52 protein-coding genes, 1 tRNA gene, 1 pseudogene and 1 riboswitch (1 of these 55 running past the window's edge) are annotated in these 54,905 nt (G+C 69.1%); of the genes and pseudogenes, 30 read left to right on the top strand and 24 right to left on the bottom strand.

The features are described 5' to 3' along the window. Positions 1 to 152 precede the first annotated feature (152 nt). From ACZ3I3_RS33995 to ACZ3I3_RS34005, 3 genes are read left to right on the top strand one after another with little or no spacing between them, the layout of a single operon-like run. Positions 153 to 1,436 carry a hypothetical protein gene (locus ACZ3I3_RS33995; RefSeq protein ID WP_467371351.1) on the top strand — a complete coding sequence of 428 codons (1,284 nt, stop codon included), beginning with the start codon at positions 153 to 155 and terminating at the stop codon, positions 1,434 to 1,436. Beyond that, positions 1,436 to 2,032, top strand: a complete 597-nt coding sequence (locus ACZ3I3_RS34000; protein ID WP_467371353.1) for a hypothetical protein — start codon at positions 1,436 to 1,438, stop codon at positions 2,030 to 2,032. Before ACZ3I3_RS33995 ends, ACZ3I3_RS34000 begins: the two co-directional genes overlap by 1 nt. After that, positions 2,029 to 2,760 carry an ATP-binding cassette domain-containing protein gene (locus ACZ3I3_RS34005; RefSeq protein WP_279546528.1) on the top strand — a complete coding sequence of 244 codons (732 nt, stop codon included), beginning with the start codon at positions 2,029 to 2,031 and terminating at the stop codon, positions 2,758 to 2,760. Before ACZ3I3_RS34000 ends, ACZ3I3_RS34005 begins: the two co-directional genes overlap by 4 nt. Positions 2,761 to 2,779: 19 nt before the next feature. Here the strand turns inward: ACZ3I3_RS34005 and bcp are convergent, their stop codons facing one another. Then, complete coding sequence (gene bcp / locus ACZ3I3_RS34010; protein ID WP_467371356.1) at positions 2,780 to 3,256, bottom strand: thioredoxin-dependent thiol peroxidase; 477 nt, start codon at positions 3,254 to 3,256, stop codon at positions 2,780 to 2,782. Positions 3,257 to 3,351: 95 nt separating this feature from the next. On the opposite strand from bcp, the gene ACZ3I3_RS34015 reads away from it, so the two are divergent. The 3 genes from ACZ3I3_RS34015 to ACZ3I3_RS34025 all read left to right on the top strand — a co-directional run bounded on the left by ACZ3I3_RS34015 (position 3,352) and on the right by ACZ3I3_RS34025 (position 4,571). After that, positions 3,352 to 3,681 (top strand): DUF3618 domain-containing protein, encoded by a 330-nt coding sequence (locus ACZ3I3_RS34015; protein WP_467371358.1) that lies wholly within the window; start codon positions 3,352 to 3,354, stop codon positions 3,679 to 3,681. Positions 3,682 to 3,725: 44 nt separating this feature from the next. After that, complete coding sequence (locus ACZ3I3_RS34020) at positions 3,726 to 4,082, top strand: GroES family chaperonin (RefSeq protein ID WP_010040015.1); 357 nt, start codon at positions 3,726 to 3,728, stop codon at positions 4,080 to 4,082. Positions 4,083 to 4,149: 67 nt separating this feature from the next. Further along, a riboswitch (guanidine-III (ykkC-III) riboswitch) is annotated at positions 4,150 to 4,217 on the top strand. Positions 4,218 to 4,250: 33 nt separating this feature from the next. Continuing rightward, entirely contained in the window at positions 4,251 to 4,571 is a 321-nt protein-coding gene (locus ACZ3I3_RS34025) for a DMT family transporter (RefSeq protein ID WP_031140108.1), read from the top strand. 1 nt (position 4,572) lies between these two features. Here the strand turns inward: ACZ3I3_RS34025 and ACZ3I3_RS34030 are convergent, their stop codons facing one another. Further along, a complete protein-coding gene (locus ACZ3I3_RS34030) occupies positions 4,573 to 6,981 on the bottom strand; it encodes a transglycosylase domain-containing protein (protein ID WP_467371362.1) in 2,409 nt (802 codons plus the stop codon). 436 nt (positions 6,982 to 7,417) lie between these two features. Between ACZ3I3_RS34030 and ACZ3I3_RS34035 the strand changes: the two genes are divergently transcribed. The 4 genes from ACZ3I3_RS34035 to ACZ3I3_RS34050 are packed head-to-tail and all read left to right on the top strand — an operon-like array spanning position 7,418 to position 10,759. Beyond that, positions 7,418 to 8,218 (top strand): ABC transporter permease, encoded by an 801-nt coding sequence (locus ACZ3I3_RS34035; RefSeq protein WP_467371364.1) that lies wholly within the window; start codon positions 7,418 to 7,420, stop codon positions 8,216 to 8,218. Beyond that, complete coding sequence (locus ACZ3I3_RS34040) at positions 8,211 to 9,032, top strand: ABC transporter permease (RefSeq protein ID WP_467371366.1); 822 nt, start codon at positions 8,211 to 8,213, stop codon at positions 9,030 to 9,032. Before ACZ3I3_RS34035 ends, ACZ3I3_RS34040 begins: the two co-directional genes overlap by 8 nt. 35 nt (positions 9,033 to 9,067) lie before the next feature. After that, positions 9,068 to 10,054, top strand: coding sequence for an ABC transporter ATP-binding protein (locus ACZ3I3_RS34045; RefSeq protein ID WP_467371540.1), 987 nt, complete (start codon positions 9,068 to 9,070; stop codon positions 10,052 to 10,054). 33 nt (positions 10,055 to 10,087) lie between these two features. Then, positions 10,088 to 10,759 (top strand): DUF1707 SHOCT-like domain-containing protein, encoded by a 672-nt coding sequence (locus ACZ3I3_RS34050; RefSeq protein ID WP_467371368.1) that lies wholly within the window; start codon positions 10,088 to 10,090, stop codon positions 10,757 to 10,759. Positions 10,760 to 10,903: 144 nt separating this feature from the next. On the opposite strand, the gene ACZ3I3_RS34055 is transcribed toward ACZ3I3_RS34050, so the two are convergent. Continuing rightward, entirely contained in the window at positions 10,904 to 12,238 is a 1,335-nt protein-coding gene (locus ACZ3I3_RS34055; RefSeq protein ID WP_467371370.1) for an SGNH/GDSL hydrolase family protein, read from the bottom strand. A gap of 165 nt (positions 12,239 to 12,403) precedes the next feature. Here ACZ3I3_RS34055 and ACZ3I3_RS34060 point away from each other — a divergent pair, with 165 nt between their 5' ends. Together ACZ3I3_RS34060 and ACZ3I3_RS34065 are read left to right on the top strand one after the other, a co-directional pair. Further along, complete coding sequence (locus tag ACZ3I3_RS34060; RefSeq protein WP_467371372.1) at positions 12,404 to 13,774, top strand: DUF445 domain-containing protein; 1,371 nt, start codon at positions 12,404 to 12,406, stop codon at positions 13,772 to 13,774. Between the two features lie 132 nt (positions 13,775 to 13,906). Next, the gene (locus ACZ3I3_RS34065) at positions 13,907 to 15,460 is read left to right on the top strand and encodes an MFS transporter (RefSeq protein ID WP_467371374.1); all 1,554 of its coding nucleotides are present in this window, start codon (positions 13,907 to 13,909) and stop codon (positions 15,458 to 15,460) included. 55 nt (positions 15,461 to 15,515) lie between these two features. Here ACZ3I3_RS34065 and ACZ3I3_RS34070 read toward each other — a convergent pair whose 3' ends face one another. Next, on the bottom strand, positions 15,516 to 16,976 hold the full coding sequence (locus ACZ3I3_RS34070; protein WP_467371542.1) for an alginate lyase family protein: 1,461 nt from the start codon (positions 16,974 to 16,976) through the stop codon (positions 15,516 to 15,518). A gap of 299 nt (positions 16,977 to 17,275) precedes the next feature. Continuing rightward, positions 17,276 to 17,578 carry a hypothetical protein gene (locus ACZ3I3_RS34075; RefSeq protein ID WP_020272524.1) on the bottom strand — a complete coding sequence of 101 codons (303 nt, stop codon included), beginning with the start codon at positions 17,576 to 17,578 and terminating at the stop codon, positions 17,276 to 17,278. A 221-nt stretch (positions 17,579 to 17,799) separates the two neighbouring features. Between ACZ3I3_RS34075 and ACZ3I3_RS34080 the strand changes: the two genes are divergently transcribed. From ACZ3I3_RS34080 to ACZ3I3_RS34095, 4 genes are all read left to right on the top strand, one after another. Beyond that, positions 17,800 to 18,222: an Hsp20/alpha crystallin family protein gene (locus ACZ3I3_RS34080; protein WP_467371376.1), complete on the top strand. Its 423-nt coding sequence runs from the start codon at positions 17,800 to 17,802 to the stop codon at positions 18,220 to 18,222. 165 nt (positions 18,223 to 18,387) lie between these two features. Next, complete coding sequence (locus ACZ3I3_RS34085; RefSeq protein WP_467371378.1) at positions 18,388 to 18,885, top strand: DUF2267 domain-containing protein; 498 nt, start codon at positions 18,388 to 18,390, stop codon at positions 18,883 to 18,885. A 121-nt stretch (positions 18,886 to 19,006) separates the two neighbouring features. Beyond that, positions 19,007 to 19,804, top strand: coding sequence for an alpha/beta fold hydrolase (locus ACZ3I3_RS34090; RefSeq protein WP_467371381.1), 798 nt, complete (start codon positions 19,007 to 19,009; stop codon positions 19,802 to 19,804). Between the two features lie 88 nt (positions 19,805 to 19,892). Further along, positions 19,893 to 20,291, top strand: coding sequence for a VOC family protein (locus ACZ3I3_RS34095; protein ID WP_467371382.1), 399 nt, complete (start codon positions 19,893 to 19,895; stop codon positions 20,289 to 20,291). Between the two features lie 352 nt (positions 20,292 to 20,643). Here the strand turns inward: ACZ3I3_RS34095 and ACZ3I3_RS34100 are convergent, their stop codons facing one another. The 3 genes from ACZ3I3_RS34100 to ACZ3I3_RS34110 all read right to left on the bottom strand — a co-directional run bounded on the left by ACZ3I3_RS34100 (position 20,644) and on the right by ACZ3I3_RS34110 (position 22,319). Beyond that, positions 20,644 to 21,153, bottom strand: a complete 510-nt coding sequence (locus tag ACZ3I3_RS34100) for a hypothetical protein (RefSeq protein ID WP_467371384.1) — start codon at positions 21,151 to 21,153, stop codon at positions 20,644 to 20,646. 86 nt (positions 21,154 to 21,239) lie between these two features. Next, positions 21,240 to 21,473 (bottom strand): DUF397 domain-containing protein, encoded by a 234-nt coding sequence (locus tag ACZ3I3_RS34105; protein ID WP_467371386.1) that lies wholly within the window; start codon positions 21,471 to 21,473, stop codon positions 21,240 to 21,242. After that, entirely contained in the window at positions 21,474 to 22,319 is an 846-nt protein-coding gene (locus ACZ3I3_RS34110) for a helix-turn-helix domain-containing protein (RefSeq protein ID WP_467371388.1), read from the bottom strand. Positions 22,320 to 22,538: 219 nt separating this feature from the next. On the opposite strand from ACZ3I3_RS34110, the gene ACZ3I3_RS34115 reads away from it, so the two are divergent. Further along, the gene (locus tag ACZ3I3_RS34115; protein ID WP_467371390.1) at positions 22,539 to 23,171 is read left to right on the top strand and encodes an ATP-binding protein; all 633 of its coding nucleotides are present in this window, start codon (positions 22,539 to 22,541) and stop codon (positions 23,169 to 23,171) included. Here the strand turns inward: ACZ3I3_RS34115 and ACZ3I3_RS34120 are convergent. Beyond that, the gene (locus ACZ3I3_RS34120) at positions 23,168 to 23,917 is read right to left on the bottom strand and encodes an HNH endonuclease (protein WP_467371391.1); all 750 of its coding nucleotides are present in this window, start codon (positions 23,915 to 23,917) and stop codon (positions 23,168 to 23,170) included. The genes ACZ3I3_RS34115 and ACZ3I3_RS34120 overlap by 4 nt on opposite strands. A gap of 161 nt (positions 23,918 to 24,078) precedes the next feature. Between ACZ3I3_RS34120 and ACZ3I3_RS34125 the strand changes: the two genes are divergently transcribed. Continuing rightward, a complete protein-coding gene (locus tag ACZ3I3_RS34125) occupies positions 24,079 to 25,305 on the top strand; it encodes a DNA cytosine methyltransferase (RefSeq protein ID WP_467371393.1) in 1,227 nt (408 codons plus the stop codon). Between the two features lie 7 nt (positions 25,306 to 25,312). Here the strand turns inward: ACZ3I3_RS34125 and ACZ3I3_RS34130 are convergent, their stop codons facing one another. From ACZ3I3_RS34130 to ACZ3I3_RS34165, 8 genes are all read right to left on the bottom strand, one after another. Continuing rightward, entirely contained in the window at positions 25,313 to 25,807 is a 495-nt protein-coding gene (locus tag ACZ3I3_RS34130) for a very short patch repair endonuclease (protein ID WP_467371395.1), read from the bottom strand. An 11-nt stretch (positions 25,808 to 25,818) separates the two neighbouring features. Next, positions 25,819 to 26,577 (bottom strand): NgoMIV family type II restriction endonuclease, encoded by a 759-nt coding sequence (locus tag ACZ3I3_RS34135; RefSeq protein WP_467371397.1) that lies wholly within the window; start codon positions 26,575 to 26,577, stop codon positions 25,819 to 25,821. Positions 26,578 to 26,589: 12 nt separating this feature from the next. Further along, positions 26,590 to 27,552 carry a NaeI family type II restriction endonuclease gene (locus ACZ3I3_RS34140; protein WP_467371399.1) on the bottom strand — a complete coding sequence of 321 codons (963 nt, stop codon included), beginning with the start codon at positions 27,550 to 27,552 and terminating at the stop codon, positions 26,590 to 26,592. Positions 27,553 to 27,563: 11 nt separating this feature from the next. After that, positions 27,564 to 30,560, bottom strand: a complete 2,997-nt coding sequence (locus ACZ3I3_RS34145) for a Z1 domain-containing protein (RefSeq protein ID WP_467371401.1) — start codon at positions 30,558 to 30,560, stop codon at positions 27,564 to 27,566. Positions 30,561 to 30,612: 52 nt separating this feature from the next. Further along, positions 30,613 to 32,166 carry an ATP-binding protein gene (locus tag ACZ3I3_RS34150; RefSeq protein ID WP_467371403.1) on the bottom strand — a complete coding sequence of 518 codons (1,554 nt, stop codon included), beginning with the start codon at positions 32,164 to 32,166 and terminating at the stop codon, positions 30,613 to 30,615. Between the two features lie 567 nt (positions 32,167 to 32,733). After that, positions 32,734 to 33,192, bottom strand: a complete 459-nt coding sequence (locus ACZ3I3_RS34155; protein WP_356928728.1) for a DUF3592 domain-containing protein — start codon at positions 33,190 to 33,192, stop codon at positions 32,734 to 32,736. A 312-nt stretch (positions 33,193 to 33,504) separates the two neighbouring features. After that, the gene (locus tag ACZ3I3_RS34160; RefSeq protein ID WP_467371405.1) at positions 33,505 to 34,521 is read right to left on the bottom strand and encodes an SEC-C domain-containing protein; all 1,017 of its coding nucleotides are present in this window, start codon (positions 34,519 to 34,521) and stop codon (positions 33,505 to 33,507) included. A gap of 130 nt (positions 34,522 to 34,651) precedes the next feature. After that, positions 34,652 to 36,127, bottom strand: coding sequence for a glycoside hydrolase (locus tag ACZ3I3_RS34165; protein WP_467371407.1), 1,476 nt, complete (start codon positions 36,125 to 36,127; stop codon positions 34,652 to 34,654). Positions 36,128 to 36,390: 263 nt separating this feature from the next. Here ACZ3I3_RS34165 and ACZ3I3_RS34170 point away from each other — a divergent pair, with 263 nt between their 5' ends. The 3 genes from ACZ3I3_RS34170 to ACZ3I3_RS34180 all read left to right on the top strand — a co-directional run bounded on the left by ACZ3I3_RS34170 (position 36,391) and on the right by ACZ3I3_RS34180 (position 38,551). Beyond that, positions 36,391 to 36,702, top strand: a complete 312-nt coding sequence (locus ACZ3I3_RS34170; RefSeq protein ID WP_467371409.1) for a DUF6412 domain-containing protein — start codon at positions 36,391 to 36,393, stop codon at positions 36,700 to 36,702. 96 nt (positions 36,703 to 36,798) lie between these two features. Beyond that, the gene (locus ACZ3I3_RS34175) at positions 36,799 to 37,509 is read left to right on the top strand and encodes a YidC/Oxa1 family membrane protein insertase (RefSeq protein ID WP_467371411.1); all 711 of its coding nucleotides are present in this window, start codon (positions 36,799 to 36,801) and stop codon (positions 37,507 to 37,509) included. 184 nt (positions 37,510 to 37,693) lie between these two features. Further along, a complete protein-coding gene (locus ACZ3I3_RS34180) occupies positions 37,694 to 38,551 on the top strand; it encodes a fumarylacetoacetate hydrolase family protein (RefSeq protein ID WP_467371413.1) in 858 nt (285 codons plus the stop codon). A 77-nt stretch (positions 38,552 to 38,628) separates the two neighbouring features. On the opposite strand, the gene ACZ3I3_RS34185 is transcribed toward ACZ3I3_RS34180, so the two are convergent. The 3 genes from ACZ3I3_RS34185 to ACZ3I3_RS34195 all read right to left on the bottom strand — a co-directional run bounded on the left by ACZ3I3_RS34185 (position 38,629) and on the right by ACZ3I3_RS34195 (position 41,218). Continuing rightward, positions 38,629 to 39,495 (bottom strand): LLM class F420-dependent oxidoreductase, encoded by an 867-nt coding sequence (locus ACZ3I3_RS34185; protein ID WP_467371415.1) that lies wholly within the window; start codon positions 39,493 to 39,495, stop codon positions 38,629 to 38,631. 89 nt (positions 39,496 to 39,584) lie between these two features. Continuing rightward, positions 39,585 to 40,106, bottom strand: a complete 522-nt coding sequence (locus tag ACZ3I3_RS34190; RefSeq protein WP_467371417.1) for a heme-degrading domain-containing protein — start codon at positions 40,104 to 40,106, stop codon at positions 39,585 to 39,587. After that, the gene (locus ACZ3I3_RS34195; protein WP_467371419.1) at positions 40,103 to 41,218 is read right to left on the bottom strand and encodes a Gfo/Idh/MocA family protein; all 1,116 of its coding nucleotides are present in this window, start codon (positions 41,216 to 41,218) and stop codon (positions 40,103 to 40,105) included. Before ACZ3I3_RS34195 ends, ACZ3I3_RS34190 begins: the two co-directional genes overlap by 4 nt. A 102-nt stretch (positions 41,219 to 41,320) precedes the next feature. Between ACZ3I3_RS34195 and ACZ3I3_RS34200 the strand changes: the two are divergent. The 7 genes and pseudogenes from ACZ3I3_RS34200 to ACZ3I3_RS34230 form a co-directional block, all read left to right on the top strand. Continuing rightward, positions 41,321 to 41,461, top strand: a pseudogene (locus tag ACZ3I3_RS34200) (ROK family transcriptional regulator); the annotation flags it as partial. A 207-nt stretch (positions 41,462 to 41,668) separates the two neighbouring features. Beyond that, complete coding sequence (locus ACZ3I3_RS34205; protein ID WP_467371544.1) at positions 41,669 to 42,802, top strand: ROK family protein; 1,134 nt, start codon at positions 41,669 to 41,671, stop codon at positions 42,800 to 42,802. A gap of 369 nt (positions 42,803 to 43,171) precedes the next feature. Then, the gene (locus ACZ3I3_RS34210) at positions 43,172 to 43,960 is read left to right on the top strand and encodes an LPXTG cell wall anchor domain-containing protein (RefSeq protein WP_467371421.1); all 789 of its coding nucleotides are present in this window, start codon (positions 43,172 to 43,174) and stop codon (positions 43,958 to 43,960) included. 190 nt (positions 43,961 to 44,150) lie between these two features. Continuing rightward, positions 44,151 to 44,930: an HAD-IIA family hydrolase gene (locus ACZ3I3_RS34215; RefSeq protein ID WP_020274149.1), complete on the top strand. Its 780-nt coding sequence runs from the start codon at positions 44,151 to 44,153 to the stop codon at positions 44,928 to 44,930. A gap of 120 nt (positions 44,931 to 45,050) precedes the next feature. Then, positions 45,051 to 45,875: a hypothetical protein gene (locus ACZ3I3_RS34220; protein WP_467371423.1), complete on the top strand. Its 825-nt coding sequence runs from the start codon at positions 45,051 to 45,053 to the stop codon at positions 45,873 to 45,875. 2 nt (positions 45,876 to 45,877) lie between these two features. Then, entirely contained in the window at positions 45,878 to 46,567 is a 690-nt protein-coding gene (locus ACZ3I3_RS34225) for a class F sortase (protein ID WP_467371425.1), read from the top strand. A 344-nt stretch (positions 46,568 to 46,911) separates the two neighbouring features. Then, the gene (locus ACZ3I3_RS34230; protein ID WP_467371427.1) at positions 46,912 to 47,946 is read left to right on the top strand and encodes a glycoside hydrolase family 6 protein; all 1,035 of its coding nucleotides are present in this window, start codon (positions 46,912 to 46,914) and stop codon (positions 47,944 to 47,946) included. An 81-nt stretch (positions 47,947 to 48,027) separates the two neighbouring features. Here ACZ3I3_RS34230 and glxA read toward each other — a convergent pair whose 3' ends face one another. From glxA to ACZ3I3_RS34250, 4 genes are all read right to left on the bottom strand, one after another. After that, positions 48,028 to 49,968 carry a radical copper oxidase GlxA gene (glxA, locus tag ACZ3I3_RS34235; RefSeq protein WP_467371429.1) on the bottom strand — a complete coding sequence of 647 codons (1,941 nt, stop codon included), beginning with the start codon at positions 49,966 to 49,968 and terminating at the stop codon, positions 48,028 to 48,030. After that, positions 49,965 to 51,971 carry a glycosyltransferase family 2 protein gene (locus tag ACZ3I3_RS34240; RefSeq protein WP_467371431.1) on the bottom strand — a complete coding sequence of 669 codons (2,007 nt, stop codon included), beginning with the start codon at positions 51,969 to 51,971 and terminating at the stop codon, positions 49,965 to 49,967. The genes glxA and ACZ3I3_RS34240 overlap by 4 nt, the downstream gene beginning before the upstream one ends. 326 nt (positions 51,972 to 52,297) lie before the next feature. Continuing rightward, positions 52,298 to 53,011: a FadR/GntR family transcriptional regulator gene (locus ACZ3I3_RS34245; RefSeq protein ID WP_467371433.1), complete on the bottom strand. Its 714-nt coding sequence runs from the start codon at positions 53,009 to 53,011 to the stop codon at positions 52,298 to 52,300. 115 nt (positions 53,012 to 53,126) lie between these two features. Next, a tRNA-Lys gene (locus ACZ3I3_RS34250) sits at positions 53,127 to 53,200 on the bottom strand. A 200-nt stretch (positions 53,201 to 53,400) separates the two neighbouring features. Between ACZ3I3_RS34250 and ACZ3I3_RS34255 the strand changes: the two genes are divergently transcribed. Continuing rightward, on the top strand, positions 53,401 to 54,741 hold the full coding sequence (locus ACZ3I3_RS34255; RefSeq protein WP_467371435.1) for a peptidoglycan-binding protein: 1,341 nt from the start codon (positions 53,401 to 53,403) through the stop codon (positions 54,739 to 54,741). Between the two features lie 80 nt (positions 54,742 to 54,821). After that, on the top strand, positions 54,822 to 54,905 hold the 5' end (the start) of the coding sequence (locus tag ACZ3I3_RS34260) for an SPFH domain-containing protein (RefSeq protein WP_467371437.1). It continues 1,038 nt past the right edge of the window; the window shows 84 of its 1,122 coding nt (coding positions 1-84); its start codon is at positions 54,822 to 54,824; its stop codon lies off the right edge, out of view.

The following is a 54,905-nucleotide window of genomic DNA, read 5'->3' on the forward strand; positions in this document are numbered from 1 at the left end:
GCCCCCCGCCGCGGGGGGGGGGGGGGGCCCCCCCCCCCCCCCCCCCACCACCACCCCCCCCCCCCCCCCCGGGCGGGGGGGGGGGGGGGGGGCCCCCCCCCCCCCCCCCCCCCCCCACGCCCCCTTTTCGGACCGCTCCAGGAAGCCAAGAAGTGAAACCCCTCACACTCATCAGGTCCAGCAGCGCGCTGCGGGTCGCGCCTGTCGCCCTGCTTCTCGTGTTCGCCTACTACGCCACCGATCTCGGTGACGACCTCCGTATCGATCCGCTGGGCTACTCCGCCACCGTCGTCGACGCGGTGCTGCGCAACCTGCTGCCCGTGGCCTTCGCGGTCGCCTCGGGTCTCGCCGCCTGGGAGGCGCGCAAGCTGGGAGCCTCCGGAATCTGGGGGCTGGGGGCGGTGCGATCCCGCTACACCGTCGCCGCACAGCACCTGGCTCCCGTCGTCGTACTGGCCTGGCTGCTCCTCGTCCTCCCCACGCTGTGCGCCCTTGCTCAGGAGCAGGTCGCACCCGACCTGCCCGGCCTCACGCTGCTGGCGTTCGCGCTGGTGCTCTGCGTCGCCCACGGCATCGTCGGATTCGCCGTCGGAGCCACCGTCCGGCACATCGCCGTGGTGCCCATCATCGCGGTCACCGACTTCCTGGCCGTCGGCTGGTCCACGGGACTGGAGACACCGTGGCCCCGGCACCTCACCGGGCTCTTCGCCGGAAAGATGATGTTCGGTGAACTGCCCACCCCCGCCGCCCTCGCGGCTCCCCTCCTGCTCGCCGTCGGTTCCGCCTGCGCCATGGCCCTGCTGTGGGCGCCCGTTTCCCGCTGGCTCCGAGGAGCCGTCGCGGCAGCACTCGTCTTCGTCTGCGCGTTCGGCTCGTTCTCCTTGGTCGGCAACTGGAGCTACATAGGCCCGCGGAGCACCGGTCACGGCACGGTCGCCTGCGCCGGGCAGTCCCCCCGCATCTGTCTGCCCGAGGCGCGCGCCCAGCACATCTCCTTTCTCACCGAGGAAGCGGAGGCCACGCTGGAAACCCTGAGACGAGCCGGCCTGCCCGCCGAGCCGGCTTCCATCGCGGACACTTCCCTCAGCCTCCGGTATCCCGAACCGTCCACCGAGGACGACTGGACCGTCCCGCTCGGGGTGGGCGAGGCGACCGGCACCGTCCGCTACCAGATCGCCCGCGAAGTGGTGCGTTTCGAATGCGCCCCTCCCGCCACCAGTCCCGCCCGCCAGGTCTACTTCTGGGTGTCCTCCAAGGTCGGGCAGGCGGACACCTACTTGAGACGGCTCAGCTCCGAGCCCGATTTCACCCCTCAGGAACGCAGCCGGATCCAGGACGGAGTGGGGAAGGTCCTGCGGTTGAGCAAGGATCGGCAACTGGACTGGTACGAGAAGACCGTGGCGGAGGCCTGCGAGGAAGACGGGAAGACAACGTGATGTGGTGGCTGCGTGCTCGCCGCGCCCACACTCGGCTGCCCCTGGGCTTCCTGATGTTCGCGCTGCTGGCGGCGATCGTTCAGGACACCCCCCTCTTCCTGCCGTCCATCTGGTCCGGCGGCTCCGAGATCGTGCAGGCCGCCACACTGGTCCCGCTCGTGCTGACCTCGGTCCTCTTCGACTGTCTGCACACCCGGCTGGACGCCGCCGAGAACACCGGAATCCGACCCGTCAGGTCCTTCGACGTCCTGCTCTCGCTCGGCGTGGTGGCCCTCGCATGCGCTGTGGGTGAGGTGATCGCCATGGTCACCGGGGCAGCGTCGGCCGAGACACTGGGCCGCAACACGGCCTTCCTCGCCGGCCTCACCCTGTTGTGCGGGGCTCTCTTCGGGAGGTCCGCGGTCCTCGTTCCCGCGCTGTGGCCGCTGCTCGGCGTGCTGTTCGGCATGAGAGCGCCCGGTGACGCCTATCCGTGGACCGTCCTCCTCGAACCGCCCGGCACCTGGTACGCCACGACGGGAGCCGTCTTGATGCTCACCGTCGGCGTGGGTGCCCACCTCCTTTCACCGAACCGCTTCGCACGGAGAGCCGCATGACGCTTGTTCTCGATTCCTGCACTTTCGCCTACGGTCGACGGCGGGCTGCCGTGCTGAAGGACTTCAGCTACCGCCTTCCGGACGGACTGACCATCCTTCTCGGACCGAACGGGGCCGGAAAGTCCACCATGTTGCAGCTGGCCGCTGCCGTCACCGCGCCGCAGCGGGGAACCGTGACGTGGGACGGACTCGACGCGAAGAGCAAGGACTACCGGCGGACGGTGGCCTGGATGCCGCAGAACATCACCCCCCTGCCCTCGCTCACGGCACGAGAGTACGTCGCCTATGTGGGCTGGCTGAAGGGAATGAGCAGGGGCGATGCCTGGGCCAACGCTCCTCGGGCGCTGTCCCGCGTCGAGATGTCGGAGCGCGCCGACACCCGCACCAGCCGGCTCTCGGGCGGCCAGCTGAGGCGGGTGGGGGTGGCCTGTGCCCTGGTCCACGAGGCACGGGTGCTCCTCCTGGACGAACCCACGGCCGGTATGGACCCACGTCAGCGACGGGTTTTCCGTGATCTCCTGGGCTCGGTCAAGGACGAGGTCCGCATCCTGCTGTCCACGCATGACGTGACCGACCTCGCCGAAGAGGCCGATCACGTGTCCGTACTGGTGGGCGGACGTCTCGTGCAGAACGGCTCGACCGGCGAGTTCCTCGCCCACACTCCGCCCGGTACGGCGCAGGGCCGGGCCGCCGAAGGGGCTTATACGACCCTGCTCGAGTCGGCCTGACCCGCTCAGGCGAGCCGGGTCACGTGTCCTGGATCCCCAGATCCTTGAGGATCTTCGCCACGTGACCCGTCGCCCGGACGTTGTACAGCGCGCGCTCGACCTTGCCCTCCTCGTCCACGACGATCGTGGAGCGGATGACGCCCATGTAGGTCTTGCCGTAGTTCTTCTTCTCGCCGAAGGCGCCGTAGGCGTCCAGGACCTGCTTGTCCGGGTCGGCCAGCAGCGTGACCTTCAGGGACTCCTTGTCGCGGAACTTGGCCAGCTTCTCGGGCTTGTCGGGGGAGATGCCGATCACCTCGTAGCCCGCGCCGGCCAGCAGCTCCAGGTTGTCCGTGAAGTCGCAGGCCTGCTTCGTGCAGCCGGGGGTGAGGGCGGCCGGGTAGAAGTACACGATGACCTTGCGGCCCTTGTGGTCCGACAGGGACACCTCGGTGCCGTCGGCGTCGGGCAGGGTGAAGGCGGGGGCCACGTCCCCCGGCTGGAGTCGCTCGCTCATCGGACCAGCGTAACCGGGGGTCGGGGCAGTGCGATGAGCCGTGGAGCTGACAGACTGGTCGGCACAGGCTTCACACCGACTTCGGAGGCGACACGGTGGCGGACACGGCGGACACCAGGACCCCGGCGCAGATCGAGGCGGACATCAGGCGCCGCCGCGCGACGCTGGCCGAGACCCTCGACGAGATCGGGGTGCGGGTGCACCCGAAGACCATCGTCGGGGACGCCAAGGCCAAGGTCGCGTCCAACATCGATCACACCCTCGGGCGGGCGTACGTGGAGGTCAACCGGGCCGTCACGGACGTGCGCGGCCGGTTCGTGGACGAGGACGGGGCGCCGCGGCTGGAGCGGGTCGTGCCCGTCGCGCTCGTCGTCGTCGGCGTGGTCGGGCTGCTCGCCGTCAGCACGCGGCGTCGCAAAGGCTGACCCGACCGCGTACGTCCCCGGGGAAGACAGGTAGGTTTCAAGGCGTGAGCGCCAAGAGAAACGAGCACAGCACCCATCCTGACAAGCTGCCGATCCGGATGCTGCACGACCGCGTACTCGTGCGGCAGGACACCAGCGAGGGCGAGCGGCGTTCCGGCGGCGGCATCCTGATCCCCGCCACGGCGGCGGTCGGCCGGCGGCTGGCCTGGGCCGAGGTCGTCGCGGTGGGGCAGAACGTACGGACCGTGGAGCCGGGCGACCGGGTTCTGTTCGACCCGGAGGACCGCGCCGAGGTCGAGGTGCGCGGTATCGCGTACGTGCTCATGCGCGAGCGTGATCTGCACGCCGTGGCCGCGGACCGGTTCGAGGGCTCGGAGGACTCGACGGGCCTCTATCTGTAGTCCGGCCGCAGTCCGGACAGCGACGGCGAAGGGGCCGGTGACGGGAGTCACCGGCCCCTTCGCCGTCGCTTTGCTACGTTGGAGGGACCCCCGACGAGACGCGCCGTACCGGGACGAAGGCAAAGACGACGCACCCCACCGTCAGCCCGTTTCCCGGAGGTGCCCGTCATGGCCTGGGTTCTGCTCGTCGTCGCCGGTCTGCTCGAAGTCGGGTGGTCCGTCGGTATGAAGTACACCGACGGCTTCACGCGCCCGCTCCCCAGCGTTCTCACCGGCGCCGGCATCGTCGCCAGCATGCTGCTGCTGTCCCAGGCGGCCAAGACGCTGCCCATCGGTACCGCCTACGGCGTGTGGGTGGGTATCGGGGCGGCCGGGGCGGCGGTGTTCGGCATGGCCGTGCTGGGGGAGCCGGCGACCGCCGCCCGGATCTTCTTCGTGTGCCTGCTGCTGGTCGCCGTGGTGGGGCTGAAGGCGACCAGCGGTCACTGAGCTATTCGCGGCGGGCGCCCTGCGGGACCACGCCCCAGCCGGGGCCGGTCGGGCCGCCCGTCTCCCCGCCGTCGGTCGCGTCGCCGCCGCCCTCCGTCGTGCCGCCGTCGGTCGAGCCGCCGTCGGTGGCGGTGCCGCCGTCGCCGGTCCCGCCGTCCGCGGTGCCGCCGCCGGTCGGGGACTCGCCGCCCGTGCCGCCGTCGGTGGTGCCGCCGTCACTCTGGCCCTCAGTCTGCCCCTCGGGCGCGCTGGGGGACTGGCCGGGCGTCTCGGTGCCGGTCTCCTGGCCGCCGCTGGACGTGCTGCCGCCGTCGGTGGTGCCGCCCGTGGTCGGGTCGGCCGGGGTCTCGGTGCCGGGGGCCTGCGAGACGTCGGCGCCGGGCTGGAGCCGGAGGTCGAAGTCGGTGACCGGCTTGTTCTTCAGGGCGTCCCGGGTGAACTGGGCCCAGATCTCGGCCGGCGGCCCGCCGCCGTTGACGCGGTCCAGGCCCATCGCGCCGTACAGCGACTTGTGGGCGGCGGTGACCGGGTCCTGGCCCATGACGGAGACGACCGTGGCGAGGTCGGGGGTGTAGCCCGCGAACCAGGCCGCGGTGTCCTCCTCGGCGGTGCCGGTCTTGCCGGCGGCGGGGCGGCCGGCGGCCTGCGCGGCGGATGCCGTGCCGTTCTGGACGACGCTGCGCAGGACCGAGGTGGTGGTGTCGGCGGCCTCGCGGCTCACGGCCTGCCGGGTGCGCCGCTCGGGCAGGTCGATCGGCGAGCCCTCCTTGGTGACCTTCTTGACCATCGTGTACGTGCCGTGCCGGCCGTGGTTGGCGAGCGTGGCGTACGCCTCCGCCATGTCGAGGACGCTGGCGGTGGCCGTGCCGAGCGCGACGGCGGGGCCGTCGGCGAGGTCGGGGGTGTTCTCGGGAACGCCGAGGTCGATCGCGGTCTGCTTGACCTTCTGGGGGCCGACGTCGGCCGCCATCTGCGCGTACACCGAGTTCACGGACTTGTCGGTGGCCTCGGTGACGGTGACGTCGCCGTAGGAGACCTGGTCCTCGTTCTCCGGGGCGTACGGGTCGCCGGTCCAGCCCTGGACGGGGCGCTTGTTGGTGCCGTCGTAGATCGTGTTCGGGGTGATCACGCGGCCGTCCTGGGTCTCCGAGTGGTTCTCGACGGCCGAGGTGAACACGAACGGCTTGAAGGTGGAGCCGACCTGGAAGTCCCTGCGGGTGGCGTTGGGGGTGTACTGCTTGACGTAGTCGATGCCGTTGTACATCGCCACGACTTCGCCGTTCTTCGGGTCGACGGCGGCGCCGCCCGCGCGGACGTAGGTGTCGACCTTGTTGTTCTTCTTGTCGAGCTTGTCCATCAGCTTGTCGTTGACGGCCTTCACGAAGGCGTCCTGCCGGGGCTTCTGGAGCGTCGTGGTGATGCGGTAGCCGCCGGCGTCGAGCTGGTTCTCGTCGATGATCTTGTTCTGGGTGAGGTAGTCCTTGACGGTCCGCACGATGTAGCCGCGCTGCCCGGACATGCCGGTGGACAGGGTGGACTCCTTCGGCACCGGGAACTTCATGCCGGCCCGCTTGGACTCGCTGAGCCAGCCCTTCTTGACCATGCCGTCCAGGACGTAGTTCCAGCGGGACTCGGCGGCCCTGCGGTTCTCGGGGTGGGCGACGACGTCGTACTGGCTGGGCGCGTTGACGAGCGCGGCGAGGTAGGCGGCGCGGGCCGGGTCGAGGTCGGTGGCGTCCATGCCGTAGTAGGCCTGGGCGGCGGCCTGGATGCCGTAGGCGTTGCGGCCGAAGTAGCTGGTGTTGAGGTAGCCCTCGAGGATGTGGTCCTTGCTGACCTCGCGGTCCAGCTTGATCGCGATGAAGAATTCCTTGGCCTTGCGCGTGAGGGTCTGGTCCTGGCGCAGGTAGTAGTTCTTCACGTACTGCTGCGTGATCGTGGAGCCGGACTGCTTGCCCTTGCCGAGGGCCGTGTTCCAGGCCGCGCGGAGCATGGCCTTGGGGTCGACGGCGGACTCGGTGTAGAAGTCGCGGTCCTCGGCGGCCAGGATCGCGTGCTGGGCGTCCTTGGAGATCCGCGGGAGTGTGACGTTCTCCCGGTTGATCTCGCCGTCGCGGGCGATCACCGAGCCGTCCGCGTACAGGTAGACGTTGGCCTGCTTGGTGGCGAGCGCGTTGGCCGGCGGGATCTTCACCAGCGAGTAGCCGAGGAAGAAGCCGCCGACCAGCAGCAGGGCGACGACGAGGAAGGCGCCGAGCGTCATGCGCCACGTCGGGATGATCCGGCGCCAGCCGGTGCGCTTCGGTTTCCCGGCCGGTTGGGCCTGCGGCGTGGCCGGGTCGCCGTCCGCCTGCGGCTCTCTCGGTGCCCAGCCCGGTGTCGGCTGCTGCGGCTGCGGCTCGTCACTCATGTCGTGCACGGACTCCTGTTTCGCGTCGTACGTCGTTCCCGTACGTCTCTGCTCGCTCTTGCGCCCCTGTGATGAAGACTGTCCCATCCGGCGATCAGTTCCCTGACCGAGGGCCGTGTCGTGGGGCGGGCTGCGGGACGGGCTGTGTGCGGGCGAGCGCCCAGCCGGACGCGGGATGAAGCGGGCCATCCTGCGCGCCTGTTCGTATCGCGATCCTGCGTGCGCGAGATTCGCCTGAAGGGGGACACGACGATGCGACTGCTCGCCCTGGCCACGGGCGCCCCGGCCCACGCGGACGCAACGGATCGTACCGTCTGGGCCGGTGCGCACTCGCCCCGCGGCGCCTGAGCCGCCCCTCGAAATTGCGTGGCACGCGTGATCGCCGCTCCACTAGGCTCCTGCGCTTCGGTGCCCGGCGGCGAGGAGGGCTGTGGATGTGGGCTCGGGACGGTTGTACCTGGCCGTCGCGGCGGGGGGCTTCAGACGGTACGCGACGTACCGGGCGGCCACGGTGGCCGGGGTGTTCACCAACACGGTCTTCGGCGTCGTCCTCGTCTACACGTACCTGGCGCTGTGGGACGAGAAGCCGCATCTGGGAGGGTACGACCAGGCGCAGGCCGTGACGTATGTGTGGCTGGGACAGTGCCTGTACGCGACCCTCGCCATCCAGGGCGGCGGCGCCGAGAAGGACCTGATGGCGCGCATCCGCACCGGTGAGATCGCCGTCGACCTGTACCGGCCGGCCGATCTCCAGCTGTGGTGGCTGGCGGGCGACGTGGGACGGGCGCTGTTCCAGATGCTGGGACGGGGCGTCGTCCCCTTCTTGTTCGGCGCGGCGTTCTTCCCCATGGCGCTGCCGACGTCGGTCACCCCCTGGGCGGCCTTCGTGGTCACGCTGCTGCTGGCGGCGGTCGTCAGCTTCGCGCTGCGCTTCCTGATGGCCCTGAGCGCGTTCTGGCTGATGGACGGCATGGGCGTCAACCAGGTGCTGATGATCACGGGCATCTTCTTCTCCGGCATGGTGCTGCCGCTGAACGCCTTCCCGGGCGTGTTCGGCGACATCGTGCGGGTGCTGCCGTGGGCGGCGCAGATCCAGATGCCGGCGGATGTGCTGATGGGGGAGACCGACCCGCTCGGGGCGTTCGCCTTCCAGGCGGCGTGGGCCGTGGCACTGCTCGCGGCGGGGCGGCTGCTGCAGTCGGCCGCGACGCGCCGGGTGGTGGTGCAGGGTGGGTGAGCGGAGCGCCCTGCTGGAGGGACTGCGGGCCTACCGGCTGATCGCCGGGATGTGGGTGCGCTCCAGCATGACCTACCGCACCTCCTTCGTCGTCACGGTGTTCGGCAACCTGCTGGTGACCGGCCTGGACTTCGTGGGGATCCTGCTGATGTTCTCGCAGGTCGACTCGCTGGGCGGCTGGTCACTGCCCGAGATCGCCTTCCTGTACGGGCTGTCGGTGACGGCGTTCGGGATCGCCGACCTGGTGCTCGGCTCGATGGACGTCCTGGGCTCCCGGATCCGAGACGGCTCGTTCGACATCCTGCTGGTGCGTCCCGCGCCGGTGCTCGCCCAGGTCGGCGCCGACCTTTTCGCGCTGCGCCGCCTGGGGCGGATCACTCAGGGCGCGGTGGTCCTGGGCTGGGCGCTGGTCTCGGTCGACGTCGACTGGAGCGCGCCGAAGGTGCTGCTGGTGCCGGTGATGGTCGTCAGCGGCGCGGCGATCTTCTCGGCGGTGTTCGTGGCGGGCGCGGCCTTCCAGATCGTCGCCCAGGACGCCGCCGAGGTGCAGAACGCGTTCACGTACGGCGGGACCACGCTGCTGCAGTATCCGCCGACCGTGTTCGGGAAGGACCTGGTGCGCGGCGTGACCTTCATGCTGCCGCTCGCCTTCGTCAACTGGGTCCCCGCCGCCTATGTGCTGGGCCGGCCCTACCCGATCACGCTGCCGCAGTGGACGGCCTTCGCATCGCCGCTGGTGGCGGTGGCGTGCTGTGCGCTGGCGGGGCTGGTGTGGCGGGTGGGGCTTCGTTCCTACCGGAGTACAGGGAGCTGACGGTGTTGGACGGCATGGACGGTCTGGACGGCGGCATGGACGGTGCGGACGGCGGGTTCATCGAACTCGACGGCGTCGAGAAGGTCTTCGACGTGCGCAAGAAGACCGGCTTCATGAAACGGGAACGGCGGCAGGTCCGGGCCGTCGACTCGATCTCCTTCCGCGTGGGACGCGGCGAGATGGTCGGCTACATCGGCCCGAACGGCGCCGGCAAGTCGACCACGATCAAGATGCTGACCGGCATCCTCACCCCGAGCGCCGGCCGGCTCCGGGTCGCCGGCATCGACCCCTCCCGCGAACGCACCCGGCTCGCACACCGCATCGGCGTGGTGTTCGGGCAGCGTACGACCTTGTGGTGGGACCTGCCGCTGGTCGACTCCTACCGGCTGATGCACCGCATGTACCGGATCCCGGACGCCCGTTACCGCGAGAACCTCGGCCGTCTGGTCGAACTCCTCGACCTGGGCGACCTGCTGGACGTGCCGGTACGGCAACTCTCGCTCGGGCAGCGGATGCGCGGCGACATCGCGGCGGCCCTGCTGCACGACCCGGAGGTGCTCTACCTCGACGAGCCGACCATCGGCCTCGACGTCGTGTCCAAGTCCAAGGTGCGGGAGTTCCTGCGGGAGTTGAACGCCGAGCGCGGCACGACGGTGCTGCTGACCACGCACGACCTGCAGGACATCGAGCAGTTGTGCAAGCGGGTGATGGTCATCGACCACGGGCGCCTGATGTACGACGGCCCGCTCGCCGGGCTCCACGAGGCGGGGGAGAGCGAGCGGACCCTGGTGGTGGACCTGGAGCGGGAGCTGCCGCCGATCGACGCCCCGGCACCCGCCCGGGTCGTCCGGGTGGACGGCCCGCGGCAGTGGCTGGCGTTCCCGGCGTCGGAGTCGGCGGCGCCGCTCGTCGCGCGGATCGCGGCGCAGTACCCGCTGGTGGACCTGTCGGTACGGGAGCCGGACATCGAGGCGGTGATCGCGAAGATGTACGCCGAACAGGCCGAGCGGGCGATCTCGTAGCCCCCGGCGGGGCGAACTCGTAATCTGCTGTGTATGACCGACGACTCAGTCCCGGACCTCCGCGCCTCCGACGCCGACCGTGAACGGGTCGCCGAGATCCTGCGGGACGCCCTGGCGGAGGGCCGTCTCGACATGGCGGAGTTCGAGGAGCGGCTGGACGCGACGTATCAGGCGCGGACGTACGGCGAACTGGCGCCGATCACCCGGGACCTGCCGGCCGCGGGCGTCACGGCGCCCTCCGTGTCCCTGGCCAAGGAGCCCGCCGCCGGCCCGGACGGCTCGCGCTGGTCCGGGCGGATCGTCGGCGGGGAGGGTTCCTCGTCGTGGGCCGTGGCCGTGATGTCCGGCTTCCAGCGCAAGGGACACTGGACGATGCCCCGGCGGTTCACCTGCCTCGCCCTCTGCGGAGGCGGGGAGATCGACCTGCGCGAGGCGAACTTCGCGGACCGCGAGGTCGAGATCAACGCCATCGCGATCATGGGCGGGGTGGATGTCATCGTCCCGCCCGGCGTCGAGGTCGTCGTCCGCGGCATCGGCATCATGGGCGGCTTCGACCACCGCGAGGAGGGCGTCCCCCGCGCCCCCGGCGCACCCCGCGTCGTCATCACGGGCTTCGCCTTCTGGGGCGGCGTCGGAATCCAGCGAAAACTGACCCGGGCAGAAAAACAACGCCTCCGCGAGGAACGCCGCCGCCAGCTGGACTGAGCCGCCCACCGTCATGGCCGCCTTAGCTGCGGGCAGTCGTGCCGCTGGGGCGGCACGGGTGGGCGCAGCGGCACCCCGCCACCGCCGGGCTGCGGACCCACCCCCGCCTTGGCACCCATACCCCGTGCCGAACAACAGGCAGTCCTACAGCTCCGCCGGCACCGACCCCTTAAGGCTCTCCAGGTCGAACGCCTCAGCCATCCGCGCATACCCCTTGTCACTGGGATGCAGATGATCCCCAGAGTCGTAGTCGGCCCGCAGCCGCCGCGGATCGTAAGGATCACGCAGTGCCTCGTCGAAGTCGACCACCGCGTCGAACACCCGCCCCGCACGAATCTCCGCATTGATCTGCTGCCGCACGGCTTCCCGCGCCTCCGAGTACCCCCGGTGCCCACCGAACGGCATCAGCGTCGCCCCCACGACCTTCAGCCCCCGCGCATGCGCCTGCTCGACCATCGTGCGCAGCCCGCCGACGATCGCCTTCGGATCCGCGAGCCGCGGATTGCGCAGGATGTCGTTGACCCCGAGGTCGATGACGACGACCTTGACGTTCGTCCGCTCCAGCACGTCCCGCCCGAAGCGGTTCAGCCCGCTGGGGTTGTCCGCCGGCCGGCCCAGCCCGTCCGTCAGGACGCGGTTCCCGCTGATGCCCTGGTTGACGACGCTGTAGCGCGGCAGGTCCCGCCCGGCGGAAATCTCCGCGCGTAGCCTGTCGTACAGGACATCGGTCCACCTGTTGTTGGCACCGGCGGTGGAGGTGATCCCGTCGGTGAGCGAGTCGCCGAGGACGACGACCGTGCCGTCGGACTCGTTGCTCAGCACGTCCAGCGCGGTCACGTACCGCCAGTACATGCTCTGCTCGGTGTAGGGCGAGCCCGTCGCGTCGGCCGTGTGATCGCCCTGGGCGACGTAGGAGATCTGCCGGGCGTGCGGGTGGTACGTCACCGAGCCGGAGCTGGTCGGCGTGTACGTGGTGATCAGGACGTCCGCGTCGTGCGGGATGACGATGCGCACGGCATCGCTCATCACCTGCCGGCCGGGCGGGATCACGACCGTCGGCCCGCCGTTGAAGGTCAGCTGCCGCAGGGTGTCCGGGAGCGCGGCGGCCGTGCCGCTCCCGGCGCCGACGGCGATCGAGGCGCGCGTGATGCTCAGCGGCGCCTGACCGTAGAGATTGGACAGCGTCACGCGGGCACTCGTACCGCCGACGCTGGTGTGGACGACGTTGCGCACCGAACGGTCCGCCATGCCGGTCGTCTCCGTGCCCGGCTCGGCCGCGGCCGGGGAGGTGGACCAGGTGCCGACCCAGGTGCCGGTGGAGGCGGGGGCGGCGGAGTTGTTCGGGAGGCGGTCGTCGGCGAGAGCGTTGCGCGCCGACGTACCTCTGTCGGACGCCACGCCGACGTATATGGCGGTGGAAAGGGCCACGATCGCTGCGACAACGACGGCCAATAGGGCGTAACCACGACCCCGGGTCATGCTGTGTAGTTCTCCTCGGGCGATGGGAGCCCAAGGCTCCGATCTGATATGCCCATGATGCGTCATGGGCCAGGGGAAGCTCACACGGACCCCGTGGCATTACCCCCTCCCGACAGACGCCGGGAACTCCTGATCCGTTCCAGGAGTCGGTCAGGAAGGGACAATGTGTGCGGGATCACCGAGCGGGTGGAGCGGATGGAACGGACGAAAGCAGAAGAAAAGGGCGACGTCGGAGGGCAGCATGCCCGCCCCGTCGTCACCACGAACCGTGCGATGGGCACCTTCAGCCCCGCGGACGAGGAGAAGCAGCGCGGCGTACGCCGCATGAAACTCACCGCCACCGGGCTCCTGCTGTTCGTGGCCGTGGTCTACATCCTCGCCAAGTGGGCCCAGAACTCCGGCGCCGGCCCCTGGGCGGCCTACGTCGCGGCGGCCGCCGAGGCGGGCATGGTCGGCGCGCTCGCCGACTGGTTCGCCGTCACCGCCCTCTTCCGCCACCCCCTCGGCATCCCCATCCCGCACACCGCGATCATCCCCACCAAGAAGGACCAGCTCGGCGTCACTCTCGGCGAGTTCGTCGGGGAGAACTTCCTCTCCCAGGACGTCGTACGGCAGCGGCTGCGCGCCGTCGGCATCGGCAGCCGCCTCGGCGCCTGGCTCGCCGTCCCCGAACACGCCGACCGGGTCACCGCGGAGCTGTCCACCGCCCTGCGCGGCGCCCTGACGGTCCTGCGTGACTCCGACGTCCAGGCCGTCGTCGGTGAGGCGATCACGCGCCGGGCCAACGCCCAGGAGATCGGACCCGGCATCGGCAAGATGCTGGAGAAGGTCGTCGCCGACGGCGGCCACAAGCGGGTCGTCGACCTCGTCGTCACCCGCGCGCACGACTGGCTGGTGCTGCACCGCGACGAGGTGATGGACGCCGTGGAGGGCGGCGCCCCCGGCTGGACGCCGCGCTTCGTCGACCGCAAGGTCGGCGAGCGCGTCTACAAGGAACTCCTGCGCTTCGCCACGGAGATGCGCGACATGCCCGCCCACCCCGCGCGCGGCGCCCTCGACCGCTTCCTCACCGACTTCGCCTCCGACCTCCAGTCCGACACCGACACCCGCGCCCGCATCGAGCGCCTCAAGGGCGAGGTACTGGGCCGCGGCGAGGTCCAGGACCTCATCGCCAGCGCCTGGACGGCCGTACGATCCATGATCGTCGCGGCGGCGGAGGACGAGCGCAGCGAACTGCGGCTGCGCGTACGGGCCTCCCTGCTGTCGCTCGGTTCCCGGATGGCGCGCGAGCGCAAGGTGCAGGACAAGGTCGACAAGTGGGTGGAGGACGCGGCCGTCTACGTCGTCACCACCTACCGCAAGGAGATCACCTCCCTGATCACGGACACGGTGGCGAGCTGGGACGCCGAGCACACCACGAAGAAGATCGAGGCGAACATCGGCCGCGACCTGCAGTTCATCCGGATCAACGGCACGGTGGTCGGCTCGCTCGCCGGCCTGCTGATCTACACGGTGTCGCACGCGCTGGGTGCGTGAGCGGTCGGGTGCCTGAGCGGTCGGGTGCGTGAGCGGCCGGGGACGTGACGCACCGGTGGCGTCAGTTGTCAGGGCGTAAGCGATTCCGCTCAGGGCACTCGACCCGGGTTCTTCTCGATGAGGAGGGAGCCCATGACCACCGCACAGGCCGGGACCGGCCGCACCGTGACCACCGACATCCCCGCCCGCCTCGACCGCCTCCCGTGGTCACGCTGGCACTGGACGATCGTCATCGGACTCGGCACCGTGTGGATCCTCGACGGTCTCGAAGTCACCGTCGTGGGTAACATCGCAAGCCGCCTGTCGGAACCCGGCAGCGGCCTGCCCATCACCTCCGGCGAGGTCACCGGCCTCGCGGCCGCCCTCTACGTGGCGGGAGCCTGCTCCGGCGCGCTGTTCTGGGGCCGGCTGACCGACAAGTGGGGCCGTAAAAAACTCTTCATGATCACGCTGGCGGTCTACCTCGGGGCCACCGCCCTGACCGCGATCGCCTTCGACACCTGGTGGTTCTTCCTCTTCCGCTTCCTCACCGGCTTCGGCATCGGCGGCGAGTACGCGGCCATCAACTCCGCGATCGACGAACTGATCCCCAAGGAGTACCGCGGACGCGTCGACCTGATGATCAACGGCAGCTTCTGGCTGGGCGCGGTCTTCGGCTCCCTCCTCTCGATCGTCGCGCTGGACACGGACATCTTCGCGGCGAACGTCGGCTGGCGCCTCACGTTCGCGCTCGGCGCGGTCCTGGCCCTGGTGATCCTCCTGGTCCGCCGGCACGTCCCGGAGAGCCCTCGCTGGCTGCTGATCCACGGCCGCGACGACGAAGCGGAACGCATCGTCTCCTCGATCGAGCGCAAGGTCGAGGAGGAGAACGGCGAACCGCTGCCGCGCGCGGACGGCGAGATCACCATCCACCAGCGCCGCAGCGTCACCTTCCTGGAGATCGGCCGCACGGTCTTCTCCGACTACCGCCGCCGCGCGATCCTCGGCTTCTCCCTCTTCATCGGCCAGGCCTTCCTCTACAACGCCATCACCTTCGGCTTCGGCGCGATCCTCACGACGTTCTTCGACGTCCCGAGCGGCAGCACCGGCTACTACTTCGCGGTCATCGCACTCGGCAACTTCTGCGGCCCGCTGCTGCTGGGCAAGCTCTTCGACACGGTCGGCCGCCGCGTGATGATCTCCGGCACGTACCTGCTGTCCGGCCTGCTCCTCTTCGGCACGGCCTGGCTCTTCGACCAGGGCGCGCTCAGCGCGACCACGCTGACCGCATGCTGGTGCGCGGTGCTGTTCTTCGCCTCGGCGGGCGCCTCCAGCGCCTACCTGACGGTCTCCGAGGTCTTCCCGATGGAGACCCGCGCCATGTCCATCGCCTTCTTCTACGCCATCGGCACGGCGGCCGGCGGCATCAGCGGCCCGCTCCTCTTCGCCGACCTCACCGGCACGGGCAAGGTCGGCGACACGGTCCTCGCCTTCCAGATCGGCGCGACCCTGATGTGCCTGGCCGGCCTGACAGCGGCGATCCTCGCGGTGCGGGCGGAACGCCGCTCCCTGGAGGACATCGCCACACCGCTGACGGCGGCGGAGGGCAAGGCGGACAGCGACGGCGTAGGCCCGCACCCAGCTGCGGGCAGTCGTGCCGCTGGGGCGGCACGGGTGGGCGCAGCGGCACCCCGCAAGCGCGGGTGAGCGGCCCGACCCGTGCCCGGGCCGCACGCCCAGCACCCTTGCAACGTGCCGGACGCTACTCGACCCCACCCCGCCGCACACGATCCCGCCGTCGCAGCAGAAGCAACCCACCCGCGACGGCGGTGACCCCCGCGGCGGCGGCCCACCCCACGACCTCCTCGGAACCGGTGGCGGCCAGGTCCCTCCCCGAGGCAGGCGAGGCAGGCGAGGCAACGACCGACGGAGCGGCACCCCCCTGAGGCCGGGCGCCGGACCCCGCAGCAGACGAAGCAGGGTCCGGCGCCGGCGCCGCGGGATCCGCTGCCTTGTCCCGAGTGAAGGCCAACGTTCCGAAGCCCAGCTGGTCGTACCCTCCACTGTTCGGCCCGTAATCCCCACCCCCACCCTCCGGCGCGGCCTTGGCCGCCGCACGCGTCACATACGACGCCGACATCCCCCGCCGCTTGGTGTAGTGGTTGGCGATCATCGCCCAGACGGGACGCGTCATGGCCGGGTCCACACCCGCCGCCTCCGTCGCGGTCTCACTCCCCGACCACCCCCCGATCGCCCCCTTCTTCCGCGTATTGGCCGTGTACGGCACATCCCCGCCCAGGCTCCACTTCGCCACGTACTGCGCCCCCTTGAGGAAGCGGCTGTCGTCATAGCCGTAGAGATCGATGCCCTGGTTCCAGGCCATCTCGCAGACCGTGCCCATCAGCCCGACCCCAAGCAGGGAATGCCCCTGGTCCCGCCCGGATTCGAGCCACTCGGCGAGCCCGTCCTCGTGCACGACGGGAATCGCGTGCTTGACGGACCCCGTGCCGTCCCCGTGCTTGAAGTACTCGACGGCCCGGTCGACCACGGCACGGTCGTCGCAGAAGATGCCGGTGGCGAGCACACAGGCGATGGCCGTCAGGTCCCAGTTGGGCCAGTAGTTGGTGATGACGGCACCGTTGTGATCGCTCAGGAAGCTGTCGCTGAGCGGATAAAAGACGTTCCGCATCACCTCCTGCGCCCGCCCGAGCGCGAAGTCACCGTGATCGCGTACGAGTTCGGCGGCGTTGGCGAACTGGTAGCCGTACAGCCCCGCGGCCAGGAACCGGTCGGCCGAGCCCTGGATGGATGTCAGCTTCCCCGACCAGGCGTTGAGGATCGCCACCGCGGTGTCGGCGTGAGCGGTGTCGCCGCTGACGTGGTACCGCAGGGCGTTCTGGTAGGCGGCGTGGATGTCGTTGTAGAGGACCGCGTAGTTCTGCGGCGACCCCGCACCCCGGTACACCGTCGCCTGCGGATTGGGCCGCCAGCCGCTCTGCGCGTGCCGGTTGGCGGTGAGCTTGGCGAACCCGGCCGTATAGGGTCTGGCGCCCGCCTTCACCTTGGCCGCCATACGGTCCAGGTCGGTACGGGTGTGCAGCAGCCCGGGGTGGGCGAAGGCGGAGCCGGCGGCGAGTGCCGGGCTCGCGAGAGCGGTCGTACCGACACCGGCGCCGACGCCGACACCGGCGGCTCCGGCTGCCGCGCCCGCGGCCTTCAGCATGCTCCGGCGGCTGATCTGTCGTGTCACGTGTCGTACCTCAACGTCGTAAGTCGCGTTCCTGCGGGGGACGGTGAGGAGACGGCCGGACGGCGAAGGCGATAACAAAAACTGCGCTATAGTTGATCTGCGTCCAGTCGCCGGAACTCCAAGCTCCGGTCAGACGGACGATGCGTTGGTGGTCCAAGGAAAGACGCCCCACTTCCTGTGGGGAGATGCAGGTGCAAGGCCTGCCCGGCGCTCCAGACGAGAACCCCGGCCCTGAATTTCAGGGCCGGGGTTCTTTGTGCTGTGCGCTCTGCTCAGCCGCGCCGGTCGGCGACCACCCAGGACGCCACGGCCACGGCCCCCGCCACTCCGAACACGGCAGGCCAGGCACCCACCTTCTTGGCCAGCGGATGAGACCCGGCGAAGGCGGCGACATACGCGGCAGACAACGCCCCCGCGGCCACCCCACCGGCCTGCTGCCGCCACTGCCGCGCGGCCGCGGCCCCGGCGACGGCCAGCACGGCCCCGCCGAGCGGCCGCTGCCTGGTCCAGCGGGCCACGCCGTACCCGCCCACGAGCCCGCTCGCGGCGATCACCGCACTCGGAACCTTCGCCATGCCTGCCTCCTGCTCTTGCTCCTGCTGCTTCTGCCCCGCTCGCGATCCTGAGGCTAACTCCCGAGGTCGGGGGCGCACGCGCCGGGCCGTACCAAGGCGCCTTACCGGACGGCAGGCGAACCTGAGTCGAGGCTTGTCAAGTTTCCGGCTCCGAGCTATATAAGAAGACGAAGAACGTAGGGCATCGCACCGGCAGCGCCTGAAGAGAGGAGTGACCAGTGATGCTCATGCGCACGGACCCCTTCCGTGAACTCGACCGGCTCACCCAGCAGGTCCTCGGCCCCGCCACGCGCCCCTCGGCGATGGCGATGGACGCCTACCGCTCCGGGGACGAGTTCTTCGTCCACTTCGACCTCCCCGGCATCGACCCCGAGACGATCGAGCTGGACGTCGAACGCAACGTCCTGAACGTCCGAGCCGAACGCAGGTCCCCGGCCCCCGAGGACGCGGAGCTGCTCGTCGCCGAACGGCCCACGGGCACGTTCACCCGCCAGCTCTTCCTCGGCGAGACGCTGGACACGGAGCGCATCGACGCCTCGTACGAGGCCGGCGTCCTGACCCTGCGCATCCCGGTGGCCGAGCAGGCCAAGCCGCGCCGCATCCAGATCACGGGCGGCGACAGGCCCAAGCAGCTCAGCGGCTGACGGCACGGCACTCACGTACCCACGCACCCACGCAGAACCCACGAGGGCTGTCCCGAGGACGTCCCACCCACGGGACAGCCCCCGCCCCCCCACACACCAACCCGCGCCGCCGGAGTCCCACCCCGGCGGCGCGACGCAGGACCGGATCCGGAGGAAGACCCACACATGAGCGTGACGACGGTGCCCAGTGTGACGACTGCTCTCACGACCCCGAAGACCCTGATCCCCGCCCCGCCGCGCAACCACGACACCCGAGGCGACGACAACGCCTGGACCCGGCTCATCGAAGCGGTGCGGGAATCGGGCCAGTACCCCACCAGGTCGGAGGCGGAGCGGGTCACCCGTATCGTCCTGTCCGCCCTCGGCGGTCATGTGATCGGCGACGAACGGGTCGACCTCGCCCGCGCCCTGCCCGAGGAGGCCGCCAGGGTCGTCGCCTCCCAGATCCCGGCCACGCGCCGGCTGACCGCCGCCGAGTTCGTCGACTCCGTCGCGGCCCGCATCGAGGGAGCGACCCCCGCCACGGCCCGATGGGACGTCAGCTCGGTCCTGAGCGTGCTGCCGCTCCTCGTCGGCGACGACCTGATCACCCGCATCCTGGCCCAGCTCCCCACCGGCTACGCCCTCTTGTTCGGCCGAGCGGACCTGAGCCCGGCGTCGTAGGGCTCGGCGTCGTAGGACCGGACCGGGCGTCATAGGCTCCTGAACCGCGCGACGGCCACCTCTCGGACGGACAGGAGGTGGCCGTCGGACAGACGGCCAAGCCACCGACAGGAGCCGACACTTGACCCGTACGAGGTCCGCGACCCTCACCACCCCCGACGGCACGCACCTCGCCCACAGGGACCACCACCCCCCTGGGACCCCCGCGACCACGTTCCTCCTCCTGCACGGCCTGGCAGGCCACCAGGGCGAGTGGGACACCCTCGCCGCGCACCTGTCGGCCGAGGGCCACCGCGTGGTGACGTACGACGCCCGCGGCCACGGCGCCAGCACCCGCACCCCCGCGACCACGACCCGCGCCGCCCACGTCCAGGACGCCATAACCCTGATCGAGAAACTGGGCCTGGCCCCCGTCACCCTGCTGGGCCAATCCCTCGGCGGCCACACGGCCATGCTCCTGGCCGCGTCCCACCCCCACCTGGTGAAGTCCCTGATCCTGATCGAAGCGGGCCCGGCCGGCCCCGCCCCGGACCTCCCCGCCCAGATAGCGACCTGGCTGGACAGCTGGCCGACCCCCTTCAAGTCCCTCGACGCGGCGGAGGCCTTCCTGGGCCACGAGGCCTGGGCGAGGGGCCTGGAGAAACGAGAAGACGGCTGGCACCCCGCCTTCGACCGCACCACGATCACCGACACGATCGCGGAACTGGCGACCACGGCCTACTGGCCCGAGTGGTCCCGCATCACCTGCCCCACCCTCCTCATCCAGGGCGAACACGGCACGATGCGCCCCGACGAACCGGCGCAGATGCTCACCCACCGCCCGCACACCCACCACATCCGCATCCCCGACGCGGCCCACGACGTGCACTTGGACCAGCCGGACCGCCTCTACGAGGGGATCAGGACCTTCATCTCCTGACTCAGCAAATGGTTCGACAGGGCCCCGTCTCCCCGCCCATCCTGCGGTGGCGCACCGGTGCGCCCCAACCCGCCCGAGGAGACGACCGTTGAACCCCAGCATCCGCCACATCACCTTCGACTGCACGGGACAGCCCTACGAACTCGCCCGCTTCTGGTCGGAGTTGCTGGGCCACCCGATCTCCGACGAGGACAAGCCCGGCGACCCCGAGGTACTGATCGAGTTCCCGAACGGCGCCCCCGGCCTGCTCTTCGTCAGCGTCGAGGAAGGCAAGACAACCAAGAACCGCATCCACTTCGACCTCCAGCCCACAGGCCGCACCCGCTCCGAAGAGGTAGAACGCGCCGTGACCCTCGGCGCCCGCGTCCTGACGGACCGCACCCTCCCGAACGGCAGAGGCTGGATCGTCATGGCCGACCCCGAGGGCAACGAGTTCTGCGTCGAACGGGGAGAACTGGATCGGGTGGAGGACCGCGTGGAGGCCTGACGGGTCTCGGTTCGCTGCTGGCCGCACTGCCGCCCGCCGCGCCCCGCTACCACCAACTCACCAGCTACCCGGCGACGGTCCTTGCCCAGTCTCGACCGACCCCGCCGCCCCACCCCTGGGCCGCCCGGTCGGCAACAACTCCGCGGTGGAGGGGCGAGTGTCAAGAGTGAAGCGAAGCGCAATCGGCGAAGCCGACGCCCGAAGGGCGCTCTTGACACTCGCCCCGGAACCGCCAACCTCGGGAACACCGGGCGGCCGTGAGTACGTCACAGCCAACGTGATGGTTACAAACCTGGGAGTCTGAGGCGATCACCATGCGGGGCCGGCCCACCGGACGAGCCCCGCCCTTCCTTTACTCAGTCTCTTCACTGGCGGCTGTGCGCCAGATCTGCACCAAGCAGTATTGATCTGCGTCAATCAATTTCTCTTCGTTCCCCGACGGCATGGGCAAGGGTTCCCGGCTTCCCGCCAACGGTGAGGTGAAAGGCCCGCCTGCGCGATTGAATATCCACCGCCATCGCATTCGATACAAGCCGGGCGAGGGAAGGATCAGGGGGACTTCTTTCTGCCCCCCGTCGATGGTTTCCAGCGCGAGCTCGCCGCCGGGAAGCTCAACCTCCACGTCCTCCGCACCGGACCACTGAGCATCGTTTGCCGGAGGGGCGGTTGACCAACTCTCCAACCGTACAGACGCCCGGATCACCTGCTGCGGCACCTGCAGATAGACCATGCCAGCAGCCGAAAGAAGCCAATTCTTGCGATCCGCATGTGGTGAATACGTATCGACGCTCGTGTCAACCAGCCCAAAAATGCAGTAACTTGGAGACACCACGGTCTCGAAGTCATCCAGCAGCCTGCTCAAGGGCACCTCGCACGCCATCAGTGAGTCGCGAGCAGCATCCTGCCCTCAGAGGCAGGAACCGCCCGACGCGGCCAGAGCCAAGTGCCCTACGGCGTAGCGGAACCAGCCTGATCCTGGGCGCTGCTCAAGGCACTGATAAAGCGCAACCACGCCTCTCTACCGACGGAAACGATGGGTCCCCGTTGGTGGTAGTGCTTGGAGTCGCGTATGAGCGCGCTGTGCGCGACGTAGGCACACTCCAGGCACTCGGTGGTGTTGCCGCCGCTGTACGACGACTTGAACCACCGTGGCTCAGAGGCGGTCAGGGGGCTAGCGGGCATTCAGAGCTCCTTGCGGGCGCGATGGATCAGGGCGGAGGAAGCCTCCATGTCCAACGCTTGTGCGCGCAGGTACTCGAACGCAAGTCTGTATCGCTCCAGTTCCTCTTCCTTCTCCAGGAAGAGGGAGCCCGTGTGGAAGTCGACGTACACGACGTCGAGGGCCGGTTCAGGGCCGCCGATGATGACGAAGCTGCCCAGGGCAGCAGCGTGCGCGCCCTTGGAGAACGGCAGGACCTGGAGGGTGATGTGAGGGGACTCGTTGGCTTCGAGGAGCCGGTCGAGCTGTTCCTTCATGACCGCCGACGAGCCGACCACGCGGCGGATCACCGATTCATCGAGGATCGCCCACAGGTGCAGCGGCTTCGGGCGGGTCAGGATCTCCTGCCGCTTCATGCGGATGTCGACGAGCCGCTCGACTTCTGCCGACTCCAGGGGCACTTCATTCGCCTTCTGGAGCGCTGTGCTGTAGTCGCGTGTCTGTAGAAGTCCAGGGACGTAGACGCAGCAGAAGTGGTTCTCACGGACCGCCTCGTCCTCAAGGGTGAGCAGCAGGTTCATGCTCTCCGGGATGGAGTCGGCGAAAGAACTCCACCAGCCTTGCTCCTTGGCGCTCTTGGCGAGGTTGACCACTGCTCGCCGCTCAGCGTCCGTTGCTCCGTACTCACGGCAGAGCGCTTCGACGACGATCCACTTGACTGGTCCGGCCGTGGTCTCGTACCGGCTGACGGTCGCTTTCGATACACCGACCAGGCGCCCGGCTTCCTCAAGCGTCAACCCGGTGCGGGAGCGCAACTTGCGCATCGTGGCGCCCAGTTGGCGGCGACGTGTCGTGCTCCGTTCGGGCATGAGGCTCCTTCACCATGTGCCGGGCCTCAGCCCGGAGGACGCCCATCAGGCTAGGCAGCGGTGAAGCGGGCTCACCACCAGGTTCACCCGATAGATTCTCATGAGAAGTTACACAGTGAGATTTCTCTGTGCCATGCTCGTTCCCGGTCGCTACGCAGCGCAGCCGTACGGATACGGCGTGATCAAGGGCGTTGCGTAGCTAGGGAGGGAGGACAGGTCATGCCTGGCTACGAGGTCACGGAGTCGCGACTGCGCTGTGTACTGCCCTTCGAAGCAGCGTCGGCGGAGGTGCGCCTGCTGAGGAGAGCAGCCGTGCAGCAACTCAGCCGGTGGGGCATGCCGGTCGCCGCTGACGACGCAGAACTCCTTGTTGCGGAGCTGGCCACCAATGTCGTCAAGCACGTTGGTGAAGGGGCGTCGGCGACCTTGATCCTGGAGAGGAAGGCGGAGCGCCTACGCCTTGAAGTTCACGACAAGAGCCCGGTCCTCCCCATCGTCAGGGAGGCGGGATGCGGTGATGAGTGCGGCCGTGGTCTGCATCTGCTTGCGGCGATGGCAGTGGACTGGGGCACCGTTTTGACCGCGGCGGGTAAGGCCGTCTGGTGCGAGATCCCCCTCAACAGCGGGCATAGCTGCCACCGTTTCGAGCGAGCTGTGGAGGCGCTCGAGAACTACGAGGGTGCTGGGCGCGGGCTAGGCCAGCACGGGCGAGGCCGAGAGGTGAGCCTTGTCGAGTCGGCGGTCGAGCTGATCGCTGATCTGCTCCACTGGACCAGCGCCCGAGGCCATGATCCGGATGACATTCTCGACCGCGCTCAGATGCACTACGAGGCTGAAGCGGACGCGGCCTAGTGGACGGGTGTCTGAATGGAGTTGCGTATCTGCTCCCGGAGAACGGTCGGCGTGCGCCAGGATTCCCCCGGACGGCTCCTGTGGCACATGCGGTGGCAGTTGGCGCACAGGCATGCGAGATCGTCAAGACTGGTCTCTCGTGTTCCGGAGACATGGAGGGGAGTGACGTGATGCACTTCGATGTAGCCCTCGCCCAGAGCTCCATAGACGCGGGAGAAGTCGAAGTCGCAGACCTCGCACTTCAGCGTGCGGCTACGTCGCCGTACTTGCTCGATCTTCAACGACCGAAGCTTAGGGTCCCGCTCCCGCGCGAGTGCTCGGCGGACGAGCAGACGCCCCTCGATGGCTGTGTGGCCCGCCTCATCGACTTCGTCGGGTTGCGGCGGGATGGCGTGCAGGTCGCCCGAACCGACGCCTTCCTCAAGCACCCTCGCAGCTTGGAGCATCTCAGCTTCACGCGTCGTGAAGGCCTCGATCATGAGAAGCGTGAGCTTCCCGCACCGCGTCGCCTTGCCAGAGTACGAGCTGTGATTCGTCATGAAGTCTGTGGTCTTGCGGCTAACGCTGTCTGGAGACCGGAAGCTGGGCAGCGCCCGAGCCTCGGGCCTGTGGATCGGCAGCGACCGCAGCAACTCCGAGAGCTCACGTACCGCACGGTCCGTAGTTCGCAGCTCGCGCCAACCGTTCGTGACGACCAGAGCGCCGGCCAACACAAGTTCGTCCTCGGTCCATGTAGGTATGCGCACGAGCAATATCGTATGAGTGTTCGGCGCAACGGAGGGCGCGTTCAGCGCGCCGCGGGGCGTGCTGCACACTTAGTGAAGTCTCGTTGTCAGTGGGGTCTGTCACCCTCAGTGATGGTGGATTGCAAACTGTGTCTGCCGCTGTACGGCTATAAGGAGGGGGCATGACCCGCACGAACGAACCGAAGCGCTCCAAGGGCAAGGTCGAGGAGCCCGAGTTCACCTCGATCGAGATCTGTGCTGGAGCGGGTGGGCAGGCCCTAGGCCTCCACCAGGCTGGATTCGGTCATCTCGCCCTCGTTGAGATCGACCAGTATGCCGCGAAGACACTGCAGACGAATGTCGAGTCTCACCCGACGTGGGCCTGGGAGAGAGAGAACTGTGACGTTCTGCCGCCAACAGACGTCAATGAGTTCAAGCGAGAGAAGCACCTGCAGAAGAGCGTGGAGCTGCTAGAGCGGCGCGAGCTGGACCTCCTGGCTGGTGGTGTTCCTTGCCCTCCGTTCTCACATGCCGGCAAGCAACTCGGCAAGGCAGACGAGCGCGACCTGTTCCCGGCGATGCTGCGCCTCATCGAGAGGCTGAATCCCCGGGCTGTCATGATCGAGAATGTGCGCGGGATCATGGACCCGAAGTTCGAAGACTACCGGGACTGGATCAAGGCACGGCTCCAGGGCGGCTGGTTCCGCGGAGACGACGGGCAGATGGCCTGGGAAGACGGACTGGGCTACAAGGTGTGTGAATGGGACATCCTGGAGGCCAGTGACTTTGGAGTCCCGCAACTCCGCCCCCGTGCCATCCTCGTTGCTTTCCGTAGTGACGTCCTGAAGGACGTCAAATACGAGTGGCCTGCAGCGACCCACGATGACCATGTCAGCGTTGCGAAAGCGCTAGAGAAGTCGATGTACGCCCGGTACGAGCCGTATTTCGAGGGCGCTCGTGCTGAGCAGGCTCGCGCAGCATACGAGCGCTGGCTGGACACTGCGCACAAGCGACACCAGGAGCTCTTGGAAAAGGGTTCCAGTGGTATCGCTCCCACGCTGGTTGGCGGATCGAAGAAGCACGGGGGAGCCGACCTTGGTCCTAGCCGGGCAAAGGCAGCTTGGAAGCTGCTCGGCGTCGATGCCCTCGGGGTAGCTAACGATCCCGAGACTTGCAGGCAGAAGGGCACGGAGGATCGTGACCTTTTCGGCCCGAACGGACCGATGCTTACCGTGCAGCAGGCTGCGATCATCCAGGGTTTCCCTCCCGAATGGCAGTTCGCGGGTGGCAAGACTGCGCAGTACCGGCAGGTGGGCAATGCCTTCCCGCCGCCCGTCGCCAAGGCCGTTGGTGAGTCGATCGCCGATGTCTTGAGAGCTGCGCGGGAGCGGGACAGCGGCAAGGCTTAGCGCACCGCTACTGCTTGCGCGTCTGGCGCGCTTGAGGTCGGCGCTTTGCGACCTCCGCAGCGATCCGCGTCGCACACGCGGCGGCCGGTTCGTGCTCCCAGAACCGGAGCACCGTCCAGCCGGCCTCCGATAGACGCTGGTCGGTATCTCGATCGCGTGCAACGTTCCGGGCTACCTTGTCTGACCAGTACCCCGGGTTCGTCCTCGGGGGCACGTAGTGCTCCGGACAGCCGTGCCAATAGCAGCCGTCGATGAAGACCGCGACCTTTGCCGGGCCGAAGACCAAGTCGGCGGTCCGGCGAAGGCCCGGAAGCGGCTTGGCGGCGACCCGGTAACGCAGACCTCTGGCATGCACAAGCCGGCGGATGAGCCACTCCGGCTTGGTGTCCCGGTTCCGGATAGCCTGCATGTTCCGGCGACGAGCCGCGGAGGAGGCCCACGAGCCCTCCGGAGGGAACCACTCACCCTCCGGCTGAGCTGGGGGGTCTGAACTCTTACTCATAGCGCTCTGACTTACCAGGTGGTCAACGTGTATGCGAGTTCTTCGTAGGGCCGGAGACGTCCTTGACGGATGCTCTCTGACAAGTCGCGCTTCTGCTGGTCGCTTCCGACGTCTCGCACAGCATCCTGCAACGCATCGAGGGCGATGTGGTAAACAGCGTCGACCTCGCCGGTTCCTCTAGCGATGGCAGCGATCCTGCTAGGCACTGGCTCGGCAGTCACAGTAACAAGATGCGGAAGCCGGCCGCGTCTGTGCCTGATCATCTGCAGGAACTCGCGCCGGACGTTCTGTACCCGATCGGGCCGAATTGTCCACTTGTAAGAGATGGCGGCGTGCAGAAAGGGATGGGTGCCTACGGGAGGCGGATCCTGCGCGGTACCGACAGTGACGTCAGGCTTGATCAGATAGTCGAGTCCAAGGTCGGCGCTCAGGACGGGATTCTTGACAACGACCTTCTTGAGGTTCCCGAGGTGGGCGTACTGCGAAAAGTCTGCAATGACCTTCTTGTGGTCTACGTGCCAGGTGCGGGAAGAATCGATTATCGGCAGTGATTTTTCTAGATCTTCATGCACCAGTCGTTCCAATGCGGGCCCAAGGCTCTGGGGTGTTCCCGGCAGGATTATCTCTGATGTGACGCCCAAGTGCTCAAGAATTTTTCCTGCCAGCGCCTTGGATGTCTTGCTGCTGCTGTCAGCGCTATACGGCACAGGTTTCCCTGATGCCTTTAGCTTTTTCCAGCCGAGAAGTTGGGTCGCGAAAGGAGCACTCATCTCTGTGTGCTCCTACTTGGTGTGGGAGGGGAGCAGCGGGGCTATCTCTGGTGCGTCATCGGGAGTGGCAATCACCCAGGGTTCCCCGCCCAGAATCACGTGGGGTGCTTCCTTGTGGTGTGGCCGTTGCCTTGCAACACGCACGCTGACGAACTCTCCCTCACGCGGTGGCAGGAGGCCGAGCTGCTCCGCTACGGCACGATGACTGTCGTAGTCCCCCATGATGAGGATGCCGTCGGTCCTGAGCGCCGAACGAGAGCCCCCATTGCCGCGGACGCGCTTCATGTAATCCTTCTGCTGGGCAACTGTCCGCACCACATTGCGGCCTATGCGTCGTTTCTGTACGCGCCGGAACAGCTCGTTGAGGCGTTGCTGGCCGGAGTTCGGTGCGAAGACCGCCTCGCGCTCGGAGGGGTCCATATGGAGAAGCACGTTCTCCGGAAGCTCTGAATCGCGCCACAACCAGAGGATCTTGTCCCGATGTATTGCCTTCACGGTGAGCTTCGCATCGCGGTTGCCTCCTCTGTTCAGCCATTCCTCTCGCACTCGGAAAAGACCGGCACTCCAGCGGCTTTCGTAGTCGTTGGCCCATACGAGCAGGCAGAGATGTCCCCTGGCCTCTGGCGGGATCATCCAGCCACCGAAATTCTGCGAGTACTTGCAGTCCACCTCAATGCCGGCGATCCGGTAGTCCATTGCGTGGCCATCTGCGAATCTGAACTCGCGCTGGAGATTGATTTCGACGAGGGTTCCCGCATGGGTCCGCTCAGTCTTGTACAGAGTCGCCCAGTCGTAACGTCCTGTAACCTCGCCATTCAGTAACTGATCGATTGTGTCCCGCAGTACCGATGCGAAGCGTTTCTCTGCGGCATCGATGCCCATCAGCTCCCTGCTCACTGCTTGAAGTTCTGCGTCGCGCTTCACCTCCTCGGACAGGGCGATGTTCCGTGCAGCGCTTATGTCGATGGGCAGCAAGCGATTCCCCCTCATGACGAACTAACTGGGATAGTAGCGTCATCTGTGTGACGAGAATTCCTGGCACGGAACCGCACCAGGCGCCGGTCGGCGCTCGCCGCTGAGGTAGGCGGGATCAAGGTGAACGCCATCACGATCTTCGACGGGTCGGCCGAACCGTTCCGCACGGCCGCGTGTACGTCGCTGTGACTGTCCCCCTCGACGACCGGGTACAGAAGTGCCACCCCTGTTGTAGAGCCGATGACGGCGCTCTCAGCAGGGTGCGCCTCAGCCGACGAGCGCGCCGCATCGATCAGGCGCTGTGCCGCAGTGCGATGTTCGACACTCGCGATGCGGCCGAAGGAGGTCTTGCCGGACTGCCGGCTTCGGCGGACGAGGGACAACGGCAGCGAACCGAGCACGCGGGCCTCTATGCGCGTGCTCGCAGCAAGACGAGGGGAGATGAGCAGCCAGTCGTCCACCTTGGCGAGCGCGCCGTCGAGCTGGCTGAGGTACGTCAGGTGAGGGTCGAAGTGCCCAGGGCGTTCCCATTCGAGCTGAGACAGCACGCTGACAAGGTCACTGTGGGAGACGGCCCCAGTCAGCGCCTCGAAGGTCCGTGTGAGCGAGCTTGATTCGTCTGGCGGATTGGTGAATGTAGTCGGGGCTGCGGTGAGCGAGTCCAGCAAGGGGCGCCAGCGCTCGGTGTTCCGCTTGAGTGCCGCGTTGTTCAGCGGGTACGACGCAGGCTCGATGGGGCGGCCAGGTGACCGGATCTCCACCAGCTCCGCGTTGAACATCTTGTTGCGGGCCGAAGGCCGGATCCAGGGCAGGTGCTGTGCCACAAGGGGAGGCACTTGCATGGGCGTGATCTGAGGCTGTCCATCGACCCCCACGGCGTACTGGGCCAGCTGCTCTCGGAAGGTTTCCTCGTCACGGCAGATCGCTTCGTAGGCCTCATACAGGTCGGCGTACCGGTTGCGGCCAAAAGGCTCCTCCCGTCCGATGTAGAGCCGGACCAAGTCACGGTAACCAGGCCTGAAGCCGAACCAGCGTCCCATCTGCATCAGCGTGTCCGCCTGCTGGGTAGTGCGCCGGTAATAGGTGATGGTCAACCCCTCCACGGTGAAACCGCGAGAGAGCTTCGTTCCGCCCACCAAGATCTTCCAGACGTGCGGTGTCCGGTCGAAGTCGAGGTTCAGCTGGTCGAAGTAGCGGTCGGAGTCACCGTTCACGACGATGACTGGCTGACCGCCTGAGCCGATGCGCTGACGTGCGGCACTGACGTAAGGGCGTAGTTCCTCATAGGAGGCAGGAGCAGGGAGGTCTGACGCGCGAGCGTCACTGACTGCGGCGAAGTCGGAAGCCCACAGCGCAGCAAGGCGTTCATGGCCGGCTGCCGAGCTGTAACCCGCCTGATGCCACATGGAATTGATACGCAGCGCGAGATCCGCGTGATCGTCCTTTCGTACCGACTGATGAGCGAGCATCGTGTGGTGTCGGAACGGGCCGTCGTCCACACCGTGGCCGGCCCGGTACAGCTTCAGGGCACCAGACAGGACGAAGGCGTCCATGGCCTCCTGGAGGCGGTCGCCCGTGGACTCGTAGATGTCGCGTATGTGTGCCTTCTCCTGGGAGTTGGCGTGAGTGCGCTCATCCCGGGGGATCGCCGAGTCCAGATCGTGGAAGTCCTGGGCGCCCATGTACCCAGAGGGGCGGGGCAGCGAGATCAGGAAATCGCTGGGGAAGATGTCGTCGTCGTCACCGGGGTCAACGAAGACGTTGGCGAAGGGGGTAGCCGTGTAGCCAACGTATTGCGCGCGCGGAAGTAGTTTCAGGAGCTGGGAGAGCAGCCCGTTGATGGCCGTGCGTTCAGTGCTGCCTTGCTCCCACTTCTTGGGATCCAGGGTGTTCACGGACGCCTGGTCGGACTCGTCATCGATGATCAGGGCAGGCAGCTCACCGAGCAGTCCGTGAATCTGTTTGAGGTCTTTGACGAGCTTGGTCAGAACAGACTTGTTCTTCTTCACCACGAGGATGCGGGCCGCCGCGTGGTGGAGGTTCGCTGGATCATGCAGAGGGCGGGTCGGTTCGCGCTTCTCGAACTCAAGAGCCCGGATGCCTTGCGCCAGGCTCTTGTAGTCGTTGTCGCGAGTCGTCAGACGCTCGATGTCGAATGCGCCAAGCACAGACGGGCGTGCACCGTGTTGGACAAACTCGTCCCAGTCCGCGTCGTCGTCCCCTACGTAGTCCACGCCCACGAGGGAGTCGAGGTCCGTGATGTCCGCGCCTCGCAGGATGTTCTCCTGCCCGATCAACTCCATGTCGAGGCGGCGCTGGGTCTGAGCGCGCAGCAGGTTGAGCGTGCCGCCGAGCACGATGACGAGGCGGTAGCCGACATCGATCGCCTTGGCCGTGACGCCAGTGAAGTTGGCTGTCTTTCCTGACTGCACGTACCCGACCACCAGGCCCTTCGCCTGCCGAGCCGTCGGTTGTTCTGGATCGGTGAGGCGTTCAACAACTGCCCGGCTTGCCTCATCGAGGCTGGCGATCGCGGCATCGGACCAGCCCTTGGCACGGAGCTTCTGCTCGTACGACGTCCAATAGAAAGAACGGGCGGCTGCTCGCTCAGAGGTATACCAGGGGGTGAAATCACGCGTGATCACTGTGGGACCCGGGATCTTCGCCACCGGTACGGCGGCATCGAGCGCCTTCCGCAGGTCACTTCCAAACCGCAGCCGGTCATACACGGCTGTACGCCGTTCATCGGTGCGGGCTGGTATGGCTAGCGCCCACTGAGGATCTTCGGCGAAGTCCCAGGCGGTGAGGTGACGGCTCCACAGGGCTCTGAGTGCCTCGTTGCCGTCGACGAGGCAGGTGCGGAACAGTTCCTCGCTCAGGTCGGCGTCCGGATAGTCCTCGTCGGCTGCAACGGCGGCCCAACGCGCGAAGTGGCGGGGGACGTTCAGCATGCCGGCCAGTGCGTGGGTGTGGATCTCGACAAGCACGTTGGCTGGGGTGTCGCTCATGTGAAGAAGTCCTCGGTGCATCAAGGGGAACGGAAGTAACTGCGCGCTGGTGTCAGGAGAGTTGTTGCGCACGTCGCGTGCGCTGTGCGTCCACCGAAGCCAGGAGGATGGTGTTCCAGTAGTCCAGGCGGTCCTGGCGACTACGCTCCCAGCGGCCCAGCCCGAAGCAGTCCTCAAGAAGCAGGAACAGCAAGGTCTTCGTGACCGGGGCGTCATTGGCACCGCCGCGTCTGCCGTCGTTGAAGTCCTCTCGGTAGGCCTTGTTGAGGATGACCGCATTGTGCTCGCGGTCAAGGTCGAAGAACTGGTTGGTCGGCAGCGCGCCCCAGGTGAAGGTGATCGGTTCCTCGCCCGGTTTCTCAGGCAGTTCTTCCTTGATGACCCGCTTGACCTTGGGATCCAGGCCCTTGCCCGGAGGAGTGACAGGCTTGCGGACGATCTCGTTCCGCCTCGAACCGTCCCTGTAGGCAGTCTCAGCGTCCAACAGGTAACTCCGGAAAGTGTGCCCCTTGGAGTCCACCGCCTTATCGAGACCGTCAGTGAAGGCTGGAGTGACCGTGACGCTCTCCTTCTTGACATCGAGGCTCAGGACACTGTTCTCACGAGACGGAAGATCAACAGCGACCCGGGCGAGAACATGGTGCCCCTCGGGGTTCCGCCAGCCGTTCCATCCTCCCGCCTGCACGAGGCGGTCGTTCCGGTAAAAGTAGAAGCCCTGTCTCTCCGTGAGTGAACCGATTTGGCGGAAGCCCGCCTGCTTGGACCTGGCAGGCCAGATGTGGGCGGTCAGGCACAGGTCTCCCAGACCTTCCACCGGGGCTATGAACTCCCGGGGGTAGCCTGGCTTGCCTGGCACCTTGTAGCCGAATGGATCCAGGGCTTCTACAGCGATGTGGTCCACTTCCTCGCCGAGGCCGCGCTCGCCGCTGCTCACGTCCCATACCGCTATGTCGAGCTTCAGGCCGCGCTGCAGGTACCGGTGCAGATAGAGGCCGAGATGGGTCTCAAGGCGGGAAATTGCCTTGGACAGGAACTGGTCGCTCTGGCCGCGCGCGACCGTCTCAAAGGTCCGCACACCGTCCCAGCGCACGATCGTTCCCTGCCACTCGATAACCCCGTCGTAACGGTCTACGAGATCCTGCGCGTACCGGGGGTCAACGGTGTCGCAGCGGAAGCTGTCTTCGATGCCCTCCGCGGTGAGGCGCCGCCCCGCAGCTCGGCTCCGCCTAGTGCGGCTTACCACGGTGAGCGAAGAGGCATGAGAGAGGGAAGCGGCCTTCAGGCCTGTGCCGTACATTCCGAGGGCGCCCTCGCCGTAGTCACGGCGGCGCCCCACCGTCATCGCGGCATCCAGCCCTGCCTCGTCCATTCCCTTGCCGTTGTCGATGATCAACAGCGTAAGGATCCGATCGGCATCACGCAGGAAGTGCACGACGATCTTGTTGGCACCGGCGTCGATGGAGTTGTCGATGAGGTCAGCGACGGCGACCTCGAAACCGTAGCCCTGGTTGGTCAGAGCCTTGCCGTAGCCCGCGTCTGGCGGCAAGTGCGTGCTGCCGCTCGTGGGGACGTCGTACTGCCAGTCGCTGCCGGACTCGTAGGGCATGCTTCCTCAAATGCACAGGTCAGGGCCTGCTTCACGAAGTAGCAGCCCCTTACATCCAACGGAGAGTGTGACGGTACTGCAAAGGTTGGACATAGGGGGAGGCGTGCGCTGAACAGGGGCGATAAGTCCGTTATTTTTCAATAGCTTTGGCCATGGATGTTCTTCTGATATCCCCCTTTGTCCGCATCCATGATCTGCGGCTGGCTGTGTGGAGTCCGAAGGGCCGAGCTGGTTGCGAGAAGTCAGCAGTGGCACCGGGGCCAAGTACAGGCTGGAGCCGCCCGCTTCCCTGCCAGTGTCGTGCCTCCGCGCCCCGCCCCAAGGGCGCTTCACTCCGCTGCGCTGCGTTCCGCGTCGGCTGGCGCCGATGGCCCTGCGGGCCACCCTTGACCCGGGCCGCTCCAGCACGGGAGAGAAGCGAGCGGGCGGCCCGGAGAGGAGGGGGCCGCAGGTGGGGAGCGCAACTGGTTGGCTCCCGGCACCCGGCGTGGGTGAATGCGGCAGCAGCTCGGCGTACGCCGGGTCGGTTCGGCGGCGGGTCGCCGGTGGGGTGAGGCGTCCGGGGCGTCACCAGAACGCGCCCGCTCCCATCCCCAACCCGAGCAGCACGCAAGAGACCCCCCAAGCCAGATGCGCCCCCGCCGAGTACGACACGTTCGCCGGCCTTCCGTCCTTCTGGTGTACGACCACCACCCGGCGTGGGTCCCTCGGGTCGTAGCGGAGGACGACCGGGACTCCGGCGTGGAGAGGGTGTTGCTCGTGATTGAGGGGAGTGCGGCGGTACGTCTGGTCGGCCGGGGCGTTGGGGCGGTCGACCGGTGGGGCTTTGTAGCGGACCTGGGGCGGGTGGAGGGTGGGGCCCTCTCGGCGGGGGCCACGGGCCACCTCGCCCCTGGTGCGGATGCCCCGGACGCCGAGGCGGGAGAGGGCTCGGCGCTGGCGTTGGGCTATGCGTAGGTTCCAAATGCCGAAGGCCGTCATGGCAGCGGCCATGATGAGTGCGATCGTGAGCCAGGGCTGGTCCATGCGACGTTCCCCCCGGGAGCCGACGTCAGCCGTCAGTCGTCTGTCGTCCGGTAAGACGGGGGTGGTGTCGTGGCAGTTCCGTGGGGCCGGCTGTCGGGCCGGCCCGGGTCGACACCGCCCCGGGTACTCGGCGATCTCCGTCCGTTCCCACTAGCGGTACACCATTGCTGGGCCCTCCAGTGTCATCTCGTGGCGGGTCGTGACTTTGTAGCGCCGCAGTGGCGGATCTTCAGTTCCTGGCAGAGTGGGACGACCGGCGCGATCTTGCCTGCCAAGTCGTCCGTGACGGGCCGGATGACCCGGCGCTCTTTCTCAGGCCGTGCGTCCGTGGCAGGCGCCGTACGGTTGTCCGGAGCCGCACCAGCAGGCCGCGGTGCTCTGTGGGGGCCACGCCACCGCCCGCCCCCTCGCCGCCAGGGTCGTGGCGTACTGGGGGAGCAGCGTCGCGTCCGACGGGGAGGAGAGTTCCGAGGCTGCGAAGGCCTCGTAGGACGGGACCGTGCCTGTGACGATGCCCAGGTTCGGAGTGCCGGAGGATGCGAGTTCTCGCAGGGCGGACTCTATGGTCGCGAGGTGGGTTTCGTGGGAGGGGTATTCGGCGGCCAGGTCGGGGTACGCCTCGAGGAGTTCTGAGAGTTCCGTCGCCGGCCAGTGGAGGATCGCCACCGGGAAGGGGCGGGAGAGGGCCTCGCGGTAGGCGCCCAGTTCCGCTCGGAGGCGGGTGATCTCCGCTTCCAGTTCCGCCGGGTTCTCCGAGCCCAGGGACCAGACGCGCTTGGGGTCGTGGAGTTCGTCCAGGGTGATCGGGAGGGAGTGGACCGTGTCCGCCAGCGCGTCCCATTCGTCGTGGGACTTGCCGAGCATGCGGCGGACCCTGTGGCGGCCGAAGAGGAGGGGGTGGGTCGGCTGCGGGGGTTGCGGGACGTCGGTCAGGAGGAGACGGACGGCCGCCGTGAACGTGTCGTGCGCCGCTTCCAGCTCGTCGTGCGATTCCAGGGCCTCGGCGACGATCACCCAGGGGGCCGGGTCCCGCGGGGACGCCACCCGGACGCCCTCGATGATCGCCCTGGCCTCGGCCTCGTGGCCGTACTCCCAGAGGTTCGACGCCTTGAGCGCCCGTACCAGGTGGGGGGTCTCCAGGCCGTCCGTGGAGGACAGCAGACGGTCGTAGAGGGCCGTGGCCGTGGGGCGGTCGCCGGCGAGTTCCAGGTGGGCCGCGGCGCGCAGCAGCAGGGCCTCGGAGTCCTCGGGATACAGGCCGGCGGTCCGCTCCAGGCGTGCCGCCTCGGCGGTGTGGTCGACGTTTTCGGCAGGCGAGTCGGGGCGCATGGGGGACACCGTACTGCCGGGAGGTGACGAGCGTGAGAGATGCGCGGGCCAGACCCCTGGCCTGCGCGGGTTCCCCATGCTTGTCATCCCGGCTTTACGGATCGTCCCGAATCGCCGCCATGGCAGCGGGCTAGAGGGTTACGCCGTCGATTTGGAGTGTTTGGACCGATTTTGCGGCGAAGGGGACACTGACCGATTTGCCGGACAGGCGGATGTCCGAGCGGGGCGTGTAGAGGTCGCCGCCGCCCGTCGTCACCGTGTTCCAGCGGGGTACCGCGCCGTTCGTGCCGCCCGTCACCGTCGAGAAGCGGGAGAGGTCGAAGGTGAGGGTCTGGGCCGATGTGGAGGTGTTCACCGCTACCAGCACCAGACGGCGGGACGACGCCGAGTACGCCGCCACCGCGTAGCTCACGCCCGTGTCGAGGATCGTCATGCCCGGGCGGATGTGGCGGCTGAACTGGGCCAGCACGTAGTGCTTCGTCTGGACCGTGGTCGGCTGGAGGGTGTTCGCGTCGTAGGCGATCATCGCCCAGCCCGTCGACGGGTCCATGACCTGCCAGTAGCACCACGCCGTGGGATGCAGCCAGCGGAAGTCGTAGCAGAGGTTCGACGCCATGGTCAGGCCCGTGCCGTCGCTGTCGCCCGTCTCGGAGTTCCACAGCTTCTTGCGGGAGGTCGTCACCACGTCCGTGTAGAGGAGGTCGCGGCGGCCGCCCGAGCCCTGGTAGCCGTGCACGTTGACCTGGGAGACCAGGGCTTTGGTGGAGGAGTTGAACGACGCCCAGGTGGAGCGGGCCGTGTCGTAGTTCGTTTCGTCCGAGGCCGCGATGCGGAGGTTCGTCAGGCCGCGCTTGTCCAACTCGCTGCGCATGTAGGGGAGTACGGCCGCCTGGACCGCGGGGTCCATGTGGCAGCCCTCCTGGGTGCCGGTCGCGGTCCACCAGGTGGAGGCCGGCTCGTTGAAGGGGTCGACCGTCGCGAAGTTCACGCCCCAGTTGTTGCGCGCGTACAGGGCCGTCGCCGCCAGGTGGGAGGCGTGCTGGCGGTAGTTCCAGGTCTGGAGGTTGTTGCCGCCGCCCGCCGCGCCCGAGGGGTTGTGGTTGCTGCACATCCACCACATCGGGGAGTTGGCGAAGAGTTCCGTGATCGCGCCTCGCTGTGTCGCCTTCACCAGCATCGCGCGCTGGTTGGCGTCCGCCGACCACTTCCAGGCCGAGGAGGCGGGGTCCTCGTTGTTCCAGTCCTGCCAGAAGCCCTCGATCTGCTTGAAGCCGGGGATGTTCGGCGATTTGACCATCGTCTCGCCGCCGACGCTGTTCCAGCTGCACGCGCCCAGGTTGTAGCGGGCGATGTTCAGGCCCAGGCCAGGGAGCGATCTGCCGTTGTACGTCACCGACTTGGTGGTGAAGAAGAGGTCCGCGAAGTCGTCCCGGGCGCCGAAGACGTTGGCCCACCAGGCGAGGGAGGTGCCCCAGCCTTCCCAGGTGCCGTACGTCGTCGAGGGGTTGACGGCGATGGTGGCGTCCGCGTGCGCGGTGCCCGTCGCCAGGGCGCTGCCGAGGAACGTACCGCCTGCTGCGGACAGCAGGGTTCTGCGTCGTATCACGGCTCCTCCGTAGGGGAATCGGGGCAGGCGCCGGTCCCCCCGGCCCGGCGTCGCGGGTTGGCCCGTACACGGTCCGTACATGGCCCGCTCATGGCAACGAGAAGCATCGGGTGTGGCGGGTGGGTTGTCGAGACTTGCGACGAACCTTTCTCAAACCCGTGTACGAAGTCTCGGACGCTCGTGGCGGAGTGATCCTGTATAACGAACAGAGCGAAGAGGATGGGTAGTCGAGCGAGCGAGTGAGCGTTCGGGAGGGGGAGTCGATGGTCCGCGGTTGGACTGGTCTGCGTCCCGCTCTCGTGCTGCTCTTCCTGGTCCTGGAAGTGGCGCTGCTGGACTCCGGCAGCCTCTACGCCACCGTCGCGCTCGCCGCGACCGCCGCGGCCTCCGCCGCGCTCACGGTCTGCGCCCTCGTCGCCTCGCGTTGCGCGCCCGCCGTGCCGCGCACGCGGGTGCGTACGGCCATCCGCGACCGTGACCTCCGTACGGCCTTCCTGCCCCAACGCGATCCCGACGCCCGGGGGCGCACCCGGCCCCGGGCACCCGGACACGCCCTCCGGGCGACCTTCGCGTAGGGCCACAGCCAGCACGTTCCCGTAGCCGGCCCCGCGCGGGTCGTCATGCCGCCATGTCCCACTCCCGGCACGACGAGACCCCCGGAGGGCTCACCCATGTCCGTCTTCGCCCACCTGGTCGAGCGACTCGCCGACCTCCTCCAGCCGCTGTTCGGCGCCTCAGCGGCCGCCGCCGCGATCATCCTGTTCACCGCGCTCGTACGACTCCTCGTCCACCCCCTGTCCCGGGCCGCCGCACGCGGCCAGAAGGCCCGCACCGCGCTCCAGCCGAAGATCGCCGAGCTGCGCAAGAAGCACGGGAAGAACCCCGAGAAGCTCGAGCGGGCCGTACTGGAGCTGCACGCCGAGGAGAAGGTGTCGCCGCTGGCCGGCTGCCTGCCCGGGCTGCTCCAGGTGCCCGCGTTCTTCCTGCTCTACCACCTGTTCTCCAGTGACACGATCGGCGGGCGGGCCAATGAGCTGCTCGACCACCAGTTGTTCGCCGCGCCGCTGGGGGAGCGGTGGGTGGACGCGCTCCAGGGTGGTCTCCTCGGTGGGGCGGGGCTCGTCTACGCCGGGCTGTTCGTGGTCGTCGCCGGGGTCGCGGCGTTCAGCTACCGCCTCAGCAAGCGCATGATGGCCGTGAACCCGGCGCTTCCGGCTAGTGGTGAGCAGCAGGTGGCGGGGCTCGGGGCGGTGACCAAGGTGATGCCCTTCATGTCCTTCTTCACGCTCGTCACCGTGGCGGTCGTGCCGCTGGCCGCCGCGCTGTACGTCGTGACCAGTACGACGTGGAGTGTCGTCGAGCGGGCTGTGCTGTACCGGTAGCCGGTAGCCGGTAGCCGGTAGCCGGTAGCCGGTCCCTGTTCCGGTACGTGACGGTCCAGTACGTGAACTGGGTATTGCGGAGTGCACTCCCAGCTTGGAGGATCGACCAGTCCTCCGATGGCTGGCCCGCCGCATCCGGGTCGCAGGCCTCGGGTGGGCGCCCGCGATCGAGGGAGACGTGATCATGAAGCTGCTGCGAGTCGGTACGGCCGGGGCCGAGCGGCCCGCACTGCTCGACGCCGACGGGACCCTGCGGGACCTGTCGGGCGTCGTGCCGGACATCGACGGGGCGCTGCTCGCGGACGACGCGGCGCTCGACCGCGTCCGTGCTGCCGCCGACGCCGGTGAGCTGCCCGTACTGGACACCACCGGGCTGCGGATCGGGCCGCCGCTGGGGCGGATCGGCAAGATCGTCTGCATCGGGCTGAACTACCACGACCACGCGCGCGAGACGGGTGCCGAGCCGCCCGGCGAGCCGGTCCTGTTCATGAAGGCGCCGGACACGGTGGTCGGGCCGAACGACACGGTGCTCGTGCCGCGCGCGTCCCGCAAGACCGACTGGGAGGTCGAACTGGCCGTCGTCATCGGGCGTACGGCCAGGTACCTGGGGTCCGCGGAGGAAGGGCTCGCGCATGTCGCCGGGTACGCGGTGGCGCACGACGTGTCCGAGCGGGAGTTCCAGATCGAGCGGGGCGGGACCTGGGACAAGGGTAAGAACTGCGAGACGTTCAATCCGCTGGGGCCGTGGCTGGTGACGGCGGAGGAGGTGCCGGATCCGCAGGATCTCGCCCTGAAGCTGTGGGTCAACGGGGAGTTGAAGCAGGACGGGACGACGGCCGAGCAGATCTTCCCTGTGGGGGAGGTCGTGCGGTATCTCAGTCAGTTCATGACGCTGTACCCGGGCGATGTGATCAACACGGGGACGCCGGCGGGGGTGGCGCTGGGGGCGCCCGAGCCCAAGCCGTTCCTGCGGGCCGGGGATGTCGTGGAGCTGGAGATCGAGGGGCTCGGGCGGCAGCGGCAGGAGTTCAAAGACGCCTGAGGGGCGGGGAGCTGCGGAACGTTCGCGACTGCGGGTTCGTCGTGGTTGTTCGCGCAGTTCCCCGCGCCCCTGAGGGGTCAGCCCAGCAGCGCTGCCAGGTCGCGCCACGCCTTCCTCGGGAGGGCGTCGCGCGGCTCGCCGTCCAGGACCTGGAGGGCGAGGTGGTCCGCTCCCGCCTCGAAGAAGGCGTCGATCTTGGCGCGGATCGCCGTCTCGTCGCCCCAGGCGAACAGGGCGTCGACGAGGCGGTCGCTGCCGCCGTCCGTCAGGTCGTCCTCGGTGAAGCCGTGCCGGAGGAAGTTGTTGGTGTAGTTCGGCAGCGGGAGGTAGATCCCGAGGAACTCGCGGGCCAGGGCGCGGGCGCGGGACGGGTCCGTCTCCGGGATGACGCCCAGCTCCGGGGCCAGCAGCGGGGCCTCGCCCAGGATCTCGCGGGCGTGCGCGGTGTGCTCCGGGGTGACCAGGTACGGGATCGAGCCCGCCGCCCGGTCGCGGGCCAGCCGGAGCGACTTCGGGCCCAGGGCGGCCAGGAGGCGGCGGTCCGCAGGCACCCCGGCGGCGTCCAGGCCGTCGAGGTGCTCGACGAGGGCCGAGTAGGGGCGGGAGTACTGCTCCACGCGCTTGGCGTGGCTCACGCCGAGGCCCAGCAGGAAACGCCCGGGATGGGCCGCTTCCAGTTCCCCGAAGGCCGTGGCGGTGGCGTCCGGCTCGTGCTCCCAGATGCTCTGGATGCTGGTGCCGACGGTGAGCTTCGAGGTCGACTCGATCAGCGGGGCGGCGTTGGCTGCGGAGCTGTTGCCGCCCAGCCAGACGGCGCCGTAACCGAGTTCCTCCAGTTCGGCGGCGGCCTCGGTGAGTTCGCCGCGCCGGTCCGGGTCCTCCGAGCGCAGCCCTACGCTCCAGATGCCGTACCGGCCGACGGTTTCCTTCAGGGCGGTGGTCATCGGTTGGGATCCCTCCGGTTGGGCGCCATGGTCGATCATGCGTACTGCAGGTGCCAACCGGAGGGGGCCGCCGATGATTCCGGCATCAACTAGCTGTCCAGGAACCGCTCCAGGGCCTCGACCACGAACCGGTGGTCCTGGAGCTGCGGCATCCCGGACACCGTCACCGCGCCGATCACGCCGACGCCCTCGACGGTGATCGGGAAGGAACCGCCGTGCGCCGCGTACGTGTCGGGGTCGAGGCGCGAGGACTCCTCGAACGTCGTGCCCTTGGCGCGGAAGCGGGCGCCCACCAGGTAGGAAGCGGAGCCGTAACGCTCCACCACCCGGCGCTTGCGCTCGATCCAGGCGTCGTTGTCGGGCGTGGAGCCGGGCAGCGCCGCGTGGAACAGCTGCTGGCCGGCGCGGTGGATGTCGATCGCGACCGGGGCCTGGCGCTCCCGGGCCATGTCGACGAGGAGCGAGCCGAGCGCCCAGGCGTCGTCGTGGGTGAACTGGCGGAACACCAGGCGGCGTTCCTCCTTCTCCAGCTCCTCCAGACTCGGGGTGAGCTCCGGGTGGAACTTCGGGGTGAGCTCCTGGCTGTGCGAGGGGTTGCTCTTGTGGGTCACAGGGTCACCGTCACCTTCTCGCGGGCCGAACGACGGGCGGCTTCCAGTACGTCCAGGGCGGCGGCCGCCTCCAGGGCGGTCACCGGGTTCGGGGCCCCCTCCAGCAGGGCCTTCGCCACGGCCGCATAGTAAGCGGGGTAGTCGCCCGGGAGGGTGGGTTCGGGCCGGCCGCCTCCCGTGACCGGGGACTCGCCGGAGCCCACGCGGCCCCACAGCGACTCGGGCTCCGCGCCCCAGCCGGGCCCGGGGCGGTGGCCTTCGCGCAGGGCCGCCTCCTGGGGATCGAGGCCGTACTTGACGTAGCCGGCGGCGGAGCCGAGGACGCGGAAGCGGGGGCCGAGCTGGGCGGTCGTCGCGGAGACGTAGAGGTGGGAGCGGACGCCGCTGGTGTGCGTGATGGCGATGAACGTGTCGTCGTCCGTCTCGGCGCCCGGGCGGCGGATGTCCGACTCCGCGTACACGGCGGCCGCCGGGCCGAAGAGGACCAGGGCCTGGTCGACGACATGGCTGCCGAGGTCGTACAGCAGACCTCCGATCTCTGCGGGGTCGCCGGACTCCCGCCAGCCGCCCTTCGGCTTCGGACGCCAGCGCTCGAAGCGGGACTCGAAGCGCCAGACGTCGCCCAACTCGCCCTCGGCCAGCAGCTTGCGCAGGGTGAGGAAGTCGTTGTCCCAGCGGCGGTTCTGGAAGACGGAGAGGAGCAGGCCGCGCTCCTCGGCCAGGGCGGCCAGCTCACGGGCCTCGGCCGCCGTGCCCGCGACGGGCTTGTCGACCACGACCGGCAGACCGGCCTGGAGCGCGGCGGTCGCGAGCGGCACGTGCGTCTTGTTCGGGGACGCGACGACGATCAGGTCCAGCTCGGCGGCCCGGTCGAACAGCTCGTCCGGGCCGGTGGCGAGGCGCACGTCCGGGAACTCGGCGCGGGCCTGCTGCTGCCGCTCGGGGTTCGAGGTGACCGCCGTGTCCAGGGCGAGGCCCTCGGTGGCGGCGATCAGCGGGGCGTGGAAGACGGAGCCGGCGAGGCCGTAGCCGACGAGGCCGACGCGGAGGGGCGAGCCGGAGGCGCCCGGAGTGCCGGGGGTGCCGGGCGTGCCGAGGGGTGTGCCAGTCATGCCACCCACTTTGGCAACGCTGTTGCCAAAGTGCAAGCGCCGGGGACAATGGAGGGCGTGGGCATGAACAGGGCGGACGACCGTACGGGCGGAGTGGGCGGCATGACCGGTGCAGGGGCCGGAGCGAACCTGCTCGCCCTGCGCAGTCACAACACCGCGCTGGTGCTCGACCTGCTGCGGACGGCCGGGCCCGACGGCATCAGCCGGCTCGAACTCGCGGAGCGGACCGGCCTCACTCCGCAGGCCGTCAGCAAGATCACGGCCCGGCTGCGGGAGGACGGGCTCGCGGCGGAGGCGGGGCGCCGCGCGTCGACCGGGGGCAAGCCGCGCACGGTGCTGCGCCTGGTGCCCGAGGCGGGACACGCGGTGGGGGTCCACCTGGACCGGGACGAGGTCCGGGCCGTGCTCGTGGATCTGCGCGGGACGGTGGTGGGGGAGCGGCGGGCCGCGCTGGATCTGGGGGCGGGTGCGGGGGCGGTCCTGACGGCGGTGACGGATGCTGTGCGGGCGACGGTGGCGGAAGCCTTGCGGGGGGCGGGTGCGGGGGCGGGGGCTGTCCGTGAGGCGGGGTTGGACGCCGCCCGGGGGACGGGGTCGGAGGGTGTCCGTGCGCCGGATGCTGGGGCCGCCGGGGTGACGGGGCCGGAGGCTGTCCGCGGGCCGGAGGCCAGGACCGTCCGGGCTACGGGGGTGGGGGCTGTCCCTGCGCCGGAGGCTGGGGACATCCCGGTGACGAGGGCGGAGGCTCTCCGAGAGGCGGGGCCGGAGGCTGTCCGGTTGACGACGGCGGAGGCTGTCCGGTCGACGGGAGCGGGGGCCGGCCGGTCGACGACGGCGGAGGCTCTCCGCGCGGCGGGGTCGGAGGCCGTCCGCGCGACTGCGACCGAGGCGCTGCCCGGCGGGTCGCCGCCGCTCGCCCGTGCCGGTTCCCTGCTCGGGGTGGGGGTGGCGCTGCCCGGGCCGCTCGACCACGTCCGGGGTGTGCTGCACCGGGTGACCGGTTTCCCCGAGTGGGACGGCTTCCCGCTGCGGGAGGCGCTGGCGGAGCGGCTTGGGGTGCCGGTCGTGGTCGACAAGGACACCAACGCGGCGGCGGTCGGCCTGGCGGCCGGGGGCGAGGGCGGCTCCTTCGCGTATCTGCACCTCGGGACGGGGCTGGGGGCCGGTCTGGTGATCGGCGGGAGCGTGCACCGGGGAGCCCGGACCGGGGCCGGGGAGTTCGGCCACCAGGTGATCCAGCTGGACGGCCCGCCGTGCACCTGCGGCGACCGGGGCTGTGTGGAGGCGCTGTGCCTCGGCGCGGTGGCGCGCGGGGACGTGGAAGAGGCGGCGCGGGTGCTGGGAGCGGGCGCGGCGAACCTGGTCGGGCTGCTCGACATCGACGTGGTCCTGCTGGGCGGCCGGACGGTGGCCGCGACGCCGGAGGCGTTCGTGCGGGGGGTCGGGGCGGTGCTGGGGGCGCGGGCCCGGCGGACGGGGGAGGACGCCGTGCCGGTGCGGGTCGCGCCGGGCGGGGGACGGGGCGTCGCGGTGGGGGCGGCTCAGCTGGTGCTGGGGCCGGTGTTCGGGCGGGGGGTCGGGTGAGGGGGCGGAGCCGAATACCGGCTGGGCCCACTCTGACGGCGGGCCCGCTCTGGCCGGCGGCCCCGCTCTGACGGCGGCCCCGCTCTGACGGCGGGCCCACTCTGGCCGACGGCCCCGCTCTGACGGCGGCCCCACTCTGGCCGGCGGGCCCACTCTGGCCGACGGCCCCACTCTCACGGCGGCCCCACTCTCACGGCGGCCCCACTCTGACCGGCGGGCCCGCTCGCGTGCGAAGGCGCTGGGGCGCCGCTGAGGGTCCTGTCCGGTCGCCTGACGTGTCCGCCGACCGGGCGGATCCGCGCCGCCGTTCGGGGGCCTTCCCGGCGGCGTCGGCTCGCTTTCGGCTCCATCCGGCAATGTCACATCTCCATGCGACCCTGCACGCCCGCTCACCTCTGCCTCGCGGCGGCAGCCGCCGTTCTGCTCGCCGGGGCTCATCCGGCGTATGCGGACGAGCCGGTGCCCGCCTGTGCCGCGCCCGACGACCACACCTTCCCGCTCACCACCCGCATCCACGGCGGGCCCGGCGCCTACGAGGCCGGGGGCGGGTTCGGGACCTGGTACGTCGAGCTGACCAACACGACCGACCGGCCGTGCACCGGAATCCACCCCGTCGTCGTGTTCGTCGACGACAAGCGGGCGCTGGAGCCGTCGCAGCCCCGGCTGGAGTTCTTCGAGGGGACGCGGGCGCACCCCGTGCGGTTCGAGAAGACGAGTGAGGACGAGCTCATCGGGGCGTTCGCCGACGACGAGGACCGCTTCGCCGGGTTCACCGTCGGGCCGGGCAAGACCGTCTCCGTGAAGGTGCGGCTCGCGGTCACCTCGGACGCCGTACCGAACAAGGTCACCGTCAACGCCGCCGTGGTGCAGCGGCACGACGACGACGGCGACTGGGTCGGGCAGTCGAACGACTACCGCTTCGGCATCGACGGTGACGGGCCGATCGACGGGGGTGAGCAGGAGGCCGACGGCGGCACCGACTCCCAGCCCGACTCCGACCCTGACTCCGACGCCTCCGTCCCGCCCCGCGAGGACCGCTTCCCGTTCGCCGAGGAACTCGCCCGTACGGGAACCGGCGGACAGGTCGCCGCGGCCGCCGCGGCGGTGCTGCTCGCCGGGAGCGGGGCGGCACTGCTCCTCGCGCGCCGGCGCCGCTGAGCCCTCAGTCCTGAGTCCCTGAGCCGCTGAGCCGCTGAGCCGCTGAGCTGCGGACCCTCTGAGCCGCGAGGAGCCGTCCCGCCTGTCGGGACTCCGTACACGGGCCATTCCCCAAGATCCGGCCACTGTTTAGGCTGGGGAACCCGGCCCCAAGGCGCACGCTGCACGCGTACGGCAGGAGATCCCGCACATGGCAGACCGCAAGCCCATCGAGTCGTGGCTCACCGACATGGACGGTGTGCTCATCCACGAGGGCGTCCCGATCCCCGGCGCCGACGCCTTCCTCAAGAAGCTGCGCGAGTCCGGGAAGCCCTTCCTCGTCCTCACCAACAACTCGATGTACACCCCGCGCGACCTGCACGCCCGGCTGCGCCGCATGGGCCTGGACGTGCCGATCGAGAGCATCTGGACCTCGGCTCTGGCCACCGCCCAGTTCCTGGACGACCAGCGGCCGGGCGGGTCGGCGTACGTCATCGGCGAGGCCGGCCTGACCACCGCGCTGCACGACATCGGCTACATCCTGACCGACCACGAGCCGGACTACGTCGTCCTCGGCGAGACCCGCACGTACTCCTTCGAGGCCATGACGAAGGCGGTGCGGCTCATCCTCGGCGGCGCCCGCTTCATCTGCACCAACCCCGACGAGACGGGCCCGTCCACCGAGGGCCCGCTGCCCGCGACCGGCGCGGTGGCCGCGCTGATCACCCAGGCGACCGGCAAGAAGCCGTACTTCGCGGGCAAGCCGAACCCGCTGATGATGCGGACCGGGCTGAACGCCATCGGGGCGCACTCCGAGAGCAGCGCGATGATCGGCGACCGCATGGACACGGACGTGCTGGCGGGCATGGAGGCCGGGATGCAGACGTTCCTGGTGCTCACCGGCCTGACCAGGCCCGACCAGGTCGAGGGCTTCCCGTACCGGCCGTCGCAGGTCGTGGACTCCATCGCGGACCTCGTCGACCGGGTCTGAGCCCGGGAGGCGGCGGGCCGGAGTTGAAACCCGTCGCCACCCGTATGGAGCAGTCGCCGCGTCCCTGAGGATGCGGTGACCCACTGTGCGGGGGAGGCTCCAGGCGTCTGGAGGTTCACGATGGGTTCCCTGAGAGTCACTGTCTGTACGAGTGTCCTGGTCGCGGCCGCCCTCACCCCGGCGGCGTACGCGGCGGACGGAGGGGGCGTCTCGGTGACCCCGGCGACCCCCGCGCCCGGCAGTGACGTCACGCTCCGCTTGACCGGCTGTGCGGAGAGAACGGCCGTCGCCCGCTCGGCGGCGTTCGTCGCGGACGCGCGGCTCACCGTCACCGACGGTGACCTCGTCGGCGAGAGCCGCGTCCGCTCCACGCTCGACGCCGGGACGTACGCCGTGCAGGTCCGCTGCGGGGACGCCGAACGGGCCGGCACGTTCACCGTCCGGGAGGGTGAGGGACGGCGGAGGTCGGCATCCGGGACGGACGAGTCTTCGTCATCCGTGCCCGACTTCGCCGGGGCCGTAGGCCAGCCGCCCGCACCCGGGGCCGTAGGCCAGCCCCTCGCGCCCGCGCCCGGGACCGGCGGCCGGCCGCCCGCACCCGGGACCGTGGGCCAGCCGCCCGTGCCCGAAGGCGGTGGCCAGTCGTCCGCGCCCGGCGAAGACGGACACGGGAATGGGCACGGTGACGGTGACGGTGCCGGTGACGGGCAGCAGTCCACGCCCGGGGGAGATGAGCAGCAGTCCGCCCCCCGGCGACCGGGCGCGCACCCCTCGCCCGTGGCCCCGGTCCGGGCGGGCGGTGGCGGCGCGGCCGACCTCGTCGCCGCCGAGGACCGCGGGGCCGGTCCCGGCACGGCGCAGGGGGTGACCGGCCTGGTGCTCGCGGGCGTCGCCGCGGTGGTCGTCGCGCTGGGCGGTGTCCGCCGCAGCCGCGGAACGGACTGACCATGTCCGAACAGGATCGAGACCAGGAGCGAATCAAGGGCCGGTCCCCCGGCACCGGCCGTCTGCTGGCCGGCGTGACCTGGGTGGCGCTGCTGCTCGGGCTGTGGCTGTGGGGCCGCGAGGTGACCGACGTACGGCACGGCATATCCGCTCCCACGACGGGCGACATGGCGGCGGCCGGACGTCCCCCGGACGTGAAACTGCCACCCGAGCACCGCCCGTTGGGCGACGCGCTGCCCCAGCGCGTCGACATCCCCGGGCTCGGGGTGCAGGCGCCCGTGGTGGCGCGGGGACTGGACGCGCGCGGCGCGCTCGATCCGCCCCCGTACGACCAGCCGGGTGTCGTCGGCTGGTACGCGGGCGGCGTGGCACCCGGGGCGCCGGGCACCGCGCTGATGGTCGGGCACGTCGACACCGACACCCGGCCCGCCGTCTTCTACAAGGTCAGCGCCATGCGGCCGGGCCAGACGATCCGGGTGATCCGGGCCGACGCCAAGGTCGCGGAGTTCACCGTCGAGTCCGTCCAGGTCCTCACCCGCGACCACTTCGACGCCCACCAGGCCTACGGACCCCGCGAGTCGGGCCGTGCCGAACTGCGGCTGGTCACCTGCGGCGGCAGCTTCGACCGTACGACCCGCAGCTACACGGCGAACGTGGTGGTGTCGGCGTACCTGACGGGGACGGGCCTCTGAGGCCTGTTGCGGCCTCGGGTGCCCACCCAACCCGGTCGACGACCCGCTCCCCCTGAAGTCGCCGACCGGGCTGGTCCTCGACCGCGCGCGCACGGGCTGCGGGAGTAACCCGGCGAGCTGCGCGGGAGGGCGCGGGAGCCACGGTGGGTGAAGCTCTGGCCGGAGACCGGGCCCTGCTGAGAAGACTCTAGAACCAACCGGCCGCCCGGGCCTAGAGGTTGAATAACGTCAAGTCCCGGCTCGGTGGCTCTGCGTCACGGGCACGGGTGGGCTGTGCTCCCACGGGAGCTGCGCGACGTATGTCAGGATTGAGACTTGGAACAGTGTGCCCAAGGGGGATTTGGATGTACGGCAGCAGGGGGGTAGGGGCAGCCGCCGGAAGGCGGGTGTCCGCAGCGGTGCTGGGGGCGGCGCTGCTGATGGCGGGCTGTTCCTCCGGTGACGGAGGGGACGGGGCGGACGGAGCCGACGCGGGCACCGGGATCACTCAACAGCCCAAGGAAAAGGCACCGTTCTGGGTCAATCCGGACGGCACTGCGGCCCAGCAGGTCGCCGCCCTGGAGAAGGCCGGCAAGAAGCAGGACGCCGAGCACATCCGCAAGATCGCCGAGCAGCCGGTCGCCGAGTGGGTCGGCCCGGACAACCCGCAGGAGCAGACCAAGGGGTTCACCGAGGCCGCCGACAAGGCCGGCCGTACGGCACTGCTCGTGCTCTACAACATCCCGCACCGCGACTGCGGCCAGTACTCGCAGGGCGGCGCCGCCGACGGCAACGCCTACCGCCAGTGGCTCGACGGCGTGGCGGCGGGCATCGGCGACCGCTCCGCCACGGTCATCCTCGAACCGGACGCCCTGCTGCACCTGGTGGACGGCTGCACCCCGGAGCAGTTCCACGAGGAGCGCTACGACCTCCTCAAGGGTGCCGTCAGCAAGCTCAAGTCCCTGAAGAACACGAAGGTCTACCTGGACGCGGGCAACGCCGGCTGGAAGAACCCCGACCAGATCTTCGAGCCGCTGAAGTGGGCCGGCATCGACCAGGCCGACGGCTTCTCCGTCAACGTCTCCAACTTCTACTCCACCGAAGACTCCATCGCCTACGGCAAGCAGCTCTCCGCCAAGGTCGGTGGCAAGCACTTCGTCATCGACACCAGCCGCAACGGCAAGGGCCCCTACACCCAGGGCAACCCGGACGAGCGCTGGTGCAACCCGCCCGGCCGGTCCCTCGGGGAGACGCCGACGACGAAGACGGCGGACCCGTTGGTCGACGCGTACCTGTGGGTCAAGCGGCCGGGGGAGTCGGACGGCGAGTGCAAGGGCGGGCCCAAGGCGGGCCAGTGGTGGTCGGACTACGCGCTGAAGCTGGCGAAGGCCACCTCCTAGCGCCCGCGGGCCGAGCACGAGCGAAGGCAGCACACGAAAGGGGCGCCCTCCACACCGGAGAGCGCCCCCATCGGCCGATCGCTACGGCACCTTGACCCACTGCGCCTTGCTCGGCGTGCCCCGGTCGTCCGTCACGAACAGCATGTACCAGCCGGCCTGGACCAGGTTCCGGTTCTTCGGCACGGTCACCGTCAGCTTGTCGCCGGACGCCTTGACGTCCAGGGCGATCGACCGCTGGTCGACGTCCGTGACGTGCGTGGCGGCGCTCGGGCGGATCAGCCGGGCCTTCTTGATCCTGGCCGCGTCCGACGAGGTGAACGTGCCCGTCCCGCCGCGCTCGATGGTCTGCGGCCCGCCCGACAGCGAGGGCTGGTCCCCGTCGCCGTAGAGGTACGGCGGCGTGTAGATCTCGATGCGCTGCTCGAACTCGCCCGGCTTGGTGTTGGCCTTGTCGCCGTAGAGCGAGTCCGAGCCGAAGAACATCACGCGGCCGTCGGGCAGCAGGATCGACCCGGAGTGGTAGTTGCGGCCCACCAGCGGGTCGGCGACCCGCCTGAGGTCGTTCTTCTCCGTGTCGTAGATGCGCGCCTCGAAGATGTTGGAGTCGCTGCGGCCCCGGTAGTCCTCCGAACCGCCGGAGATCAGCACGCTGTCGTCGGGCAGGATCGAGGCGTTCGGGTAGCGGGTGCCCTTGTCCAGGGACGGGCCGTCCACGAAGCGCGGGTTGTCGGCCTTCAGGTCGACGATCCGGGTCTTCTCGCTGGACTCCTGGGACTCGCCGACGCCGCCGCCGCCGATCACCATGTACTTCTCGTCCTGCGCGGGCGGCAGCAGCACCGTGCCGGAGGTCTCCATCAGCTTGGGGTCGCTCAGGCCGGGGATCTTCGTGAACTTGTTGGTGTCCACGTCCCACACGCCCGGGTCACGGCCCACGTTGTCCGGCCCGTAGCCCGCGTTGGAACCCGAGTAGAAGACCTTGCCGTTCTGCATGAGGAACAGCGCCGGGTAGGTCGGGAACTGCCGGACCTTGTCCGTGTAGGTCCACTTCTTGGTCTTCGGGTCGAAGACCTCGTTCTTGCCCGGGACCAGCTGGCCGATGTCGTCGAGGCCGGAGACGCTGAGGATCTTGCCGTCGCTCAGGGTCGTGAGCGTCGGGTACCAGCGGGCCTCCTTCATCGGGTCGACCTTGATGTACTTCTCGGCTACGGGATCGAACTCGAAGGCGTCCCGGATGCCCTGGAAGTCCTTCTTGTCGAGGGCGAGCTTCTGCGCGATGCCGTAGGTGTTCTTGGCGTCGGCGCCCTTCAGGCCGTGCACGCGGTAGTTGTCCTGCGTGCCCGTCTCGTATTTCTTGCCCCGCTTCTGCGCCTCGACGTAGATCCGGCCGAGACCGGGGTCGTTGCGCAGGAACTTTCCGGTCGCCTTGTCGAAGACCTTCTTCGCGCGCGGCACGAGCACCGGGTCCTTCGAGACGAAGGTCTTGCCGTTCTCCTTGCCCGTGAACTTGGTGCCCGCGGGCAGCGTGATCGGCTTGTCCGGGTTCTCGTTGTGGACGATCATCAGGCCGCCGGCCTTGGTGACGTCACCCTTGAGCTTCTCGTACCGCTTGGTGCCGCCCGCGATGAGCAGGTTGCCGTTGGCGAGCTGGGTGTGGCCCGTGCAGAACAGGTCGCTGGGCGTGGGGACCTTCTTGATGGTGCCCTTGACCGGGTCCCAGATCCGCGTGTCGAACTTCTTCGCGTCGAAGTTGTCCTGGTCGTTGCCCGACCCCGCGACGAGCAGCACCTTGCCGGTGCGCAGCAGTGCCGCGTGGATGGTGTTCTGCCGGTACTCCTCGGGGAAATCGATGATCTCCCACTTGCCGTTCGCGGCCTTGTACTCCGGCTTGTTGATTGTGTACTGGTGGTATTTCTCGGTGCCGAAGCGGTAGAGCCACGGCCCGTTCATCCCGGCCAGCGCGAGTACCACCGCCGTGCCGATCGCGAGTCGACGGGCCCGGCGGCGGCCTGCACGGTCGTTCATTCCTTACGTCCCCCAAGTCCACCAAGGGCGATCTGCATGGTCTGGTCGGTCCCCCCGACCTCCCCGTTTGCGCCAGGGGCGGCGGCCCAACCGGGCTTGTGCTGCGAGGCGTGCGCCGCCGACGGCTGCTGCGGGATGGGCAGCGGCTGCGTCCGGTGCGGCCCCGCAGGGTCCTGCGGCTGCTCCGCGGCGGGAGCGGCGGGCTTCTTCGCGTCCTGCCGCAGCTGCCAGCGCCAGGCGAAGACCGGCGAGGCGGTGATCAGCAGCGCGAACGTCGCCCAGATGATCATCGCGGGGTGCGAGTGGCCGAAGACGAAGCCGGCCGCGATCGACGCACCGAAGATCGCGACGAAGTACCAGTGGTAGCGGAACGTCCCGAACCAGCGGTCCGGGCTCGCCGAATCACCCTTGGGCGTGACCACGAACTTGCTCTTGCGCCGCAGCACCGAGTCGATCAGCGCCTTCGCGTACAGCGGCGCCGACAGCGCGGACATCACCATGCCGGCCACACCGCCGGAGCCCTCCGGCTCGTGCGGCGAGACGTTGTGCCGGCGGTTCCAGACGTACAGGCCGATCTGCAGGGCGGAGGCGTTGCCGTAGAGCATCAGCCAGACCGCCGGGTCGATGTTCACACCCGAGGCGCCCAGGCCCAGGAACAGGCAGCAGCTCAGCGCCGCCAGGATCCAGTTCAGGGCCGACATCGGGTAGAAGATGATCATCATCGTGTAGTTGAAGAGCTTGCTCGGCGGCAGCGAGTACCAGCCCTTCCAGTACTGCTTGAGGATCGTCTCGTACGTCCCTCGCGACCAGCGCATCTGCTGGGTGAAGAAGTCCGTCCAGGCGCTGGGGCCCTCACCGACCGCGAGCACGTCCGGGGTGTAGACCGAGCGCCACTTGTTGCCCGTCGCCGGGTTCTTGTGGCGGTGCATCTCGAAGCCGGTCGCCATGTCCTCGGTGATCGAGTCGTACAGACCGCCGATCTGCTTGAGCGCCTTGATGCGCACGGCGTTGGAGGTGCCGACGAACATGGGGGAGCCGTAGCGGTTGCCCGCGCGCTGGATCAGCGCGTGGAACAGGAACTGCTGCGACTCGGCGGCCTTGGTGATGGGGTTGTCGTAGTTGCCGTAGACCTGCGGGCCGATGACGAAGCCGACGTCCGGGTCGCGGAAGAAGCCGAGCATCCGCTCCAGGTAGTTGGGCAGCGGCACGTGATCGGTGTCGACCGAGGCGAAGAAGTCGTACTCGTCGCCGTGCGCCTCCAGCCAGGCGTTGTAGTTGCCGTGCTTGGTCTTGGCGCGGTGCGGGCCCTTGGCCTGGTTCCACTTGGCGACGCCCTTGCGGGAGAAGTGGTGCACGCCGAGGCGCTCGCAGACCGCCTTCACCTCGGGGTCGTCGCCCTCGTCGAGCAGCCAGACGTGCATGAGGCCCCGGTGGCGGATCTTCACCGCGGCCTCCAGCGTCTTCGTCACCATCTCCAGCGGCTCCTTGCCGGGCACGAAGGAGGTGAGGAAGGCCACTCTGGTGCCGGTCTCGGGCACCACCGGGATCGGGTCGCGGGCGACCAGCGTGGCGTGCGCGTTGGACACCACGTTCATGCAGCGGAAGAACTCGATCAGACCGATCGAGACCAGCATCACCATGTCCAGCGCGGGCAGCCAGTCGAAGGCCGGGTAGTCGCGTTCGGTCCAGTGCTCGGGCTGGAGCAGCCACACCAGCAGCACCACGGACAGCACCGGGGCCGCGGCCAGCATCAGGGCGACTCTTATGCGGTGCGGTTCCTGCGAGATCAGCGACCGGTACTGCACCTTGTACGGCTTGGTCGGATCAGGCTGGGTGAGGGGACCCGCGAGCCGGCTGTAGTGCTCGTAGTCGTATCGCGGCAGCGTCTTCTTGATCCGCCGGAACGTCCCCGTGGTGCTCATCCGATGAGCCGGGACCCTGAGCTGGGTGGTCTGGGACGGGTCGTGGTCCTGCTGCCGGGCGCCCGTCGGCCTCGACGTCATGAGTCATTCCCCCCACACGCGGACACCGCGTGTTTCGTCGCTTCCTTCCGTCTGCGGCAGGTCCCCCTCGACCTTCACAGACGTATCAGTGGTGGGTCGCTGTCACCACGTCATCCACACCCTATAGACACGGCAACGCGACCTTCCGGTTGCATGATGCCCCCCTCGGCATCGCTTCATGAACAAGGGCCCCTACCCCCGCCCAGCGCGCAACCGGTTTCGAATCCCCCCAACTGCCGCGAAACCGCAGCATCTTGAAAAACCAGAAAACCAGGGTTCTACGGCGCTCATCATGATCGCAAGGTGCGAAACGCGGCGTTTACCGGTCATACGCGTTCATTGTGGTGGGTGTGGGGAGCGTGTGGAGCGGTTGTGGACAGGCGGGCGCGGATGTTCCCGAAGTGCTCTCTTATGGCCTCCTCCGCCCGCATCGAGTCACCGGACCGGACCGCGTCGAGGATCTCCCGGTGCTGCCGGCAGGTCACCTTCGGGTCCTGCGGCTCGCCCCCGAGGTCGGTGCGGACCCGGTGGAAGGCGTCCCAGAACGCCTCCAGGACCTCGCTCAGCAGCACGTTGTCCAGCCCCCGGTAGAGGGTGGCGTGGAAGGCCCGGTCGGTCTCGGCGAGACCGGCTCCGCGCGCGGCCTGCTCTTCCATACGGCCGACGAGCCCGTCCAGTTCAACGAGGTCCGCATCCGGTATCCGCCCCGCGAGCCGGGAGACCAGCCCGGTCTCCACCGCCTCCCGCAGTTCCAGCAGCTGGAGCAGGGAGTCCTCGCCCCGGTAGTGCCCGGCGACCGTGCGGAAGGCGAGGCCCTCGATCATCGGGGCCAGGGACATCGGGCCGACGTAGGTGCCGAAGCCGTGCCGGATCTCCACGATGCCCATGGCCTGGAGTGCCTTCAGTGCCTCCCGCACCGAGTTCCGGCTCGCGCCGAGGTACTCCATCAGCTCGGGCTCGGTCGGCAGCGGGGCCCCGGAGGCCAGCCGGCGGTCGATGATGAGCTTCTTGATCCGCTCCTGGAGATCACGCGCTGCCATGGCGAGAGGGTATCCGGCCAATCGCGCGGTGGGCCGGGTTCCGGCCAGAGTGCGCCAGGGCTGTGGCCCGGTATGCGAAAGGCCCCCCGCTCTCGCGAAGGGCCTTTGCCGTCTGTGCGCCGCCAGGGACTCGAACCCCGGACCCGCTGATTAAGAGTCAGCTGCTCTAACCAACTGAGCTAGCGGCGCGCGCTGACGACGTAACTCTACAGGACACCGGGAGGTGCTCCGGACCACCCGGCACGGCCCCCGGAAGGCCCCCCGTACGGGGCCGCGTACATCATTCGGACCGTCAGCATGCGCGTGCGGAAGACAGTTGAGAAACTGACGACGCGCGCCCGGACGGATACAGGCGCGGCCTTTTCCGCCGGAAGTGTGAGGGGAATCGCATGAGGTCTCCGGTATTCGAGGAATTCGACCCAGCGAGCGACTGCGACTGCCCCGGATGCGTCCACTGGCGCCGCGCCCTGCCGCATTCCTGGGCCGGCCGCACCGCCGCCCACCCGGCCGCACACCGTGCCCTCGCCCTGGCCGCCGTGGCTTCGGCGGCGCTCGGCGCGGGCCATGCCGTACCGGCCGCGGCCGCCCCGCACGCACCACCCCATCGACCCGGCGTTTCCGCAGGTGAAGAGCCTGACACCCCCCAGGGCGGCAAGGCCCCGCTGCACGGCCCCGGCGGTCGTCCCGCGAAGCCCCCGGCCACCCTCAAGCCCACCGCCATCACCCGTACGGAGATCATCAACCGGGCCAAGACCTGGGTCGCCGCGAAGGTGCCGTACAGCATGAACGACTACTGGTCCGACGGCTACCGCCAGGACTGTTCGGGCTATGTCTCGATGGCCTGGAAGCTGCCCGGAAACGAGTGGACGGGCAGCCTCGCCCAATACGGTGAGCGGATTTCCAAGGAGGAACTCCAGCCGGGCGACATTCTGCTCTTCCACAATCAGGCCGACCCCGAGAGCGGTTCGCACGTCGTCATTTTCGGCGGCTGGACGGACCACACGCACACCTACTACACCGCCTACGAACAGACCCGCCCGCACACCCGCCGGCAGTCCACCCCGTACGCCTACTGGAACGACTCGGACCAGTACGTCCCCTACCGGTACAAGGGCGTCACCCCCGAGGAGCCGGGGAAGGAACCGGGGACCGTGCCGGGCAAGGAACCGGCCGGCGGGAAACCGGGCGCACCGGCCGCCACGCCCTACCCGGGAGCGGCGTATTTCGGCCCCGGCGCGAACAACAAGTACGTCACGCTGCTCGGCCGGATGCTCGTCGCGCGCGGGGCCGGCGGTGCCTACGCCTCGGGCCCGAGCCCGCGCTGGACGGACGCGGACCGGCGGGCGACCCGGGCCTTCCAGCTGGCCCAGGGCTGGACGGGCGCCGACGCGGACGGCCTGCCCGGCCCGCGCACCTGGGAGCTGCTGGTCACCGGCAAGGGCAAGGACGTGAAGGCCGGGGCGGTCGGGCCGCCGCCCTCCTCCCACGGCGTCCCCGGCTACCCGGGCCGGGCGATGTTCCGGCCCGGCGCCGGCAACGCGTACGTCACCCAGCTGGGGAGACAGCTGGTGCGCAAGGGGTTCGGCAGGTTCTACCGGGTCGGGCCGGGACCGCGCTGGGGCGAGGCGGACCGGCGGGCCGTCGAGGCCTTCCAGCGCACCCAGGGCTGGCGGGGCGGCGCGGCGGACGGCTACCCGGGTCCGGAGACCTGGCGGCGGCTCTTCTCGTGAAGCCCGCCTCGGCGGGGCCCGGACCGCGGGCACCGGGGATCACCGTTGTGACGCATCTGGCGCGGAGGCTGGAGGCACCCATGAGTACGACCACTTCCCACACGTCCGAGCCCGACGGGCCGGCCGGCGGCCCGGCCAGACCCGCCCGGCTCATCCAGAACGAG

This window comes from Streptomyces sp. NPDC016851, assembly GCF_055562795.1.

What these genes read in the sequence shown, in the direction of transcription:
- ACZ3I3_RS34155 (WP_356928728.1), bottom strand. Translation starts at nt 33,192, where the DNA reads ATGGACCAGCCCTGGCTCACGATCGCACTCATCATGGCCGCTGCCATG.
- ACZ3I3_RS34065 (WP_467371374.1), top strand. Translation starts at nt 13,907, where the DNA reads ATGACCACCGCACAGGCCGGGACCGGCCGCACCGTGACCACCGACATC.
- ACZ3I3_RS34115 (WP_467371390.1), top strand. Translation starts at nt 22,539, where the DNA reads ATGCCTGGCTACGAGGTCACGGAGTCGCGACTGCGCTGTGTACTGCCC.
- bcp (WP_467371356.1), bottom strand. Translation starts at nt 3,256, where the DNA reads ATGAGCGAGCGACTCCAGCCGGGGGACGTGGCCCCCGCCTTCACCCTG.
- ACZ3I3_RS34210 (WP_467371421.1), top strand. Translation starts at nt 43,172, where the DNA reads ATGCGACCCTGCACGCCCGCTCACCTCTGCCTCGCGGCGGCAGCCGCC.
- ACZ3I3_RS34215 (WP_020274149.1), top strand. Translation starts at nt 44,151, where the DNA reads ATGGCAGACCGCAAGCCCATCGAGTCGTGGCTCACCGACATGGACGGT.
- ACZ3I3_RS34245 (WP_467371433.1), bottom strand. Translation starts at nt 53,011, where the DNA reads ATGGCAGCGCGTGATCTCCAGGAGCGGATCAAGAAGCTCATCATCGAC.
- ACZ3I3_RS34230 (WP_467371427.1), top strand. Translation starts at nt 46,912, where the DNA reads ATGTACGGCAGCAGGGGGGTAGGGGCAGCCGCCGGAAGGCGGGTGTCC.
- ACZ3I3_RS34185 (WP_467371415.1), bottom strand. Translation starts at nt 39,495, where the DNA reads ATGACCACCGCCCTGAAGGAAACCGTCGGCCGGTACGGCATCTGGAGC.
- ACZ3I3_RS34130 (WP_467371395.1), bottom strand. Translation starts at nt 25,807, where the DNA reads ATGAGTAAGAGTTCAGACCCCCCAGCTCAGCCGGAGGGTGAGTGGTTC.
- ACZ3I3_RS34195 (WP_467371419.1), bottom strand. Translation starts at nt 41,218, where the DNA reads ATGACTGGCACACCCCTCGGCACGCCCGGCACCCCCGGCACTCCGGGC.
- ACZ3I3_RS34170 (WP_467371409.1), top strand. Translation starts at nt 36,391, where the DNA reads ATGGTCCGCGGTTGGACTGGTCTGCGTCCCGCTCTCGTGCTGCTCTTC.
- ACZ3I3_RS34125 (WP_467371393.1), top strand. Translation starts at nt 24,079, where the DNA reads ATGACCCGCACGAACGAACCGAAGCGCTCCAAGGGCAAGGTCGAGGAG.
- ACZ3I3_RS34000 (WP_467371353.1), top strand. Translation starts at nt 1,436, where the DNA reads ATGTGGTGGCTGCGTGCTCGCCGCGCCCACACTCGGCTGCCCCTGGGC.
- glxA (WP_467371429.1), bottom strand. Translation starts at nt 49,968, where the DNA reads ATGAACGACCGTGCAGGCCGCCGCCGGGCCCGTCGACTCGCGATCGGC.
- ACZ3I3_RS34075 (WP_020272524.1), bottom strand. Translation starts at nt 17,578, where the DNA reads ATGGCGAAGGTTCCGAGTGCGGTGATCGCCGCGAGCGGGCTCGTGGGC.
- ACZ3I3_RS34175 (WP_467371411.1), top strand. Translation starts at nt 36,799, where the DNA reads ATGTCCGTCTTCGCCCACCTGGTCGAGCGACTCGCCGACCTCCTCCAG.
- ACZ3I3_RS34085 (WP_467371378.1), top strand. Translation starts at nt 18,388, where the DNA reads ATGAGCGTGACGACGGTGCCCAGTGTGACGACTGCTCTCACGACCCCG.
- ACZ3I3_RS34255 (WP_467371435.1), top strand. Translation starts at nt 53,401, where the DNA reads ATGAGGTCTCCGGTATTCGAGGAATTCGACCCAGCGAGCGACTGCGAC.
- ACZ3I3_RS34220 (WP_467371423.1), top strand. Translation starts at nt 45,051, where the DNA reads ATGGGTTCCCTGAGAGTCACTGTCTGTACGAGTGTCCTGGTCGCGGCC.
- ACZ3I3_RS34030 (WP_467371362.1), bottom strand. Translation starts at nt 6,981, where the DNA reads ATGAGTGACGAGCCGCAGCCGCAGCAGCCGACACCGGGCTGGGCACCG.
- ACZ3I3_RS34180 (WP_467371413.1), top strand. Translation starts at nt 37,694, where the DNA reads ATGAAGCTGCTGCGAGTCGGTACGGCCGGGGCCGAGCGGCCCGCACTG.
- ACZ3I3_RS34025 (WP_031140108.1), top strand. Translation starts at nt 4,251, where the DNA reads ATGGCCTGGGTTCTGCTCGTCGTCGCCGGTCTGCTCGAAGTCGGGTGG.
- ACZ3I3_RS34160 (WP_467371405.1), bottom strand. Translation starts at nt 34,521, where the DNA reads ATGCGCCCCGACTCGCCTGCCGAAAACGTCGACCACACCGCCGAGGCG.
- ACZ3I3_RS34050 (WP_467371368.1), top strand. Translation starts at nt 10,088, where the DNA reads ATGACCGACGACTCAGTCCCGGACCTCCGCGCCTCCGACGCCGACCGT.
- ACZ3I3_RS34225 (WP_467371425.1), top strand. Translation starts at nt 45,878, where the DNA reads ATGTCCGAACAGGATCGAGACCAGGAGCGAATCAAGGGCCGGTCCCCC.
- ACZ3I3_RS34150 (WP_467371403.1), bottom strand. Translation starts at nt 32,166, where the DNA reads ATGCCCTACGAGTCCGGCAGCGACTGGCAGTACGACGTCCCCACGAGC.
- ACZ3I3_RS34145 (WP_467371401.1), bottom strand. Translation starts at nt 30,560, where the DNA reads ATGAGCGACACCCCAGCCAACGTGCTTGTCGAGATCCACACCCACGCA.
- ACZ3I3_RS34110 (WP_467371388.1), bottom strand. Translation starts at nt 22,319, where the DNA reads ATGCCCGAACGGAGCACGACACGTCGCCGCCAACTGGGCGCCACGATG.
- ACZ3I3_RS34005 (WP_279546528.1), top strand. Translation starts at nt 2,029, where the DNA reads ATGACGCTTGTTCTCGATTCCTGCACTTTCGCCTACGGTCGACGGCGG.
- ACZ3I3_RS34135 (WP_467371397.1), bottom strand. Translation starts at nt 26,577, where the DNA reads ATGAGTGCTCCTTTCGCGACCCAACTTCTCGGCTGGAAAAAGCTAAAG.
- ACZ3I3_RS34105 (WP_467371386.1), bottom strand. Translation starts at nt 21,473, where the DNA reads ATGCCCGCTAGCCCCCTGACCGCCTCTGAGCCACGGTGGTTCAAGTCG.
- ACZ3I3_RS34070 (WP_467371542.1), bottom strand. Translation starts at nt 16,976, where the DNA reads ATGCTGAAGGCCGCGGGCGCGGCAGCCGGAGCCGCCGGTGTCGGCGTC.
- ACZ3I3_RS34240 (WP_467371431.1), bottom strand. Translation starts at nt 51,971, where the DNA reads ATGACGTCGAGGCCGACGGGCGCCCGGCAGCAGGACCACGACCCGTCC.
- ACZ3I3_RS34080 (WP_467371376.1), top strand. Translation starts at nt 17,800, where the DNA reads ATGCTCATGCGCACGGACCCCTTCCGTGAACTCGACCGGCTCACCCAG.
- ACZ3I3_RS34045 (WP_467371540.1), top strand. Translation starts at nt 9,068, where the DNA reads ATGGACGGTGCGGACGGCGGGTTCATCGAACTCGACGGCGTCGAGAAG.
- ACZ3I3_RS34055 (WP_467371370.1), bottom strand. Translation starts at nt 12,238, where the DNA reads ATGACCCGGGGTCGTGGTTACGCCCTATTGGCCGTCGTTGTCGCAGCG.